This window comes from Streptomyces jeddahensis (genome assembly GCF_001642995.1).
Lineage (GTDB): Bacteria > Actinomycetota > Actinomycetes > Streptomycetales > Streptomycetaceae > Streptomyces > Streptomyces jeddahensis.
This window is the reverse complement of the sequence record NZ_LOHS01000072.1, coordinates 1-57035: the sequence shown is the minus strand read 5'-3', so window position 1 is coordinate 57035 and position 57035 is coordinate 1. Positions and strand designations below refer to the sequence as shown.

General features: G+C 70.0%; 52 protein-coding genes (1 of these 52 running past the window's edge). 33 read left to right on the top strand and 19 right to left on the bottom strand.

Annotated elements, in window-relative coordinates; genetic code table 11:
- Positions 1 to 354 carry the final stretch of a prolipoprotein diacylglyceryl transferase gene (locus STSP_RS13735; RefSeq protein WP_067276749.1) on the top strand. The gene continues 399 nt to the left of window position 1, outside the view, so only the last 354 of its 753 coding nucleotides appear in the window; its start codon lies beyond the left edge, outside the window; the stop codon is at positions 352 to 354.
- A 209-nt stretch (positions 355 to 563) separates the two neighbouring features.
- Here STSP_RS13735 and STSP_RS13730 read toward each other — a convergent pair whose 3' ends face one another.
- Positions 564 to 1904 (bottom strand): M14 family metallopeptidase, encoded by a 1341-nt coding sequence (locus STSP_RS13730; protein ID WP_067276746.1) that lies wholly within the window; start codon positions 1902 to 1904, stop codon positions 564 to 566.
- Positions 1905 to 2049: 145 nt separating this feature from the next.
- Between STSP_RS13730 and STSP_RS13725 the strand changes: the two genes are divergently transcribed.
- Positions 2050 to 3438, top strand: a complete 1389-nt coding sequence (locus STSP_RS13725) for an Nramp family divalent metal transporter (protein WP_067276744.1) — start codon at positions 2050 to 2052, stop codon at positions 3436 to 3438.
- A gap of 12 nt (positions 3439 to 3450) precedes the next feature.
- Here the strand turns inward: STSP_RS13725 and STSP_RS13720 are convergent, their stop codons facing one another.
- Positions 3451 to 4740 carry a hypothetical protein gene (locus STSP_RS13720; protein ID WP_067276741.1) on the bottom strand — a complete coding sequence of 430 codons (1290 nt, stop codon included), beginning with the start codon at positions 4738 to 4740 and terminating at the stop codon, positions 3451 to 3453.
- 52 nt (positions 4741 to 4792) lie between these two features.
- Positions 4793 to 5308, bottom strand: coding sequence for a SigE family RNA polymerase sigma factor (locus STSP_RS13715; RefSeq protein WP_067276739.1), 516 nt, complete (start codon positions 5306 to 5308; stop codon positions 4793 to 4795).
- 146 nt (positions 5309 to 5454) lie between these two features.
- Between STSP_RS13715 and STSP_RS13710 the strand changes: the two genes are divergently transcribed.
- Entirely contained in the window at positions 5455 to 5853 is a 399-nt protein-coding gene (locus tag STSP_RS13710; RefSeq protein ID WP_067276928.1) for an ACT domain-containing protein, read from the top strand.
- Between the two features lie 197 nt (positions 5854 to 6050).
- On the opposite strand, the gene STSP_RS13705 is transcribed toward STSP_RS13710, so the two are convergent.
- From STSP_RS13705 to STSP_RS13695, 3 genes are all read right to left on the bottom strand, one after another.
- On the bottom strand, positions 6051 to 7181 hold the full coding sequence (locus STSP_RS13705; protein ID WP_078067150.1) for an isoaspartyl peptidase/L-asparaginase family protein: 1131 nt from the start codon (positions 7179 to 7181) through the stop codon (positions 6051 to 6053).
- Between the two features lie 137 nt (positions 7182 to 7318).
- On the bottom strand, positions 7319 to 8812 hold the full coding sequence (nhaC, locus tag STSP_RS13700; RefSeq protein WP_232789626.1) for a Na+/H+ antiporter NhaC: 1494 nt from the start codon (positions 8810 to 8812) through the stop codon (positions 7319 to 7321).
- Between the two features lie 132 nt (positions 8813 to 8944).
- Positions 8945 to 9610 carry a GntR family transcriptional regulator gene (locus STSP_RS13695; RefSeq protein WP_067276735.1) on the bottom strand — a complete coding sequence of 222 codons (666 nt, stop codon included), beginning with the start codon at positions 9608 to 9610 and terminating at the stop codon, positions 8945 to 8947.
- A 225-nt stretch (positions 9611 to 9835) separates the two neighbouring features.
- On the opposite strand from STSP_RS13695, the gene STSP_RS13690 reads away from it, so the two are divergent.
- Positions 9836 to 10795 (top strand): asparaginase, encoded by a 960-nt coding sequence (locus STSP_RS13690; protein ID WP_067276732.1) that lies wholly within the window; start codon positions 9836 to 9838, stop codon positions 10793 to 10795.
- 262 nt (positions 10796 to 11057) lie between these two features.
- On the opposite strand, the gene STSP_RS13685 is transcribed toward STSP_RS13690, so the two are convergent.
- Genes STSP_RS13685 through STSP_RS13670 form a run of 4 tightly spaced genes read right to left on the bottom strand, consistent with a single transcriptional unit; the run spans position 11058 to position 14106 of the window.
- A complete protein-coding gene (locus STSP_RS13685) occupies positions 11058 to 11510 on the bottom strand; it encodes a hypothetical protein (RefSeq protein ID WP_067276731.1) in 453 nt (150 codons plus the stop codon).
- A 30-nt stretch (positions 11511 to 11540) separates the two neighbouring features.
- A complete protein-coding gene (locus tag STSP_RS13680; protein WP_067276728.1) occupies positions 11541 to 11972 on the bottom strand; it encodes a DUF3592 domain-containing protein in 432 nt (143 codons plus the stop codon).
- 2 nt (positions 11973 to 11974) lie between these two features.
- Positions 11975 to 12604, bottom strand: coding sequence for a hypothetical protein (locus STSP_RS13675; RefSeq protein WP_232789625.1), 630 nt, complete (start codon positions 12602 to 12604; stop codon positions 11975 to 11977).
- 41 nt (positions 12605 to 12645) lie between these two features.
- Complete coding sequence (locus STSP_RS13670; RefSeq protein WP_232789624.1) at positions 12646 to 14106, bottom strand: hypothetical protein; 1461 nt, start codon at positions 14104 to 14106, stop codon at positions 12646 to 12648.
- 416 nt (positions 14107 to 14522) lie between these two features.
- Here STSP_RS13670 and STSP_RS13665 point away from each other — a divergent pair, with 416 nt between their 5' ends.
- The 14 genes from STSP_RS13665 (at position 14523) to STSP_RS13600 (ending at position 26811) form a co-directional block, all read left to right on the top strand.
- Complete coding sequence (locus STSP_RS13665; protein ID WP_067276724.1) at positions 14523 to 15404, top strand: hypothetical protein; 882 nt, start codon at positions 14523 to 14525, stop codon at positions 15402 to 15404.
- 114 nt (positions 15405 to 15518) lie between these two features.
- Positions 15519 to 16223, top strand: a complete 705-nt coding sequence (gene cpaB, locus STSP_RS13660) for a Flp pilus assembly protein CpaB (protein WP_067276721.1) — start codon at positions 15519 to 15521, stop codon at positions 16221 to 16223.
- Between the two features lie 33 nt (positions 16224 to 16256).
- The gene (locus STSP_RS13655; RefSeq protein ID WP_067276719.1) at positions 16257 to 17543 is read left to right on the top strand and encodes an AAA family ATPase; all 1287 of its coding nucleotides are present in this window, start codon (positions 16257 to 16259) and stop codon (positions 17541 to 17543) included.
- A gap of 131 nt (positions 17544 to 17674) precedes the next feature.
- Positions 17675 to 18001, top strand: a complete 327-nt coding sequence (locus tag STSP_RS13650) for a hypothetical protein (protein ID WP_067276717.1) — start codon at positions 17675 to 17677, stop codon at positions 17999 to 18001.
- A 3-nt stretch (positions 18002 to 18004) separates the two neighbouring features.
- Positions 18005 to 18406, top strand: a complete 402-nt coding sequence (locus tag STSP_RS13645) for a TadE/TadG family type IV pilus assembly protein (protein WP_067276714.1) — start codon at positions 18005 to 18007, stop codon at positions 18404 to 18406.
- 45 nt (positions 18407 to 18451) lie between these two features.
- Positions 18452 to 19792 carry a CpaF family protein gene (locus tag STSP_RS13640; protein WP_067276711.1) on the top strand — a complete coding sequence of 447 codons (1341 nt, stop codon included), beginning with the start codon at positions 18452 to 18454 and terminating at the stop codon, positions 19790 to 19792.
- 91 nt (positions 19793 to 19883) lie between these two features.
- On the top strand, positions 19884 to 20822 hold the full coding sequence (locus STSP_RS13635) for a type II secretion system F family protein (protein ID WP_067276709.1): 939 nt from the start codon (positions 19884 to 19886) through the stop codon (positions 20820 to 20822).
- 82 nt (positions 20823 to 20904) lie between these two features.
- Complete coding sequence (locus STSP_RS13630) at positions 20905 to 21792, top strand: DUF5936 domain-containing protein (RefSeq protein WP_067276706.1); 888 nt, start codon at positions 20905 to 20907, stop codon at positions 21790 to 21792.
- A gap of 21 nt (positions 21793 to 21813) precedes the next feature.
- Positions 21814 to 23160, top strand: coding sequence for a sensor histidine kinase (locus STSP_RS13625; protein ID WP_408646286.1), 1347 nt, complete (start codon positions 21814 to 21816; stop codon positions 23158 to 23160).
- Between the two features lie 61 nt (positions 23161 to 23221).
- Positions 23222 to 24379 (top strand): response regulator transcription factor, encoded by a 1158-nt coding sequence (locus STSP_RS13620; protein ID WP_067276703.1) that lies wholly within the window; start codon positions 23222 to 23224, stop codon positions 24377 to 24379.
- 293 nt (positions 24380 to 24672) lie between these two features.
- Entirely contained in the window at positions 24673 to 24906 is a 234-nt protein-coding gene (locus tag STSP_RS13615; RefSeq protein ID WP_067276701.1) for a hypothetical protein, read from the top strand.
- Entirely contained in the window at positions 24906 to 25556 is a 651-nt protein-coding gene (locus STSP_RS13610; protein WP_067276698.1) for a pilus assembly protein TadG-related protein, read from the top strand. Before STSP_RS13615 ends, STSP_RS13610 begins: the two co-directional genes overlap by 1 nt.
- A gap of 29 nt (positions 25557 to 25585) precedes the next feature.
- On the top strand, positions 25586 to 26179 hold the full coding sequence (locus STSP_RS13605) for a hypothetical protein (RefSeq protein ID WP_067276696.1): 594 nt from the start codon (positions 25586 to 25588) through the stop codon (positions 26177 to 26179).
- Positions 26179 to 26811 (top strand): OmpA family protein, encoded by a 633-nt coding sequence (locus tag STSP_RS13600; RefSeq protein ID WP_067276693.1) that lies wholly within the window; start codon positions 26179 to 26181, stop codon positions 26809 to 26811. Before STSP_RS13605 ends, STSP_RS13600 begins: the two co-directional genes overlap by 1 nt.
- Before the next feature lie 75 nt (positions 26812 to 26886).
- On the opposite strand, the gene STSP_RS13595 is transcribed toward STSP_RS13600, so the two are convergent.
- Complete coding sequence (locus tag STSP_RS13595; RefSeq protein ID WP_067276690.1) at positions 26887 to 27078, bottom strand: hypothetical protein; 192 nt, start codon at positions 27076 to 27078, stop codon at positions 26887 to 26889.
- Positions 27079 to 27086: 8 nt separating this feature from the next.
- A complete protein-coding gene (locus STSP_RS13590; protein WP_067276688.1) occupies positions 27087 to 27938 on the bottom strand; it encodes a helix-turn-helix domain-containing protein in 852 nt (283 codons plus the stop codon).
- 289 nt (positions 27939 to 28227) lie between these two features.
- On the opposite strand from STSP_RS13590, the gene STSP_RS13585 reads away from it, so the two are divergent.
- Entirely contained in the window at positions 28228 to 28737 is a 510-nt protein-coding gene (locus tag STSP_RS13585) for a sensor histidine kinase (protein ID WP_067276686.1), read from the top strand.
- Positions 28738 to 28778: 41 nt separating this feature from the next.
- Here STSP_RS13585 and STSP_RS13580 read toward each other — a convergent pair whose 3' ends face one another.
- Positions 28779 to 29552, bottom strand: coding sequence for a class I SAM-dependent methyltransferase (locus STSP_RS13580; protein ID WP_067276683.1), 774 nt, complete (start codon positions 29550 to 29552; stop codon positions 28779 to 28781).
- Between the two features lie 811 nt (positions 29553 to 30363).
- Here STSP_RS13580 and STSP_RS13570 point away from each other — a divergent pair.
- The 3 genes from STSP_RS13570 to STSP_RS13560 are packed head-to-tail and all read left to right on the top strand — an operon-like array spanning position 30364 to position 34234.
- On the top strand, positions 30364 to 32931 hold the full coding sequence (locus tag STSP_RS13570) for a Tox-REase-5 domain-containing protein (RefSeq protein WP_067276678.1): 2568 nt from the start codon (positions 30364 to 30366) through the stop codon (positions 32929 to 32931).
- 47 nt (positions 32932 to 32978) lie between these two features.
- Positions 32979 to 33701, top strand: a complete 723-nt coding sequence (locus STSP_RS13565; RefSeq protein ID WP_067276676.1) for an Imm52 family immunity protein — start codon at positions 32979 to 32981, stop codon at positions 33699 to 33701.
- Positions 33698 to 34234, top strand: coding sequence for a hypothetical protein (locus STSP_RS13560; RefSeq protein ID WP_067276674.1), 537 nt, complete (start codon positions 33698 to 33700; stop codon positions 34232 to 34234). The genes STSP_RS13565 and STSP_RS13560 overlap by 4 nt, the downstream gene beginning before the upstream one ends.
- A 71-nt stretch (positions 34235 to 34305) precedes the next feature.
- Here STSP_RS13560 and STSP_RS13555 read toward each other — a convergent pair whose 3' ends face one another.
- On the bottom strand, positions 34306 to 35709 hold the full coding sequence (locus STSP_RS13555; protein ID WP_232789623.1) for an FAD-binding oxidoreductase: 1404 nt from the start codon (positions 35707 to 35709) through the stop codon (positions 34306 to 34308).
- Between the two features lie 353 nt (positions 35710 to 36062).
- Between STSP_RS13555 and STSP_RS13550 the strand changes: the two genes are divergently transcribed.
- The 3 genes from STSP_RS13550 to STSP_RS13540 all read left to right on the top strand — a co-directional run bounded on the left by STSP_RS13550 (position 36063) and on the right by STSP_RS13540 (position 40638).
- Positions 36063 to 37205 carry a peptidoglycan recognition protein family protein gene (locus STSP_RS13550; RefSeq protein ID WP_067276668.1) on the top strand — a complete coding sequence of 381 codons (1143 nt, stop codon included), beginning with the start codon at positions 36063 to 36065 and terminating at the stop codon, positions 37203 to 37205.
- 109 nt (positions 37206 to 37314) lie between these two features.
- Complete coding sequence (locus STSP_RS39145) at positions 37315 to 39897, top strand: hypothetical protein (RefSeq protein ID WP_157902830.1); 2583 nt, start codon at positions 37315 to 37317, stop codon at positions 39895 to 39897.
- Positions 39898 to 39918: 21 nt separating this feature from the next.
- The gene (locus STSP_RS13540; protein ID WP_067276660.1) at positions 39919 to 40638 is read left to right on the top strand and encodes a hypothetical protein; all 720 of its coding nucleotides are present in this window, start codon (positions 39919 to 39921) and stop codon (positions 40636 to 40638) included.
- A 21-nt stretch (positions 40639 to 40659) separates the two neighbouring features.
- Here the strand turns inward: STSP_RS13540 and STSP_RS13535 are convergent, their stop codons facing one another.
- Positions 40660 to 41067 carry a DUF192 domain-containing protein gene (locus STSP_RS13535; protein WP_067276657.1) on the bottom strand — a complete coding sequence of 136 codons (408 nt, stop codon included), beginning with the start codon at positions 41065 to 41067 and terminating at the stop codon, positions 40660 to 40662.
- A 137-nt stretch (positions 41068 to 41204) separates the two neighbouring features.
- On the opposite strand from STSP_RS13535, the gene STSP_RS13530 reads away from it, so the two are divergent.
- The 6 genes from STSP_RS13530 (at position 41205) to STSP_RS13505 (ending at position 48118) form a co-directional block, all read left to right on the top strand.
- Positions 41205 to 41939, top strand: coding sequence for a prepilin peptidase (locus STSP_RS13530; RefSeq protein WP_107441283.1), 735 nt, complete (start codon positions 41205 to 41207; stop codon positions 41937 to 41939).
- Between the two features lie 74 nt (positions 41940 to 42013).
- Positions 42014 to 42772: a class I SAM-dependent methyltransferase gene (locus STSP_RS13525; protein WP_067276653.1), complete on the top strand. Its 759-nt coding sequence runs from the start codon at positions 42014 to 42016 to the stop codon at positions 42770 to 42772.
- 288 nt (positions 42773 to 43060) lie between these two features.
- The gene (locus STSP_RS13520) at positions 43061 to 43822 is read left to right on the top strand and encodes an isoprenyl transferase (protein ID WP_067276650.1); all 762 of its coding nucleotides are present in this window, start codon (positions 43061 to 43063) and stop codon (positions 43820 to 43822) included.
- Positions 43823 to 44127: 305 nt separating this feature from the next.
- Complete coding sequence (locus STSP_RS13515; protein WP_067276649.1) at positions 44128 to 45450, top strand: PhoH family protein; 1323 nt, start codon at positions 44128 to 44130, stop codon at positions 45448 to 45450.
- 426 nt (positions 45451 to 45876) lie between these two features.
- Positions 45877 to 46575, top strand: coding sequence for an aggregation-promoting factor C-terminal-like domain-containing protein (locus STSP_RS13510; RefSeq protein ID WP_067276647.1), 699 nt, complete (start codon positions 45877 to 45879; stop codon positions 46573 to 46575).
- Between the two features lie 157 nt (positions 46576 to 46732).
- The gene (locus tag STSP_RS13505) at positions 46733 to 48118 is read left to right on the top strand and encodes an AI-2E family transporter (protein WP_067276644.1); all 1386 of its coding nucleotides are present in this window, start codon (positions 46733 to 46735) and stop codon (positions 48116 to 48118) included.
- An 89-nt stretch (positions 48119 to 48207) separates the two neighbouring features.
- On the opposite strand, the gene STSP_RS13500 is transcribed toward STSP_RS13505, so the two are convergent.
- Positions 48208 to 48741, bottom strand: coding sequence for an alkyl hydroperoxide reductase (locus tag STSP_RS13500; protein ID WP_067276643.1), 534 nt, complete (start codon positions 48739 to 48741; stop codon positions 48208 to 48210).
- Between the two features lie 21 nt (positions 48742 to 48762).
- Positions 48763 to 49317, bottom strand: a complete 555-nt coding sequence (locus tag STSP_RS13495) for a peroxiredoxin (protein ID WP_067276640.1) — start codon at positions 49315 to 49317, stop codon at positions 48763 to 48765.
- Positions 49318 to 49552: 235 nt separating this feature from the next.
- Here STSP_RS13495 and STSP_RS13490 point away from each other — a divergent pair, with 235 nt between their 5' ends.
- Together STSP_RS13490 and STSP_RS13485 are read left to right on the top strand one after the other, a co-directional pair.
- The gene (locus STSP_RS13490; RefSeq protein WP_408646288.1) at positions 49553 to 50494 is read left to right on the top strand and encodes a LysR substrate-binding domain-containing protein; all 942 of its coding nucleotides are present in this window, start codon (positions 49553 to 49555) and stop codon (positions 50492 to 50494) included.
- A 306-nt stretch (positions 50495 to 50800) separates the two neighbouring features.
- The gene (locus STSP_RS13485) at positions 50801 to 53092 is read left to right on the top strand and encodes a transglycosylase domain-containing protein (RefSeq protein ID WP_067276637.1); all 2292 of its coding nucleotides are present in this window, start codon (positions 50801 to 50803) and stop codon (positions 53090 to 53092) included.
- A gap of 190 nt (positions 53093 to 53282) precedes the next feature.
- On the opposite strand, the gene STSP_RS13480 is transcribed toward STSP_RS13485, so the two are convergent.
- Both STSP_RS13480 and STSP_RS13475 read right to left on the bottom strand, forming a co-directional pair.
- Positions 53283 to 54746: a catalase gene (locus tag STSP_RS13480; protein WP_067276634.1), complete on the bottom strand. Its 1464-nt coding sequence runs from the start codon at positions 54744 to 54746 to the stop codon at positions 53283 to 53285.
- 181 nt (positions 54747 to 54927) lie between these two features.
- The gene (locus STSP_RS13475; RefSeq protein ID WP_078067149.1) at positions 54928 to 56979 is read right to left on the bottom strand and encodes a SpoIIE family protein phosphatase; all 2052 of its coding nucleotides are present in this window, start codon (positions 56977 to 56979) and stop codon (positions 54928 to 54930) included.
- Between the last annotated feature and the right edge of the window lie 56 nt (positions 56980 to 57035).

Genomic DNA, 57035 nt, shown 5'->3' with positions numbered 1-57035 from the left:
GAGGCCTCCGACCGCCGCGGTTCGATCACCGCGGATCGCAGCGGGGTACGGCTCCGCCTGGACGACCAGGAGTGCGAGTTCCGCTGGGACGAGATCGGCGCAGTCGAGATCGAGACCTCGCGTTTTGGGCGCTGGTTCACGGTCACGGTCCACACGCCCGACCGCCGCTGGTACCCGGCCGACATCGAGGTCAAGGACAAGACCCGCATCAAGGAGTGGACGGACCAGCTCGACGCGGTCCTGGACGCGTACTTCGATGACGAGGCCGAGCCCAAGCCGGATCCGGAGCCTGAGGCCGAGGCCGAGGCCGAGGCCGACGTCGAGGCCGACGACGAAGCCAAGGCCAAGGCCTAGCTCGTATTCAGCCCGTCTGGGGGCACCTCCCGGACGAAGTCTGGGGGAGCTTGAGGACGAGCCCGCAGGGCGATCCGGGGGTCCAGGGGCCGGCCCCTGGTTACGGGAAGGGGCGGGGCGGGGGAAGAACCCCGCCCACCGAACCCCTCCGCCGTACCCGACGAGACGGGGCACCCGCGTACCGCGTACCGGATGCCCCGCCGAACCCGTCAGCCGGCGCAGTACTGCGCTTGCTTCCCGATGGACCGGTACATGCAGTCCGCGTTCTCGATCAGCTGCAGCACCGCGTCCCGGTTGCGCGACGTCTCCCGGTCGATGACCTCGTCGGGCGGGTAGAAGCCGCCGCCGGAGCTGGACGCCGGATACATCTCGAAGGTGTAGCCGAAGATCTTCTGCGAGCCCCACAGCCAGTCGTCGATCGAGCCGTCCGTGATGTAGAGGTCGCTGGACTGCTCGGCCGTGTAGCCGTTGCTGGCACCCATCTTCTCGCCGACCGCGGCGAAGGCGTCGCGGTCGTCCCGGGTCATGCCGGTGGCGGTGTCGGAGTACGTGTAGCCGTACGGCCAGAGCACCAGCTCGCTGTAGGTGTGGAAGTCGATGCCCGCCTTGATCTGCTGTGTGCCGCCGACCACCCGGCTGCGCACGAAGTCGGCGACGACCTTCACCTCGGGCGCGGACTCGGCCGACGGGCCGCGGTAGGTGTCGGACGACGGGCTGCCGGACGAACCGCCGCAGCAGCCCCACCGGTACGCCCAGTTGCGGTTGAGGTCCGTGCCGACATACGACGAACCGCTGTTGGGCTGGCGGTTCTTGCGCCAGCTGCGGTAGGAGCCGGTGGCGATGTCGTACTCGCCGCCGTCCGGGTTGAGGTCCGGGATGATCCAGAGCTCGCGGCCGTTGACGGCGTTGGTGATACGCGAGTCGGTGCCGTAGTCCTCGCCGAACTCCTTCAGCAGATACAGCGCCATCTCGACGGTGAGGTGCTCGCGCGCGTGCTGGTGGTGCGTGAAGAGGACCTCGGGCTCGGACTCGTCCGTGGCCACGTTGTCGCTGATCTTGATGGCAACGATGTCGCGGCCCTGGTAGGACTTGCCGATCACACGCTTGCTCATGATGCTCGGGTACTGCGCGATGCGCTGGTCGATCTCGGCCGTCATCTCGGCGTAGTTGTGGTACTTGGAGTCGGCCGAGGGGAAGTCGAGCGGCTGGACGCCCGCTGCGCCGGTGCGGTCGGGAACCGCGCCCACCGCGTCGAGTTCGTAGCCGAGCGCGCGGAGCTTCTTCGCCTCCGACGCGTCGGCGGAGACGACGACCACATGGCCGTCGGACTCGTCGATCGTGACGCCGGTCCTGGCGAGGTCGGTGCGCGTCACGCGGTTGGAGTGCATGTGGATCTCGTACTGGCGGACGTCGCCGTCGGATGCGACGGTCCTGTCCGCCCGGGACGGTGGTGAGGCGTCCGCGGTGCTGACGGTGAGGGTGGTACCGGCCGCGAGCGCCAGTAAGGCGGCCAGGGTCGCCGACCGCCTTCCGCGTATGCGGAGTCGCATGAATTCTCCTGAAAAGTGGGGGGTTTTGCTCACTGCGACGTACGTGGTGCGGGTGTGGCGACATCGTCCTGGTGTGGCATGACCGGGTCAATAGGGCCTGCGCGCCCTCTTGTGCAGCCGTGCTCTTTACGCTTTCTTGATCCGCATGGCGGAGACGAGGGACACGACAGGGACCGGGCCGGAAGAACACACGAACAAGGGCAACGGGGCGGGTACCGCAGCCGACGGCTCGGTCTCCCCGCCGCGCAAGTCGAGTTGGAAGTACATCGGCCCCGGCATCGTCGTCGCCGCGACCGGCGTCGGCGCCGGCGACCTCGTCGCGACGCTCGTCGCGGGCAGCAACTTCGGCTACACCCTGCTGTGGGCCGCCGTCCTCGGCTGCATCGTCAAGATCTCACTCGCCGAGGCGGGGGGCCGCTGGCACCTGTCGACCGGCCGCACCCTCTTCGACGGCTGGGCGAGCCTGGGCCGCTGGACGACGGCCTTCTTCGTCGTCTACGTCGTGATCTGGGGGTTCGTGTACGGCGCTGCGGCGATGTCGTCGAGCGCGCTGCCCCTCCAGGCGCTGTTCCCGGACGTGTTCCCGGCCGAGTGGTCGATCAAGCCGTGGGCGATCATCTGCGGTCTCGTCGGCCTGGCCTTTGTCTGGTTCAACAAGTACGAGGTCTTCGAGAAGGTCATGACGGTCCTCGTCGGCGTCATGTTCGTCGTCACCGTCTACCTGGCGATCCGCGTCACGCCGAACCTCGGCGACGCCTTCGCGGGCCTGCTGCCGGTCCTTCCCGACGAGAAGGACTCAGTCCTCAACACGCTCGGCCTGATCGGCGGCGTCGGCGGCACGATCACGCTTGCCGCGTACGGCTACTGGGTCAACGCCAAGGGCTGGACCAACACGAGCTGGATGAAGGTGATGCGCCTCGACAACCGCGTCGCGTACATCACCACCGGCGTCTTCGTCATCGCCATGCTCTTCGTCGGCGCCGAACTGCTGCACGCCTCGCACACCGCCATCGCGAGCGGCGACAAGGGCCTGATCGACCTCACCGCGATCCTGGACGACGAGTACGGCACGGCGACCGCCAAGCTGTTCCTGGTCGGCTTCTTCGCCACGTCGTTCACATCGCTGATCGGCGTGTGGCACGGCGTGAGCCTGATGTTCGCGGACTTCGTGGAGCGGTACCGCAAACAGCGGGTGAGGAAGGACGCCGCCGCGGTCACGGGCGAGGAGGTGGCCTCGGGCCGCCGCGAGAAGTCCCTCCCCTTCCGCGCCTACCTCCTCTGGCTGACGTTCCCGCCGATCATCCTGCTCTTCCAGGGCCAGCCCTTCCGCCTGGTGATCCTCTACGGCGTCCTCGGCGCGGCCTTCATGCCGTTCCTCGCCCTCACCCTGATGTGGCTCCTCAACTCCTCCCGTACCCCCCGCGAATGGCGCAACGGCATCCTCAGCAACGCGATGCTGACGATCGCGGGCCTGCTCTTCGTCGTCCTGTGCGTGAAGCAGATCTGGGACCAGCCGTGGTCGGAGTTCTTCTGACGAGGCCTGGCTCTATCGGGCCTCCTGCCACTTCTCACTGGTCGCGATCCTCTTCAGCTGGGCGATCGTCAGGGCGGGCGCCTTACGCGTGGCCCCGCCCTGCAGCCCGGCGGCGTTCGAAGCCATGATCACCACGCGGTCGCCGTTGGGCCGCAGGACGTCGACGGTCCGTACGACGACTCCCGCGCGGCCCTTCTCGTCCGCTGCCTCCTGCGTCAGCACGAGCGTGCCGTCCGGCAGCTTCTCGGCGCCCGCCATGTGGCCGCTCAGCGCCTCACCCATGTTCGACTGCACGTTGATCTGGACCATGCTCTCGCCCTTGCCGTCGTTGACGACGACATAGGCGTACTCGGGCTCCTGGCCGCCCTTCGCGGTCACCTTCAGGTTCTCGGGGAGCAGCGAGGCGAGAGTCGTCCCGACCGAGGCGGCGTCGGCAGCCGGAGGCGCGCTGGTGGTGGCCGACGGCTTCGGGGCAACGGAGTGCCCGGGGCTCTCGGGGATCGCGTCGACGGCCGTACGCCAGGCCGTGGCGCTGACCACCTTCGTCAACTCGACGGTGGACAAGGGCGGTTCGTCCCTCGTGACCGGCGCGTCCTTCTCGGCCTCGGCGTTCCACTCGTTCACCGTGATGTGGTGTCCCTGCGGGGTGACGAGCGACGCGTACCAGTGCTTCGTGTCCACGCGGCGGTCCGGGTACTCGTACCCCTGGAAGAGCAGCAGATCCGAGCCGTCGGGCAGTGTGCTCGCGGTGCAGGCGTCGTACGAGACCAGCCTCTTGTCCGGGCATCGGGTCCACTCGCGGGCCTGCTCGCTCCCCGGCTCGATCCGGTTCAGGGAGACCCCGACGGCCGCAGCGCCCTTGCCGTCGTCGTACACGACCTGGGCGTACGGCATCCCCAGTCCATCACGACCACTCTCACCGGTGCCCCGGCCCTGCTCCTCGCTGAACTTCCCCTTGGGAAGCAGCTTCTTGAGGGTGCGGACCAGGTCGGCGCCGGAGACCTCACCGTCGTCCTCGGCGGGCCGGGGCGGCGTCACCCGCTGGCCGGAGGCAACGGACTGCCCGCCCTCGTCGCCGCTCCAGGGCACGAGCAGCGTCCCGCCCACTCCCACGAGGGCGACCGCTGCCACGCCTCCCGCGACGGCGGCCCTGCGCCGCAGCAGGAGCCTGCGGCCGCGTACCGCGCCGGCGGCGGCGAGGGCGCTCCGGTCGGTCTCGAAGCCGCCACCGGCGTGGCGGAGGGCTTCGCCGAGCCGGTCCTCGAAGAGGACGCCGGCTTCCTTGTGGTCTTCAACGGGCATGGCGAACCACCGTCTCTGCAACGTTGTCGGAAGGGGAGGAACGTACGGCCGGTCAGGGTGCCGCGTGCTCGCTGAGGGCGTCGCCGAGCAGCACCCGCAGCTGGGCGAGCGCCCGGACGCAGCGCGTGCGCACCGCGGCCGAGCTGGCATTCATCGCCTCGGCGGTCTCCTCGATGCTGCGGTCCTCCCAGTAGCGCAGGACGACCACGGCCCGGTCCTTGGCGGGCAGCCGGCCCAGCGCCTCGACGAGGGTCAGCCGCAGGGGCGTGTCGGCATCGGCGGTACGCGGATCGGGGAGGTCGGGAAGGACGTCCGTGGCGCGTTCCGTGCTGCTGCGGCGCCTCTGATGGGTGAGGAACACACGGGTGAGCACGGTCTGGGCGTACCCGGCGGGATTGCCGACCCGGGACACCCGCCGCCAGCTGACGTACAGGCGGCCGAGCGTCTCCTGGACCAGGTCCTCGGCGAGATGGGTGTCACCGGCCGTGAGCAGACAGGCGGACCGGTAGAGATGCCCGGCGCGCGCCGCAGCGAACTCCGCGTAGTCGTCCGCTCGAGTCTGTCTCATGCTGTGTCCCCCGTGTTTCCGTGCACCGGCCTCACTTCATTGATGCGCTGGGCCCCGGGAAATGTTTCATCACCGGTGGACGCTTACCGAGCCCCGACTGTCGGTCGGCCTCGCACGCGGCGCAGCGCATGCGTAGTGTGGTGATCATGACTGGCGAGACCGACCTGCGGACACTGTTGAGCGGCATGCGTCCGGAGCTGAATGCGGGCCGCTATGTATTCACCACGGTCAAGGACGGTGTGCCCTCCGGCGTGACCCGGGTGGCCACCGTCGCCGAGGACGAGGGCCTGACCCTGGTCGTACGGCAGGAAGAGGCGGACGCGGCGGGGCTGGCGTACGACTACGTGGCCGGCTGGATCACGTTGCGCATTCACTCAGCGCTTGAGGCGGTTGGGCTGACCGCCATGGTCGCGCGGGAACTCGCCGACGCGGGATTGAGCTGCAACGTTGTCGCCGGGTTCCACCACGACCACCTGTTCGTGCCATACCAGCACGCCGACCAGGCGGTGGCCGTCCTGGAGGACCTGGCACGGCGCTCCGCCTGAGCCGACGGAATGGCGCCGGTCACGGCCACTCGTTGATGGCGTCGCCAAGCACACCGCTTACGTGCCGCGGACGGCGCCGGACCGTGGGTCGGCGGATCGTCGCCCGTGCGGGCCACGGACAGCCGTGGCTGTGCCGGTCGGCCCGGGCCCGGCGCTCGTGTCCGAGTGTCGGCCCGGTGCCGCTACCGAGCGCCCGGTCAGGAGTTGGCGGGGGATTCGTCCGGGAAGATCCTGGTCGTGATCGTGCCGTCCTTGGTGAGGTAGCCGTAGAGCATCCCGGGGCTGCTGTGGGGGGCGTCGAAGGTGCCGTCGGGTCCGAGTGCGATCACTCCGCCGGTCCCGCCGAGCTGCGGCAGCCGCTTGACGATGACCTGGTATGCCGCCTCGGGCACGTTCATCTTCCCGAACTCGATCAGGTTGGAGATCGTCGACGTTGCCGCGCCCCGGATGAACACCTCGCCCGCGCCGGTGGCGCTCGCCGCCACGGTCCCGTTCTTCGCGTACGTGCCGGCCCCGATGATCGGCGAGTCGCCCACCCGGCCGGGCAGCTTGTTGGTCAGCCCGCCGGTCGACGTCGCCGCCGCCAGGTCCTTGTCCCGGTCGACCGCGACCGCGCCGACCGTGCCCTTGGCCTGCTCATCGGCCAATGTCTCCTTGGACTTGGCGGCGCTCGTGTCGCCCGCCGCCGCGGCCTTCGCCTTCATCAGGGCGTCCCACCGGGCCTGGGTGAAGTAGTAGTCCTGCGTCACCATCTTCAGCCCGTGCGCCGCGGCGAAGTCGTCCGCTCCCTCACCGGCCAGCATCACGTGCTTCGACTCGTCCATCACGAGGCGGGCCGCCTGGATCGGATTGCGCACGTTGCGCACCCCGGCCACGGCTCCCGCCTTCAGGTCGGTGCCGCGCATGATGGAGGCGTCGAGCTCGTGCCCTGCGTCTGCGTTGAACACTGCTCCCTTCCCGGCGTTGAACAGCGGATTGTCCTCCAGCCGCTCCACTGCCGCCTGCACGGCGTCGGTGCTGTTGCCGCCCCGGTCGAGGACCTGCTGCCCCGCTTGCAGGGCCTGGCTGAGTCCGTCCCGGTACGCCTTGGCGAGTTCCGGCGAGGTCGTGGCGCGGTCCAGTGCTGTTCCGGCGCCGCCGTGCACGGCGAGCACGACGTCCTCGGCATCCGGCTCGGGCTTCGTGCCGGTCTTGCCTGCCGTCTGCTGGGCGGCGGGCAGGGTCCGCTCGGTGGCCGAGGCCGAGGCTCCTCCCTGGGGGGCGGCGAGCGCCGCGGTCACCGCCGCGGTTGCTGCCAGAGCGGGAACAATCAGCTTCAAAGGTCGCATGTGCGTGTACTCCTCCGGTTCGCTGCTTCAGATGGGGTCGGTTTCCGTCGGATTGGTTTCATGAGCCCCCCCATGCGGGGCGTGGCTACCGTGCCGTCCGCCCGGCGCGTCGCTGCCGGTTGCGTCGGCGGATGCGATCACACGACTGCCTTGGACGGCTGCTTCGCGGCGTTGTCGGGCGTCTTGATCCGGGCGATGCCGAATCCGGTGAAGCCGCAGATGATCGCGAACACCGCGCCCAGGTAGTTGAGGAAGGCGTACGGGGCGTAGGCGATCGTCGCCACGCCCAGCGTCGTGGCCATGTACATTCCCGCCTCGGTCCACGGCACCAGCGGGACGAAGACCGTGCCGGAGTCCTCCAGCGTCCGCGAGAGGTTCTTGGCGGCGAGGCCGCGCTCTCGGTAGACGTTCTTGAACGCCTGGCCGGGGATGAGGATCGCCAGGTAGGACACGCCCATGGCCATCGCCGTGCCCAGCGAGGAGATGGCGGTGGCCAGGATGATGCCGCCGGTGCGGCGCACTCGCCGCAGCAGGCGGTGCATGAGTACGTCCATGCAGCCCGCCTCGGTGAGGATGCCGGCGAGCGCGAAGCCGACCAGGCCGATGAGGATGGTCTGTGCCATGGAGGCCATCCCGCCGCGGTTGAGCAACGTTTCGGCGGCGGCGGGCAGTTGGGAGGGGTCGACGCCGTGCCCGGCCAGCATCGTCACGTCGAAGCCCGTCGCCGCGGCGTCGCTGATGTCGTGGATCGTGAAGCCCTGAACGGCCATGCCCAGGACGGCCGCGATCATCGAGGACAGCACGATGGTCGGCACCGGCGGCTGTTTCATCATCGCGCCCGCCAGCACCACCACGGGCGGCAGCAGGAGCAGGACGTTGAAGTCGAAGGCGTGGTCGAGCGCCGTCACCAGCGTGTCCGAGCGGGCGGCGGCGTGCGCGTCGATGTCCTGGGTCAGGCCGAGGACGAAGTAGAGGACCGCCGAGACACCGGCCGCCGGAAGCGTGGTGTAAAAGAGGTGGCGGATGTGCTCGAAGAGCGTCGAACCCGCCACCGCCGGGGCGAGGTTGGTGGTGTCGGACAGCGGTGACATCTTGTCGCCGAAGTAGGCGCCGCTCACGACCGCGCCCGCGGTCATCGGCAGGGACGCCCCGAGCCCGGCGGCGACGCCCATGAGCGCGACACCGACCGTGCCGGCCGAGCCCCACGAGGTGCCCGTCATCGTGGAGACCACCATGGTGATGAGGAACGCCACCAGCACGATCCAGGACGGCTCGATGACCCGCAGCCCGAAGTCCACGATCATCGGGATGGTGCCGCAGAGCGTCCACGTGCCGATGAGCATGCCGATGGCGACGAGGATGAGCAGCGCCGGCATCGCCGAGTCGATCTTCTCGCGGATGCCCCGGAGCATCTCCTCCCACGTCACCCCCAGGCGCCAGGCGATGATCCCGGCGCACGAGCCCGCGGCTATGAGCAGGACGACCGGGTTGAGCCTGAGCCAGATCGAGCCGGGGATGACGAGCGCCAGCATGAGCACGATGGGCAGGGCCGCCTCGAACAGCGTCGGCGTGCGGCGCGGGCGGCGGCGTGGCGACGCCTGCGCGACGTCGACAACGGGCATTTCAGACATGGGGACGGTACTCCTCGGAGCCGGGCATGCCGGCAGACGGGTACGAGGGCGTGGAAAAGAAGCGCGTGGGGAGCGCAGGCGGGTATTGGGGGAGCGGTAAGGGAGGAGAACAGCGGCGCCGGACGTGGATCGTCAGTCGCGGGAGGCGCCGCTGCCCTTCATGCTCGCGATCATCTGCAGCCGTACACGGTCGAGATGGCCTTCCATCAGCTCGGCGGCACGGTCGGCCTGCCCCTCGGCGATGGCCTCCGCGAGTTCCTCGTGGTCGGCCAGCGAGGCGTCGGTGTGCGACCCGGGTACGTCCTGCCGGCTGCGCACCACGATGATCTGCTGGTGCACCCGCCACACCTGCTCGGTGATGCGGGGGCTGCGGGCCGCGTCGAGCAGCGCGCGATGGAAGTCGAGGTCGGTGTGGTGGACGAACTGGCGGCCCGCGGCGAGGAGTTTCCTCGACCGTTCGCAGGCGCGGCGCAGCGCGGTGATGTCCTTGCGGTCGCGTCGTACGGCGGCCAGGCGCGCGGCGGCGGTCTCGAGCGCTGAGCGCAACTCGAAGAGCGCCTCCACCTCGTCCGGCTCGGCCTCGAACACGACAGCGCCCTTGTTGGGGCGGTGCACCAGGAGGCCCTCACTGACGAGTTGCCGGATCGCCTCGCGCAGGGGCCCCCTGCTGATGTTCAGCTCGCGGGCGAGCTCGACCTCGTTGATCCGGGTACCGGAGGCGATCTGGCCGCTGAGGAGGCGTTCGCGAAGCGTCTCGACCATCTGGACGGCAAGGCCGCGCTGAAGGGTGTCAGGCATGTGTGCCTCCCGTCCGTTCAAAGCTGACCGCTGGCGAATCGCGAGGCCACGGGTGTGTCCGGGGCCCGCGACTGCAGCGGCAAAGTGTTGACAGATGACAGTGGACAGGGGCTGGTCGGGGTCTGTCAATACTCCGCGCGGCATCGACGCGCACGCCTTCAAAGTGATAACTGTTAACAGTTGAAGTCGCCCGGCCGGTTCGGCCGAAGAGGTAGGGAGCGCGCTATGCACGCGGTGGTGGCAGAGGTCTGGCGAGGAGACTTCCTCGAATCTGTGCACCACGGAACGGTCTACGCGGCCGGGCCGGAGGGGCAGACCGTGCTCAGCATCGGTGAGGCGGACCGCCCGATGTATCCCCGGTCGTCCAACAAACCCCTGCAGGCACTCGGCATGTTGCGCGCCGGGCTCGACCTCGACGGCGAACTGCTGGCCCTGGCCTGTGCAAGCCACTCCGGCGAAGCCTTCCACCTCGACGGCGTACGCAGGATCCTCAAGGACGCCGGCCTCGACACCGAGGCACTGCAGTGCACCGCCGCACTGCCCATAGGCGAGGCCGCGCTGCGCACCTACCTGGCCGAAGGCGGCGTCCCGACCCCGCTGACCATGAACTGCTCGGGCAAGCACGCCGCGATGCTCGCCACCTGCGTCGCCAACGACTGGGACACGGCTACCTACCTGGACCCGCACCACCCGCTGCAGCGCGCACTGCGCGAGACGATCGAGGACCTGGCCGGCGAAAAGGTCGCCGCGACCGGCGTCGACGGCTGCGGAGCGCCGCTGTTCGCCATCGGCTACCAGGGCCTGGCACGCGCGTTCGCCAAGCTGGCGACCAGCCGGCCCGGATCGCTGGAACGGCAGGTCGCCTACGCGATGAACGCGCATGCCGAATACGTCGGCGGAACTGGCCGGGACGTGACCCGGCTCATGGGCGCACTTCCCGGATCGGTCGCCAAGGACGGCGCGGAAGGCGTCTACGCGCTGGCACTCCCCGACGGCTCCTCCGTCGCCCTGAAAATCGCCGACGGCTCGACCCGCGCCCGCTCCGTCGTCATGATCGCCGCACTACGGCGACTCGGCGTCGCCACGGACACCGAGGAAGCCCTCACGGAACTGGCCACCGCCCCCGTCCTCGGGCATGGCAAGCCGGTCGGCGTGGTGCGCGCCGCACGGATCCTGCGCGAGTAGCCACCGACCTTGGCTCACGCCCTACCCGCGCCGCCCGTGAGCTCCGCTCGGTTCACGCGCCGTTGCCCGAGCGGCCCCGGCCCCGTCTGCCCACACCCCAGGGCGGCCGGGGCCTACTGCGAAATTCCTGTGCGAGCTGTCCACCTGGGCGGTGTAGTTCCGCTTCGAGGGCCGCGCCGCCTGAGCGGCCGGTCGTGGCGATCCCGAGTGGTGGGTCGCAGCCCGTCGGTGAGCCGTCACGCGAGTGAGGATGACGCTCCGCTCAGCTGTCCCGCTGCACCTGCCACCGTTCCGCCGCCCACCCCACCGCGCAGCCCGCCAGCAGCACCGCGCTCGACATGCCCAGGTCGAGGGCACCGAAGCCGGGGCGGTTCCACTGGAGGGCGAGGGTCAGGAGCTGCGCGGCCGCCGGGACGGCGAACGCGGCGGTCGCGTGGCGCAGCAGGTGGTCGCGGTGGGGCTCGGCGTGTGCGCGGGCCGCGGCCCAGGTGGCCAGCGCCAGGCACACCAGGTTCGGCAGGTGGACGAGGAGCACGGCGCCGCCGAAGGAGCGGGGGCCGCGCGGCCCGACGAACGTGTCGTAGACCAGGGACATCTGCACGTACTCGGAGACGGCGAGCACGACGATGCCCGCGGCCCACGCGCGCGTGAACGCGAGGACGTTTCCCTTCCGGCCGCTGCGGGACGTGGACGCGGACGCGCGGTAGTACGACATCACGTGCCTCCGGAGTGCGGGCAGGGCATGTCAGTTGCCTCCTATCACCTGGTAGACGAAGACGGCGGTGAAGCCGAGCGTGGCCATGCCGCACCCGGCGACCAGCGCGAGAGACTGCAGGACGGGTGGCCAGCTGCCGCGGCCGGCTATGGTCGCCGTCCGCCCGGGATCGCGCGGGTCGTAGGCGACCGTGACCTCGGTGCCCTCCTTCAGGGACCAGCCCGCGAGGTCCTCGAACTCGACGTCGCGGCCGTCGGCCGTCCGGAAGGCGAAGAAGTGCCGCGTCGCGTCGGAGCGGTTGTACGGCTCGGTCTCGACGCGGACGCACGTCCCCGTGGTCCGCGTGCCGCTGCGCATCATCCGCGCGACCGTCACCAGACGGCGGGCGTACTTCACCGTCAGCCAGCCGAAGAAGACCACGAGGGCCCCGACGACGACGTACCCGGAACCGGGAATCTCCATGGTCAGTGCACCTGGACCGAGTCGATGATCTTGTTCAGGTCGGCGTCGTCCAGCGCGCCCTTCTGCGCGTCGATGCGGACCGCGAAGGTCTTCTTCTGCGAGTCGAGCCCGGTGAGGATCACGCCGTGGATACGGGTGCCCTTCGGCGGCGTGTCCTGTTCACCGGTCGAGCTGAACTCGAAGTCCACCCGCTTGGCGTCGTCCGTCCCGGCCAGCTTCACGTCCTTCTGGCCCTTGAGGGTCGAGCCCAGCTGCACACCGGCCTCGGCGGCGATGGCCGCCTCCTCGGCCGAGTCGGCGTTGGTGAAGTCCAGCTGCACGGTGATCGTGGAGACGATCGTGCCGTCCTCGGTGCGGACAGCCGCGGCCGCGTTGTGCTTGCTGCGCTCGGCGGCGCTCTGCTCCACGTATCCGCCGGAGCCCTTGGGGTACGAGACGTCCACGCCCTTCGTCTTCAGCGTGCCCCAGCCGCTGGGCACCGAGCCCGCCTCCTGGTCGCCCCCGCCGCACCCGGTGAGGAGCAGGGCGGCAGCGCACACCCCGGTGACGAGCCCGGCGAAGGCCCGGCCCCTCCCGCGGCTGTGTGCGTCCTTGCGGCCGTTGCGGCCGTTACCGGCATTCCTGCTGTTCATATGCGATCGCTCCCTGGCCTGCCGTGGTCCCTGGTCCCTGATCACTGCGCACAGTAGCTGTAGGGAACGTACGACCGGTGTCCGTTCCGCGGGGCCCCGAGGAACTGCGCGTCGTTGAGCATCTCCTCCTTCTTCTCGGTGCTCACCGAGAAGCCGAGGCTCAGCCCGAGGTTCAGCTCGAAGCCGTACTCCGCCGCCTCCGTCTGGCCCGTGTACACCGTCTTGCTGGACTTGCCCTTGTCGAAGAGCAGCTGCCCGAACGGGTCGTCGGCGCCCGGCCGCGACGTCGGCGCGTGGTCGTCGAACATGTACGTGAAGGGGGCCGCGTTGTCGCCGTAGCCGTCGAGCCACTTCTCCGCGACAGCCCGGTCGGCGTCGCCCTCGGGGCCCGGGTCGAAGCTGACCGAGTTGGTGACGACCTCGATGCCGGTCTGGTTGTCGGTGCCCTTGGCGCTTCCGCTGCCGCCCCGCTTGTCGTCGCCGCTCTTGCCGTTGTCGCCGCCGACCTTCGCGCCGTCCTTGGTGCCGCCCTTCTCGACGGTGCGCGTCATGTCGATGCGGATCAGCTTGCCGGTCGCCTTGTCGTGCGTGACCGTGATGGTGCCGGTCTGCGTGGTCGACGCGGAGTACTCACCGCTGAGCGGCCCGGCCTCGTACCCGACCTTGGTGCCGTACTCGATGGCCGCGGAGTACGTGTACGACTTGGTGTTCTTGTACTTGTTGTCCGTCCACGTGACATCCGGCGAGAACTTGAAGTTGCCGCCGAGCGTGGCGCTGAGCTTCTTCTCGTCGGCCGCCGACAGCTTCATGCCGCCCGCCGCCGAGAGCTCGAGCCCGACCTTGCCGTAGGAGATCTGCCGGTCGCCGCCCAGGCCCTTCTCGACCCGCTCGCGGGTCTCCTCCTCGTCCTTGAGGGGCCCGGTCCCGAAGAGGTAGAGGATGCTGTCGCCGACGCTGGCCTCGGCGCCGCCGGGGGACTGGCGCCGCATCTCGTACATCTGCAGTTTCTCGATGTCGTCCCGGAACTGCTTGGCCTCTTCTTCGCTCTCGAACACCCAGGTGTCCCCGTTGGTCACCTTGATGCCCGCGCCGAGCTCGACCTTGTCCGAGCCGAACTTCCCGACCTTCGCCCCCGGCTTCCAGTCCTTCTTCGCGGCGACGGACGCGGCGTCGGTGAACGTCATGTACACCAGCTCGTCCTTGTCGTCGACCTTGCCGTCCTTGTTGACGTCGGTGTTGGCCTTGAACCGCTGCTCCTGGAAGCCGTACTCCTTGCCGAACTCCACGAACAGCACCTTGGCCTTGGAGCCGGCCTTGTCGGTGATCGAGGAGATCTGGCAGAGGGCGGGCTCGAAGTCGGCGTCGGTGAGGGGCTTGCCGGCGTTCGGACCGGTCGATCCGCAGTCGCCGCCGCCCAGCGCACGGCACACGTGCTGGGCGAAGCTCCCGGCGATCTGCTTTCCCACCTCGGTCGCGAGCAGCGCGCCGACGATCGCCACCATCACGATGACGGCACCGACGTACTCGAGTGCACCGGCACCCCGGTCGTTCCCTCTGCATCTCGGCGCTTTGCCGTCCCCCAGGACCACCTCTGCACCCCTCACACCAGTCCACTGTGGCGCTCGGAGGCTAACCGCGGGGCGCACCCGCCCACATGGGCCCGCAGGCCCAAGCCGAGGCCCAAGCCCAGGCCCACGCTGAGACCCAAGGCCAGCCCAAGGCCAGCCCAAGGACAGGCCCAAGGCCGTTGAACGCAAACGGGATTGGGCGGAACGAACCCCCACACAGTGAAGAACAACCGTTTTCTGGGTGGTACGTCATGGATAAAGTGCTGAGGCAGCTGGACGGAGCAGTGAACGCCAACGACCACCGGGCTAACCGGTGATCGAGGAGAACAACGGGGAACGGGGAACCCGACGTGCCGACCGCGATAGCAGTCACCAGTGCCGACCTGGTGCTACCGGCCACGGATCAGCAGACGCCCACGGCGGCCCTCCTGCGCCCGCCGCACGAGCAGCCGCTGGATGCGGCACTCGGCGACATGCACATGCTGCTCGAGCAGTTCGGGTACGCGGTGATCGTCCACCCGGCGACGCTGGACGTGGCATACGAGCGGCGGCTGCACACCGTACGGTCGATCCTCGAGAGCGACCGCATCGCGGTCATCAGGTCCGAACTGCCGCCGCTGGGCGTGGCGGTCCTGGTCCGGCAGCTCCGGCAGCTCTCCGTCTGCGACTTTAGCGCCGGGGTCGTGGCCGCGGCGTCCCGGCTGCTGCCCTACTACATCCACGCCGGCGCCCTGCTGAACTCGGTCGCCAAGCTCGACCACGTCCCCGTCGACCTCAAGACGCATGCCAAGTCCTGGTTGCCCGGCTCCCAGTTCGGCGTCGTCGCGGCCCCGCAGCCCCAGCTGGTCCGGCTCGGCCCCGACGCCCGGCTCGCCGGACCCAACTACGCCACGCACCTCGCCGTCGCCCGGGGCCAGCTCCAGTCCGACTGGGTCACCGGGACCCTGGCCCCGTCCTGGCAGGTGCAGGGCGTGCAGGAGGTGGGGATGCCCGCAGACTCGGCCCGTTGGTGGGGCACATCCAAGCTGATCGAGTTCGCCACGTACTTCCCCGACCTCTACACGCTCTACCAACTGGTCGCGTCCGTCCGGCGCGAGCGCTGCACCTGGTGCGGCATGGAACTGATCGGCGACCGCTGCTGCTTTTGCACCGCGCCGCTCAATCCGCCTGAGAACCAAACGCAGGCCCCTGGTGTCCCTACCCACGGGGCGCAGGCACCCGGCACGTCATAGCCGTGCACGACCCCACCCGAACCGTCCCCCCGTTCCCGTCCCCGTCCCCCCATACGAGCCGTGTGAGATGCACGACCGTCAACGGCCCAGATCTCGAACGAGGTTCATCCGCTCATGAATTCCCGTCAGCGTCGCGGCGTCATACTTCTGCTCATCTCGGTCCTGTGCGCCTTCGCCGCCTTCGTCGGCGTGCTGTCGGTGATCAGCGATGTGAATTCGAAGGTGGGCCCCGAAGTCACCGCGTACGAACTGAAGTCGGACATCCCGCCGTACACCAGGCTGAGCAGCGGCGCCTTCGAGAAGGTGAAGATGCCGAAGCGCTGGCTGCCGGAGACCGCGGTCACCGACCTCTCCGAGATCAGTGGGAAGATCGCCGTCACCACGCTGCGCAAGGGCTCGCTGCTGCAGAGCGACATGATCGTCAAGCAGCCCGCGCTCAGGCCTGGTGAGCAGGAGATCGCCATCATGATCGACGCCGCGACCGGCGTCGCGGGCAAGATCACCCCCGGCTCCACGGTGAACATCTACGCGACCTTCGGCGGCGAGACCGACCGCGAGAAGCCCATCTCGCGGATCATCGTGCCGAACGCGCGCGTCCTCGACGTCGGACGGCTCACCGCGCTCGAGCCGAAGAACGACGACCAGAACGCGCCCACGGAGGCCGTCCCGATCACCTTCGCCCTCGACACCAAGGACGCGCAGCGCGTCGCCTACGCCGAGTCCTTCGCCGAGCACGTGCGGCTCGCCCTCGTCGCGCCCGGCAGCGACACGACCATCCCCCCGGGAGATCGCTCGTACTCCCTCGACGAGGACCAGTGAGGTTCGGATGAGCACAGGACCAGTGAGGTTCGGATGAGTACGAGGATCCTCCCGGCGGTGGGTGACTTCGACGCGGCACGGTCGGTCACCACACTGCTCAGCCAGCTGCCCGACGCCGAACCGGCGGCGCCCGTCGGCGACTCCACGTCGCTCCTCGACACGCTGGCCCGGCTCGCGTCGGAGTCGCTGGACGAGGTGCCGGAGGTCGTCCTGGTCCACGAACGGATCGGGCCGGTCCCGGCGCTCGAGCTGATCCGGGAGATCGCCCTGCGCTTCCCGGCGGTCGGGGTCATCCTCATCACCGCCGACGCGAGCCCGGGGCTTTTCACCGCGGCCATGGACTCCGGCGCACGCGGCATCGTCGCGCTGCCGCTGAGCTACGAGGAGCTCGCCGGCCGCGTGCAGACGGCTGCCCAGTGGTCGGTGGGCGTCCGCCGCCATCTCAGCAGCGGCTCCGACATCCCCGCCGGCCCGGGCGGCACCGTGGTCACCGTCTCCGGTGCCAAGGGCGGCGTCGGCACGACCGTCGTCGCCGTCCAGCTCGCCCTGGCCGCACGGGCCTCGGGCAGCACCGTGGCGCTCGTCGACATGGACCTGCAGGCCGGCGACATCGCCTCGTACCTGGACGTGCAGTTCCGCCGCTCCATCGTCGACCTCGCGTCTGTCCAGGACATCTCGCCGCGCGTGCTGCAGGACGCCGTGTTCAACCACGCCAGCGGCATGGCGATCCTGCTCGCACCCGGTGAGGGCGAGCGGGGCGAGGAGGTCGCCGACCGCTCCGTACGCCAGATCGTGAGCGCCCTGCGCTCGCGGTACGAGGTCGTGGTCATCGACTGCGGCACCCAGATGAACGGGGCCAACGCGGCGGCCATCGAGATGGCGGACACGGCGCTCCTCGTCACCACGCCCGACGTGGTCGCCGTGCGGGCGGCCAAGCGGATCGTGCGGATGTGGAAGCGGCTGCAGATCCGCAAGGCCGAGGAGACCGTCACCGTCATCAACCGCCACATACGCAACACCGAGATCCAGCCGCCGCTGGTCCAGAAGATCACCGGCACGAACGTCGCCCCGGTCGCCGTGCCGGCGAACTTCAAGGAGCTCCAGTCCGTCGTGGACGCGGGCCGTATGCAGGATCTGGACGCCAAGTCGACGGTGAAGCAGGCGCTGTGGGCCCTGGCCGGCGAGCTCGGCCTGGTCAAGGCGCCCGCGGGCGCACAGGGCAAGAGCGGCAGGCTCCGGGGCGACGACCGAGGTTCGTTTGGTCTGCGCCGCCGCGGCAAGGGCGGCGGCGCAGACCCGCAGACGACGAGAGACAGCTGAGGGGGGCGAGAGGGGCCATGAGGGTTACAGGCATACACCGGCGCTTACTCAGGACGAACAGGACGACGGCGGGCCGCTGCCCGCGCGGGGCACGCGACGACCGGGGCCAGCTAGCGCTGGAGTTCACGGCCATGACGCCGGTCATCCTGGCCACCGTCATCGTGCTCTGGCAGGCGGTGCTGGTCGGCTACACCTTCGTGCTCGCGGGCAACGCCGCCGACAGGGCGGTGCACGCGGGAGCCCAGGCCAATCCCTGGGCGGGCCGCGACCAGGCGTGCCGGGAGGCAGGCGAGCAGGACCTCCCGGCGGCGTGGCGCGACGGCGCCGACATCGGCTGCCAGGTGGACGGCGACCTCGTCAAGGCCCACGCCGACCTGAAGGTGCCGCTGCTGTTCCCCGGCTTCGTCGACATGCCCCTCACCGTTCCTGGCACGTCCGCCGCTGCGAAGGAGAGCTGAGTCATGGTGAGCCGAACGGTCCGCTTCCGGCGTAGTGGCGAACGCTTCCGCGCAGTACGCCTCCGGGAACGGGGCCAGGTCGCCATCGAGTACGTCGGTCTGCTGCCCATCCTGCTGATCGTGGGCCTCCTCGCCGTCCAGCTGGGGCTCGCCGTCTACGCCGCCCAGCAGGCCGGCACCGCGGCCCGGGCCGCCGCCCGCGTCGCGTCCCACGACAACACGGCCGTCGACTACCGCACCGCGGGTCGCGAGGCGGTCAGCGACTGGCTGGACGTCCAGGTGGAGCTCGATCCTGCGGGCGCCTTCGACGAGGTGAAGGTCACGGCCAGGGTCGACGTCCCCTCCGTCATCCCGGGAGTCGGATTCGGCGAGGCGAAGCGTTCGGTCACCATGCCCCGCGACTAGCGACCGGAACGGCACCCGTTCGTCCCCCCACGAGGAGTCACGTCCATGAGCCTGAAGGCCCGCATCAGCAACCCCGAGCCGCAGAGCGGCCACAACGAGGAGAACCACCTCGTCGGCGTCTACCGTGCCAAGCTCCTGGAGGAGATCGACCTCGCGGAGATGTCGGCGCTCGCGCTGGCCGACCGCCGTATCCGCCTCGAGCGGGTGCTCGGCCACATCATCTCGCGCGAGGGACCCGTCCTCTCCACGCACGAGCGGTCCGCGCTGATCCGGCGGGTCGTCGACGAGGCGCTGGGCCTGGGCATCCTGGAGCCGCTCCTCGAGGACGCGTCCATCAGCGAGATCATGGTCAACGGCCCCGACCAGGTCTTCGTCGAGCGCGGCGGCCGCCTGGAGCAGCTCCCGATGCGGTTCAGCTCGCCGGAGCAGCTGATGCAGACCATCGAACGCATCGTCTCCACCGTCAACCGCCGCGTGGACGAGGCGAACCCGATGGTCGACGCGCGCCTGCCGTCCGGCGAGCGCGTCAACGTCATCATCCCGCCGCTGTCGCTCTCGGGCCCGATCCTCACCATCCGGCGCTTCCCCCGCGCCTTCACACTCCAGGAGATGATCAACCTCGGCTCGCTCGACGAGCACATGATGATGCTGCTCACGAGCCTGGTGCGGGCCAAGTTCAACATCATCGTCTCGGGCGCCACCGGCACGGGAAAGACGACGCTCCTCAACGCCCTGTCGGGCCTGATCCCCGACGGCGAGCGCATCATCACCATCGAGGACTCCGCCGAGCTCCAGCTCCAGCAGAGCCACGTCATCACGCTGGAGTCCCGGCCCCCGAACGTCGAGGGCAAAGGCCGCATCACCATCCGCGACCTCGTCCGCAACTCGCTGCGTATGCGCCCCGATCGCATCATCGTCGGCGAGGTCCGCGGCGGCGAGACCCTCGACATGCTCCAGGCGATGTCGACCGGTCACGACGGCTCGCTCGCCACCGTCCACGCCAACAGCGCCGAGGACGCGCTGATGCGTCTGCAGACCCTGGCCTCGATGTCCGAGGTCGAGATCCCCTTCGTGGCGATCAAGGACCAGATCAACAGCGCCGTCGAGGTGATCGTGCAGCTGACGCGGTTCGCCGACGGCGCCCGCCGGATCACCGAGATCGCCATCGTCGACTCCCACGGCCGCGAGGAGTACCGCATGTCGACGGTGTGCCGCTTCCACGCCCAGCCCATGTCCGGCGACGGCCGCATCCACGGCAAGTTCGAGTACTACCCGCTGCCGCGCCGGATCGCCGACCGGCTCTACATGAGGAACGAGTCCGTCTCGCCCGTCTTCGGCGTCGCGGACGAGGAGACGCAGCTCCTCAGGCGCTCAGCGCCGCTGTGACGCGTACGCCTGTGTAGGCGCCCAACGCCCCCGACCTCCCCGAGTCTCCGAACCCCTCCCCGAACCCCCGCTCCGGAGAAAGCCAGTCCCCATGGATCTCTCACTCCTGACGATCGGAGCCACGCTGCTGACCTGCGTGCTCGCCGTCATCGGCGTGCACACCTACGCGGCGGGCAAGGCCCAGCGGCAGGCCCTCGTCGACCGGCTCACCGCGACCGGCCAGATGCCCATCGTCACCGGCCGGCGGCGCCGCTTCCGGAACATCGACCGGCGGCTGCGCGGCACCGGGCTCGGCCGGCGCATCGAGCGCAAGATCGCGACGACCGGCCTCGACATCACGCCGGGCGAGTACTTCGTGTACGTCGTCGCCGCGCTGATCGCCCTGTACTTCATCGCCGGGTCCCTCTTCGCACCGTTCTTCGGCATCATCGCCGCGATCATCGGGCTCTGGGGCGCCAACGCCTTCCTCAACTGGCAGCGCAACAAGCGCACCGAGGCGTTCATCGCCCAGCTTCCCGAGCTGACCCGCATCCTCGCCAACGCGACCCAGGCGGGCCTCGCCCTGCGTACGGCGATCGGCATGGCCGCCGAGGAGCTGGACGACCCGGCGGGCGAGGAGCTGCGGCGGGTCGCGGACCAGCTGGCCGTCGGCCACTCCCTCGACGACGCGATGAACGAGCTGGCCGAAAGGCTCCCGTCCCGCGAGCTCACCGTCCTCGTCACCACGCTGATCCTCTCCAACAGGGCGGGTGGCACCATCGTCTCCAGCCTGCGCAACCTCACCGAGACGCTGGAGGAGCGCAAGGAGACCCGGCGCGAGGTCACCACGCTGCTGTCCCAGGTCAAGGTCACCGCCGTGGCGGTCCCCGTCCTCGGCCTCGGCTTCCTGCTGATCATCAACAGCATGCGGGCGGGCGCCCTCGACGACATGACGGGCTCCTTCGTCGGCAAGGTGGCCGTGGTCGTCTCGGCCGGCCTGTACGGGCTCGGCTTCTTCCTCATCAACCGCATGACCCGCGTCCGTATCTGACGGAGACCCAGCACCCAGGCGAACCCGGGAAGGCCCGGGAAACCCCCAGCAGAACCCAGGAACCAGGAAAGGAGGCCACGCGATGGACCTGCTGCTCGCCCTCGTCATGGGACTCTCCGTCTTCGGCGCGTTCAAGGGCATACGCCTCTACCGGGCCGACGCCAGACTCCCCGACGACCTCGCCGTGGCACTCGAGGTCGGCGCCACGCGGACCACCGCCGCGGGGTCCGCCATCGACCGGATCGGCATGCGGTACGCGCCCCGGGTCCTCAACATGATGGGCCCCAAGCGCGTCGACCAGATGCGCCGCAGGCTCGACATGGCGGGCAACCCCGGCGGCATGACCATCGACCGCTACGCCGCCCGCCGCGCCGTCTACACCGGCCTCGGCTCCATCACCGCACTGGTGATGCTCATGAACGGCCAGGTGTTCCTGGCCGTCCTCTTCGCCCTCTACGGCTTCTTCTGGACCGAGGTCCTGATCCGCTCCGCGATCGGCCGCAGGAAGGACGACATCGAGCGCACCCTGCCCGACTTCCTCGACGTCCTCGCCGTCGTCGTCTCCGCGGGCCTCGGCTTCCGCCAGGCCCTGGAGCGCGTCTCGGAGAAGTACCAGGGGCCCTGGGCCGACGAACTGCGCATCACGCTGCGCCAGATGGACATGGGCGTCAGCCGCCGCGAGGCCTTCGACCAGCTGCGCAAGCGCAACGATTCCGAGCAGGTCTCGATGTTCGTGTCGGCGCTCCAGCAGGGCGAGGAACTCGGCGCCCCGATCGTCGACACGCTCATCCAGATCGCCAACGACATGCGCCGCACCGACGCCCAGAACGCCCGCCGCAAGGCGTCCAAGGCCGTGCCGAAGGCCACGCTGATCGTCACGAGCGTCATGCTCCCCGCCACGATGATCCTGATCGGCGTCGGCTTCTACTACGCGTCCGGCGTCGACTTCAACGATCTGCTCGGCAGCTGACAGAGGAAGGAGGCGAGTGCCGTGTTCCAGCAGTTCACCGCGGCCCCGGCGCTGACCGGGGGCTCCGTCCCGGGCGGCCCCGAGACGGCCCCCGGCCATGTGCCCGCGCTGCCGCTCCAGGTCAACGCGCTGCAGGCACTGTGCCGTCAGCTGTTCGCGTTCCGGCTGGCGATGACGGCGCTCGCCGCCCCGTTCGCGCTCTCCGCGACCCACTCCGAGCTGTCCAACTGGCTGGTCGGCGCGGCCGTACTGGTCACGGTGATGGTCAGCTACGTGCTGCTGAGGGACTGGGAGCGGTTCGGCCCCGTCCTGCTGCGGCACCCCTCGCTGCTCGCCCTCGACATGCTCTTCGGCGCGCTGCTGCTGTTCACCGCCTCGCCGAACTCGACCCTGGCGTTCGTCACGATCTGCACCCCGCTGCTCGCCGGCCTCGTCTACAGCTGGCGCGGCGCCGGCGTCTTCGCCGCACTCCAGGTGCTGCTCCTCGCCACCGCGTACGGCGTGAACGCGCAGGTCGAAGCAGGCGCCTCCGCACTACTGCTGGCCGGTTTCTGCTTCATCGCGGGCGCGGTCGGCAGTACGCTCCGGGGCCTGCTGCTCCGCTTCGGCGCCGCGTCCCAGGCGTTGACGGAGACCCGGGCCCGGCTCGCCGTCAGCGAGGCGGTGGAGGGCGAACGAGCCCGCCTCGCCCGCGAGATGCACGACTCGGTCGCCAAGACCCTGCACGGACTCGCGCTCGCCGCCGATGGCCTCGCCGCATCGGCCGACCGCATGGACCCGCTCACGGTCAAGCACCAGGCCGAGCTCGTCGCCCGCTCGGCCCGCCGCGCCGCGTCCGAGTCCCGCGAGCTCCTGTCGGACCTGCGCCGCGAGGCCGGCTTCGACGCAGGCGTGGACATCGCCACCGAACTGGCTGCGCGAACCGACGACTTCGGCCGCCGCACCGGCCTCCCGGCCACCTACCAGCGGCTCGGCGGCATGCCCCTGCCGTCCATGCCGAACGCCGTGGGGCGGCAGCTGCTCACCATCGCCTCCGAGGCGATGGAGAACGCCCACCGCCACGCCCAGCCGACCCGCGTCGAGGTCTCCGCGGGCATCGTCGGCAACCAGGTCCGCCTCAGCGTCTACGACGACGGCAGGGGCCTGCCGCCCGGCACAACGCTCGACGAACTCAGACGCGCGGGCCACTTCGGGCTCGTCGGCATGGTCGAGCGGGCAGCCTCGATCGGCGCCCGCATCCGCATCGGCAAGGGCCACGCACCCGTCGGCACCGAGGTCCGCGTGGAACTCCCCCTGGCCGCCGTCCTCCCGCGGCAGCCGCTCCCCACTGCCTTGACCGCAGGAACCGCTCCAGCCGCAACAACCTGATCACCGCACCGACTGATCCGCTCCCCAACCGTCCCCCCACCTCCGGAGAGGAGGCCGCACGATGCCGGACGAACCCCAGACCGGGCACCACCTGTCACACCACGCGTCCCAGCACACCTCAGGGAACTCGGTCGCACGGTCCGAGCACACCCCGACTCACGTCCCCGTTCCCCCGTCGGCCGCGGCGTCTGAAGGATTCCCCGCCTTTCCCGGCCCGCCCCGAGCCGAACCGCTGCGCGTCGTCGTGGCCGACGACAACCCCGTCGTACGGGCCGGACTGACCGTCCTGCTCTCCGGCCGCGACGACATCCAGGTCATCGCCGAGGCCGCCGACGGCCGCCAGGCCTACGAGGAGGCCCAGCGCCACCGCCCCGACGTCATCCTCCTCGACGTCCGCATGCCGGGCGTCGACGGCATCTCCGCACTCCCGCACCTGGTGCGGCTGGCACCGGTGCTGATGATGACGTACAGCCGCGAGGCGGAGATCGTCCACGAGGCGCTCCGCCTCGGCGCCGGCGGCTACCTCGTCCACGGCGAGTTCACCGCCGACCAGCTCGTCGCAGCCGTACGGGACATCAAGGCGGGCCGCGCGCCCTTCTCCCACACGGCGTCCAGCGCGCTGCTCGCGGCCGTACGCGGTGGGCCGGGGGCGCCGGGAGCCCCGGGGGAGGCCCCGCCCCCGCTGCCGGAAGGTCTCGGAACGGCCTTCACGGGCGGGCCTGGCTACCAGCCCGCCCCGCAGGCCCAGCCTCAGCCTCAGCCTCAGCCCTATGCCCCACCCTCCGCGCAGCCCTACGCTCAACCATCTGCACCCGCACACGATACGGCAGCGCAAATGCCAGAAGCCTGGCCAAGAAGCCAGCAACCACCAAGTGTTGAGCCGATTACGGGCGCGCAAAACTTGCCTCAGAACTCTTCGCTTTCGCAAGCGAATGTGTCACAGTCTTCTCCGTCGGCCGCGGCGCCGCCCCCCTCGGCCCCGGGTGCCCAGGAGGCGCGTGGCGTGCCGTCAGGACTGAGTCAGCGGGAGGTGGAGGTGATGGACCTGATCGCGTCGGGCATGTCGAATCAGCAGATCGCCGCCACCTGCTTCATCAGCGAGAAGACCGTCAAGAACCACATCAACCGCATCTTCACGAAGCTGCACGCGGGCAGCCGCAGCGAAGCCATCGCGATCTGGCTGGGCACGGCCCGGGGCGGGGGGTCGCGCCATGTGTGAGCGCATGCGGGGCGATGACCTCGGTGGCTTCGTGGGTCCCCACGCGGGTCTCCACATGGGTCCCCACGTGGGTCTCCGCATGGGTCTCCACGAGTACGTGGGCCCGGAAGCCCAAGCCGGCTTTTGGGCCCGGGGTTGGGCCCGCGGGCCCATGCTCCAGGGGTGCCCCCGGCCGTACGTTCTTGGTGTCGCCAGCGAGTCCGGCCAGGAGGAAGCCGGAAGCGCGGACGACACGAAGACTTACGCGATTGCGTCGGCCGGTGAGCGGCCGGCCGGGCATGGAGGGGAACACCATGAAGGACGTCACGCTGAAGGCCGCCACTGCTTCCCAGGTCTACCTGAACAACTGGAAGAACACGACTGTCGAGGCCATCAAGCGCCGCAGCGACAAGGGTCAGGGCGCGCTGGAGTACGTGGGCATCACGATCCTCGTGGTGGCGATCATCGTGGCCCTGCTCCAGACGAACATGGGCGCCACGATCGCCAACAAGTTCCGCGAGAAGGTCAACGAGGTCCTGAACGGCTGATGCCTGGGACGGCTCGCTGCGAAAAAGGGCAGGCCGCACCGCTGTACATCACAGCGGTGGTCGGTCTGCTCTTTCTCGCGTTCTTGTTCTTCGCGTTCGGCAAAGCCGACGCGGCGCGCAACGGCACTCAGTCAGCGGCCGACGCCGCCGCCCTGGCGGCGGCACAGGAGTCCAGGGACCAGCTGCGGAACGGCTTTCTGCAGAACATCCTCGACGGCGGCTACCTCCAGGACATCCTCAACGGCAACCAGATCGGCACGTACAACGGCTGCCAGGCCGCAGCCCGTTTCGCCGAGCTGAACGACGCGGAACTGGACCCGGACAAGGTGACCTGCGCCCAGCTCAACGATGGGCGCTGGGGATTCACCGTCAACCTCGTCTCCAAGAAGTCGATGGGCGACACCATCCTCCCCGGCACGGAGAACAAGCACGCGAAGGCGACGGCCACAGCCGTGGTCGAGCCGCGGTGCCAGTTCCAGCCGAACGAGGACGCCGACCCGCCCGGTAATGGCAATGGCAATGGCAATGGCACGAAGCCTTCGCCGGGGAAGATCGTCTGCGACGGCAAGGACTGGCCCATCGACCCGAAGAATCTGGACCTCCTTCCGGACATGGCGGACCTTTTCACCGTCCGACTGGCCGACAACTGACCACGAACGAGCGCAAAGGAACACCACTCATGAGTATTCGGCACGCGAGGCGCCTTCGTCGGGCCGCAGCGTCCACTCTTGTCGCCGCGGCTCTCGCCTTCACGGCGACGGCGTGCGGCGGGGGCGACGACGGGGGCACGAAGGCGACGTCCACGTCGAGCGCCAGCCAGGACACGGGCAAGAGCGGCAACAGCGGCAGCGGAAACACCGTGCCCGACACCAGCAAGACCATCGCGACGCTCAAGGGCGACAAGGGCATCGACATGGTCATCCACGAGGCCAAGCGCGACAGCGGCGGATTCGTCACTGTGAGTGGTGAGTTCAAGAACACCAGCCAGGACACGTACACCATCCCGGTTCAATGGAACGGGCTGGAGAAGGACGTGGCGGCCGCTGGCAACTCGCTAGCGGGAATGACGTTGGTGGACTCCAAGGAGAAGAAGCGTTATTACGTGCTTCGCGACACCGATAACCGGCCGCTTACGACGACGGGCTATGACCCCAGCATCGATGCCGGCGAAGGCATGACCTTCTTCGCCCAGTTCCCGGCCCCGCCCGAGTCGACCACCTCGGTCGACCTGCAGTTCCCGGGCTTCCCCAACGCGACGATTGAGATCTCCTGATGAGCGCCGCCACCTGCACCCAGAGGGCCGGCGTGCGGACGGCGGTCGCGGTCGTCGCCGGGGCGCTGGCGTTCGGCCTCTTCGCCGCGCCGAACGCCTTGGCCGACGACGACCCGTACCCGTCCGCTTCGGCAGCGGCCCCCGTCGAGGTCGACGGCAACGACCCCGACCTGAAGCTGCCCGACGGCGCGACGCTCGCCGCGCCCAAGGTGCTCGACATCAAGTCGGTGGTCGAGGACCTGGACGGCGAGGAGCGCCGAGAGGACACCAACTCGGATGTGAAGTTCGCGCTTCAGTCCGAGGTGCTGTTCGGCAAGGACAGCGCGAAGCTGAGCAGCCAGGCGACGTCGCGGATCTCGGCCATCGCCGACGAGATTAAGAAGCAGAAGGCCACGACGGTCCGGGTCTTCGGCTTCACCGACAACCTGGGCTCCTCGGCCCACGGTGACGTCCTGTCGAAGCAGCGCGCCGAGGCCGTACACAACGTGCTGGCCAAGGAACTCGACGGCATGGACATCACGTTCGAGGTCCGCGGATACGGCGAGCGGTACCCGATCGCGGACAACTCGACCGAGGACGGCCGCAAGAAGAACCGACGGGTCGAGGTGTCCTTCCCCCGCCCCGAAAGCTGACCACCCCCCACAGCCGAGGCCGGTCCCGCGCCACGACGCGGGACCGGCCTCGTGCCATGCGTAGCGGGCGACGCCCTACAGCAGGTGGTCGGCCTTCCCCGCCTTGATGTCCCGGATGAGAGTACGGAGGGCTTCCCGGGTGTCGGTGACGTAGTGGTCCTCGTGACCGGCGACGGCGATGTAGGCGTTGCCGTCGCCGTCGGTGCCTATGCGGAAGCAGTTGGCGCCTTCCCCGCAGAAGGGCGCTTCCCAGCTGATGTCGGGCACGGGTTCTCCTAGAGGTCGTCGGCGAGAGCGCGGATGAATGTGCGTGAGGCGTCCGGGGACAGCGCCACGGACTCCGCCGCGTCGAGCTGGGCCCGGTACTTGCGCAGCTGCATCTCCGAGTCGATGAACTCGGGGCCGTGCGTGCTGTCGAGCTCGACGGTGTCCAGTTGGGGTACGACCGCGTCGACGTACACGACCGACTGGCCCGCCCCCGGGAAGCCGCCCGCCTTGAACGGGATGACCCGAACGGCCACGGCCTCGCGCTCCGACATGCGCAGCAGATGCTCCAACTGCCGCCGGGCCACGGCCGCACCGCCGAACTCCATGCGCAGGGCGGCCTCGTGGACGATGACGTCGAGGACCGGTGGCTCAGGTCGGTCGAGTACCTGCTGCCGGTCCATGCGATGCGCCACCCGTACGTCGACGTCGGCTGACGGCAGAGGCGGGATCACGGCCTCGAACACCGCGCGCGCGTGATCCTCGGTCTGGAGCAGGCCCGGCAGGTGCACGGTCACAGCGATCCTCAGACGCCTGGCGTGCCACTCCATCTCGGCGATGTCCAGGAAGCTGACGGGGAGTTGGCCCCGATACCGCTCCCACCAGCCCTTGTCCCGCTCGGCGGCCATGGCGGCCAGAGCGTCGACGAGCGCCTGGTCCACACAGCCGTAGTTGCTCGCCAGCGTGCGTACGCGCTCGGGACTGATGCCGGAGCGGCCGGACTCCATGTTGGGCACGTTCGTGCGTGGAACGCCCAGCAGCCCGGCTGCGTACTCCGTGGTCATCCCGGCGGCCATGCGCATCTTGCGCAACTCCGTACCGAGGCGCCGTTGACGCTCAGTTGGGGTACTTCTCGGCGCCATCAGCCCTCCTGTCCGACCGGCGACGGGCTCAGTCTGCCTCCGTACTCCATGGCCGGTCCACCGCGACCGAAGCCGACTTCGGCGAATCGGTAGTACATGTACTCCGCGGTGCTCTACAGTGAGTAACGCGACGCTTACGCATTCCGCAACCGGAAGCGCATCGCGCGAGCCTGCCCGCAACCTCCTGCCCTGGGAGGGGCAGCCCCGCGCCAGGGAGACAGGCCACCGGTCGCGCGCAGACGTGAAGACACCACCGCTCAACGATCACCGCACCCCAGAGGGAGTCGCCGTGTCCGTAACCATCTCGTCCTGCCCGAGCCCGACCCCCGTAGAACCCACAACACCGCCGACCCCGGAAACGCTGGCGTACAGCCTCACCCTCCCCGCCGCGCCCGCGAGCCCGGCGGTCGCGAGGGCCGCGGCGCGCACGATGCTGCAGGCCCACGGCCTGCAGGACGTGACGGACGCGGCGGTGCAGGTGGTGGGCGAACTAGCGGCCTGCGCCTGCCGGTTCACGCCCACCGCGGAGGTGTACGTATCGCTGCGCTACCGGGAGGGCGCGCTGAGGGTGATCGTCTACGACGGGCACCCTCGCCATACGCACCCGCGCCTGGCGGCGGCATGCGAGGCGCGGCGCAGGGCGGACCTGCGGCTGCTGGCCTGCGTGGTCCGGGCGTGCGGCGGCGACTGGGGCTCCGGGGAGGCACGGGAACCGACGGGCGGTACGCGGATGTGGGCGGTACTGCCGAGGGAGGGCGCCCGCGCTTACGCGGGATCGCATCTGCGGCGCCGTAGGTGACGTAGAGGGGCGCAAACCGCAGCGAACTTCGCCGAAACCGCTTAGTCGTCCGAGCCGGTAGCCGAAGGCGGTACCTCGACGACGAAGAACAGGAAGCAGGGTTTGGTCGAAAGGTCATGGAAGCCGTCGGGGAACAGTTCACGGGCGGCCGGGTCGGGCTGCGGCTCGCCGATGACGGCAATGCGGAACCCGGCGGTGGTGAAGGCATCGATCATCGCGTGCAACGGCTTGCGCCAGAGCCGCATCGGGGTGGACTGCCCGCCGAGCATCCAGTCGAAGGTATAGGCCGTGGTCGCAAAGTAGTCGGGTCGAGGATCCCGGTGCGTGTAGGCCACGAAAGGGTGGTCCACCGACGCGATCAGCCGGCCGCCGGGCCTGAGCACTCGCCGCAACTCGGCCAGCGTCGGCCCCCAGTCCTCCAGGTAGTGCAGCACCAGCGACGCGACCACGTCGTCGAACGCACCGTCGTCGAATGGCAGGCGGTCGCTCAGGTCGACCAGGTGCAGGGCTACGTCGTCACCGAGCCGCCGCCTTGCCAACGTCAGCATCCCGGCGCTGGCGTCGATGCCGGTGACGATCGCACCGCGGTCGCGGAGTGCAGCGGACAGGGGGCCCGAGCCGCAACCGGCGTCCAGGATCCGACGGCCGGCCACGTCTCCGGCGAGGGTCAACATCGCGGGCCGCTCGTAGTACGCGTTCACGAGGTTGTTCTCGTTCTCCGCCGAGTACGCCTCGGCGAAACTGTCGTAATCGTTCACCTGGTCCCGATCTGCGGACTGGGCGAAGCTCTCGGTCACGTCGGTTACGCGTTCCATCGGCACAGCCTAGTAGTCACATGATCCGCTGGGCAGGTTTCAGTGTGCGGCGAGCTGTACCGCCCGCAGCCGTATCGGAAAGTCCGGCCGGACCCCCGGCTCCGCCCAAACGCTCCCGCCGAGCGAGCTCCACCCCTCCTCCTTCAAGCGCCGAAAGACAGAGGCACGCGACCACCCCGCGTCCACGGCCCACGATGTCAACAGCAGCCCGCCCAGAGCGATATCCCGCAATCCCCGCATGCCCCCACGCTCGCACTCCCCATGGACACGGACCCCACCTCCTGTGGACAACCACCAGGGCGGCGGCGAACACAGGGGGTAAGTGCTGTCGAAGTCTCAGGGCGGCTTGTGGCTGAGGATCTCTGACCTGCGAGAATGTGGCCTCGGCGGTCGGATCCCTGAGGCGGAGAACACAATTGCCTTCGGTGCGGAGACGCCGCCTCGCTAGGTCGCACCGTTGTGGCGGCGCGCGTCCTGCTCTTCGTGCTGAGCGAGGCCGCCGACCCGGCCTCGGTGGCGCGGCGTCGGGCGCATGGCATCTCAACCCGGGTGCCGAATAGGGCGACTGGGCCCCTGATTTGGGCCCGTGGGCCCATGCGGCATGAGGCGACGGAACGTTACGTTCGGAGCTCGGATCGACGAGGGGGATCTGGGGGAGCATGCGTGGGTCACCGTCCTGACCACGACGGAGCTCGGTCGCGCATGATGCGTTCGGGAGCGGTCGGCCCTTCGCAGTGCACAACCCCTCAGCCGCATCCTTGGGTGCCCTGCCCCTGAACTGATCCTCCTGACCGGCGAGTTGAGGAGTGGCATGTCTGCGTTCGGGGGCGTTCCGGCGTTCGGGGGCGGCGGATGGTCGTCGCCGGGGAGCGGAAGTCGCCAGGAGCTGCCCAAACCGCTGCTGGTCGCACTGGTCCTCGTCCACACGCTGTTCGCGTTCACGGTGGTGGGCGGGCTCGGTCTGCTGCTGACCGGCGCATCGCTGGACGCCGTCGACGGCTGGCTGCTCGGTCAGTTGGTGTTCGCGGCGGCGCCGGGCGTGATCGGCTGGGTGCTGGCCCGCCGGTCGTGGACGGGCGGGGTGTGGGTGTGGCGAGGTCTGCTCGCCCTGCAGGCGTGGCTGATCGTCGCCGCGATCGGCAATCTCGGCGACGGCTCCGGGCGCGGCTTCACGCAGCTCTTCTTGCCCATCTTGATTGTCGTGTTCCTGACTCGTCCGGAGAGCCGGGAGTGGTTCCGGCTGCCCGATCGGGACCGGGCGGAGCGCCGTCCGTTCTCGCTCGCCCGGATGATCAAGTGGAGGAACGGCGAGGGCCAGTCGACGCTCGAGTACGTCGGGCTCATCTCGCTGGTCGCCGCGATCATCGTGGCGCTGCTGCTCAGCGGGGTCGGCGGTCGGGTGTCCGACGGGTTCCGTGCGGCGGTGTGCGAGGTCGTGGGCACGAACTGCCCCGCCGGGAACGGTGGCGACGAGGGCACAGTGCAGGCCGGGGACGGCACGGACGAGACGGGCGGTGACGGGGGAGCCGACGGCGGAACCGACGGCGGTACGGACGCGGGGGCCGATGGGGGAACCGACGCGGGTGCGGACGGCGGCACGGACGCCGGCCAGGACCAGGGCGGCCAGGACAACGGCGGCCAGGGCGCCGAGGACGGCGGAACGGCTGACGGTGGCACAGGAAACGGTGGCACCGGGAACGGCGGTACTGGTGACAGCCGATCCGGCGGCTCAGGCTCGGGCGGCCAGACCGGCGGCCAGACCGGCGGCCAGACCGGCGGCCAGACCGCCGGCCAGACCGCCGGCCAGACCGGCGGCGAGGACGGAGGGAACGGATCCGCCTCGCAGGGCACCGACGGCGACTCCGGCGACACCACCAGCGAGGAAGCCCAGTACGACCAGAACACGGCCACCGACGACGGCTCCGGCGACGACGGCGGTGACCAGGGCGGTGACGACGGAGGCGACGACGAGGGCTGTTTCTCCGGCTTCGGTGCCTTCTTCAGCTGCGCGGGCGAAGAGATCAAGCAGGTCGGCCAGGGCCTGTTCGTCGACGGCCTCTGGGGCGAGGTCACCGGCATCTTCGAAACGGTCATGCACCCGGTCGACACCTGGAACGGCCTGAAGGACTACGGCAGTTCGCTGGGCGACCAGTGGTCGGAGGGCTCCAAGGATGCGGGCGAGAAGTGGGAGAGGGGTGACTACCTCGACGCGCTGACCGACTGGGGCGGGGCGTCGGTGGACACCGGGATCACGGTCCTGGACGACATGTTCGTGGGCGACGAGGTCCGCGACCAGTGGGACAACGGCGAGGAGACCCGCGCCGTCAGCGCCGTCATCTGGAACATCGGCTCCCTCGCCATCCCCGGATACGGCGAGGTCAAGCTCGTCCAGAAGCTTGGCAAGGTGGCCAAACTCGGCAAGCTGGGCAAGCTCGCCGACGACGCTGCCGAAGCGGCGGAGAAGGCACGCAAGGCCGCTGAGGCGGGCGATGTGGAGGGCGCGCGCAAGGCCGCGAAGGAGGCCGACGAGGCGGCGGACGAGGCCGAGAAGAATGCCCGTGAGTCCGGCTGCACCATCTCCGCCCCCCGTCTCACCGTTCCGTACGGCGGCGGAGGCCCCGGCCTCACCGGCTCATCCGGCACCGGAACGACGGTCATCGCCGCAGGCGGATCGCCCTCTCCGTACGTCGTCCTCGCCGAGGCGAGCTGCGACGAGGAGGCCAAGAAGCAGGCGGAGGAGGCCCGCCAGCAGGAACGGGATGCCTATCTGGCGAAGAAGCGGGCCGAGGAGCCGGCTCGCGCGGCCGAGGCGGAGAAGAACAAGAAGCAGTACCCGGAGCCCGAGCACGGCGACACCTCCGACCCGCGCAACTACGACCGGTCGGAGTGGACCAAGAGCCTCAACGACCCGCCCCTCGGCTCCGCCGACAACGGCGACGGTTACTGGGCCGGCCGCGACCGCAACCCCAAGCCCGACTGGCCGAACGAGTCCTGGCTCCGCTACCAGGAGCAGGTCACCGGCACCGTACGGGGCAAGGAATACGTCGTCCCACACCCCGACGAGGGCGTGCCGGACGTCGAGTACGACGGATGGGACTCCAGCAGGCAGACGTTCCTGGAAGCCAAGAACGGCTACGACAGCTACCTCTCCCAATCCGAGAAGGGCACGCTGACGAAGTCCGGCAAGGAGAAGTTCGTCGCTGAGGCACAGCGGCAGGTGGACGCGGCCGGCGGCCGTGCCATCGAATGGCACTTCTCCAACCCGGATGTGGCCAAGGCCGCCCGGAAGGCGTTTCGAGAAGAGGGCCTGCCGATCAAGGTCGTCTACACCAAGCAGAAGCCGGCCGACTACCCGAGGAAGCCCGAGGCGTTTGACTAGGGTGGCAGCTGCCGGACAGGTCGGATGAGCGGCGACGGAGGCAGAACATGCGGCGTGTGGTGCGGGGCTTCTGGGGGCCCCGGAAGGAGTCGGCGGAGGCGCTGGCCGGACGGTGGAAGCAGACCCTGGACCGGCTCGCCGACCTGCTTCCGGCGGCCGCTTCCGGGGCTGGGGCGAGCGAGGTGCGCACGTGGCGGCACATCCACGCGTCCGGACCCGCCACCGATCTGCGGTCGGACGAGGCGTCTCTCCTCGGCGCCCTGCGCGCCGTCCAGGAGGCCGACGGATGGACAGACCGTACGGGCACCGGCCTGCGGCTCGTCACCGCGGGCGAGCCGGGCTGGGAGATCGAGGTCAGCGGTCGGGCCGGCGGCACTTCGGAGTCCCTGCTTCAGGCAGTCGTGATCGGCGTCAAGTCGCCGGACGACGCTGACGTCCCCGACGCCGAACTGCTCACCATGGTCGCGGAGGTGTGGGAGCCGGACTTCGGTGGCGTCACCGACGACGATGTGCTCGACGGCCTGGAGGACGACGCCGACTTCGGCCCCGACGAGCCGTCCGTCGGCTGGGTCGGCTACCTCTCCCCTGGGCGGGCAGCGCTGCTGCCCGACGGCATGGCCGCCGCTCGCAAGGAGGTACGCGCGGGGGGAGTACTCCTCGAGATCGCGACACGCGGCGACGTCGACGACGTGGTCCAGGCGAACGTGCGGCTGCGGGACGCCGGAGCACTGGAGCCGCTGCCCCGCCCGATGAACCGGGCCGCGTTGTGAGTGCCCGGGCCGGGGAGGCGTTCGACCTCGGACGGGCCGTGTCCGAAGTCGAGGCGCTGCTGACGGAGCCCGTACCGGCGACCGGGCCGACGGTCGGCGAGGAGGAGCCGGACACCTACGAATGGACCGTGACCAGGGGCGAAGGCTTCGTGATCCTCCCCCTCTGGGAGAGCGGAAGCCTCACAGGGCTCTACGAACCCGAGTGGAACGAAGCGGTGGAGACTGCCGAGGGACATCTGGCCGACCTCGTACGCGAGCTGGACCGACGCTGGGCCGCGCACCGGAGGGTGGCCATGCATGTGCCGCTGTTCCGGAAGCAGGCAGACCAGCCCATGCCGCCACTGTTCCAGGCGCTGTGCGACCACGACGCCTACGGGGATCTGACGGTGTGGGGTCCCGTCCCGGCCGGGGGCGAGGGTGACGCCGACCGGTGGGTCGGGGTCTCGGTCGGCCACAGCGACGGCGACGCACCACTCGTCATGGTGGCCGTCGCCAGCGACCGGCCGATCGTCGAACTGGAGGGGGAGCTGTAAACGGCGCGTGCCTATGCCGAGCGAAGTGGTCGTGAATGCGGCCTGGGGGCCAGGCCGAGACGCCCCTGTCCTCAGCTGTTCGGCTTCTTCGGCTCGATGTTCGCGTTGAGGCGGAACAGGTTTTCCGGGTCGTACGCCGCCTTGACCGCCGCGAGCCGTTCGTAGTTCGGGCCGTAGCCCTCCCGTAGGAGCTGCTCGCCCTCCTCGAGGAAACCGGGGAAGTTCAGGTACATGCCTCCGCCGGAGAACGGGCGCAGCCCGGAGAAGGTGTCGCGCACCCAGGCCACGTTCGCCGCCGAGTCGGCCTCGTCGTCCCAGTTCCCCTCGATCCCGATCAGATAGGGGACGCCCCGGTTGGCGAACGCGGTCTCCTCCTCGCCGACCTGCGCCATCGCGCCGCCCTGGTACCAGACGTCGACGGTCGAGGCCGGGGACGGAGCCGCGGCGGCGTGTTCCACGAGGCGCTCGATCAGCTCGTCGCCGAGCTGCGGCACGTTCAGGGACTTCCAGTAGTAGCGCCCGCCGTCCGGATAGTCCTCGTCCAGGACGGTCTGCGCCTCCACATACGGGAGGGCGCCGCTGAGGTCGCAGATCGGCTTGGTGATCTCCCGGAGCGGCCGGAGCGCCTCCTCGCCGTCCGCCGGGTCACCGGGGAACAGCGCGAGGACCGCCACGAAGGGCGCGCCGTGCGCCTCCGACGGGAACTCCGCGATCTCCGGAACCCGGCCCAGCACCCCGAGCGGACCGACCTGGTCGGGCGCCTCGGACAGGTACCGCTCGCAGGACCGCAGCACCTCCGCGGCACGGTCCACCGGGTAGTACACGTTGCAGAAGAAGACCTCGGGGCCCACGGGATGCAGGCGGTACTCGAACGAGGTCACGACGCCGAAGTTCCCGCCGCCCCCGCGGATCGCCCAGAAGAGGTCGTCGTTCTCGCTCGCACTGGCGGAAAGGACGTTCCCTTGGGCGGTGACGACCGTCGCGGACACGAGGTTGTCGCAGCTCAGGCCGTATATGCGGCGCAGCCAGCCCATGCCCCCGGAGAGCGTGAGACCGGCGACCCCCGTCGCCGACACCACGCCCAGGGGAGCCGCCAGCCCATGGCGCTGGGTCGCCCGGTCGACGTCCGCCAGCGTGCAGCCACCCTGCACGCGCGCCGTCCGCCCCTCGGGGTCGACATCGACCGCCGTCATCCCCGACAGATCGACGACCAGCCCGCCGTCGCACACCGCATGACCGGCCACGCCGTGTCCGCCCCCGCGCACCGCGAGCGGCAGCCGGTTCTCCCGGGCGAAGTCCACCGCGGCGGCCACGTCCTCGTCACCGTCGCACCGCGCCACCAGCGCCGGGCGCCTGTCGATCAGGCCGTTCCAGAGCGTGCGCGCCTCCTCGTAGCCCGGCTCCCCAGGCCGTACGAGCTGCCCGCGCAGCCTCGCGCCGAAGCCGTCCACGAGCGTGTCCGTGAGACCGTCCACCCTCTCAGGATCACGCGCAGCCGGGAGGGACGCCATCCGAGCTCGCTGATCACGGACGTACGGCTGCGTTCCTCGACGGTCTCGTGAAGGACGGGTGGAGGCGGAGACCGTAGCCCGATGAGGTCGGTAACGTGCCCCCTAGGCCGTTGCGTACCGCAAATCCCTTGATTCCGCGATCAGATGACTAGGCTTCAGCTGTGACGGATGGGGGCAAGGCGGCTTTCGAGTCGATTGGTCAAGCGCGTACGCTTCCTTGAGTCTTCAAGCACTGGCTTGGGTCGGGGGGACACGTGTGCCCTGGCCTGGGCCGGTCAGCCGGCAGGACCGACCAAGGAACACGTAAGGAACCCCCCATGGCTGTTCCCCCCACCCATCGCGCCAAGTCCCGCGTCACGCGCCGCGGTCTGATCGGTGCTGCGAGTGCCGTCGCCGCCGGGGCGGTGGTCACTCCCGCCGTCATGGCGGCCACCACCGACTCCGGCGAATCCACCGGTTCCAGCGGCTCGAGCGGCGCCGCGCAGGGCGGCACCACCGTCGAGACGTTCCCCGAGACCCGCTCCACGGCGGCCACCGGCGAGACACCCGTCGAGGCCGCCTTCCCCATCAGCTATGTCGGCGTCCGCTGGAAGGACGCGCGTCCGACGGACGGCGGCTCCATCCGGCTGCGCGGTGCCGACGGTGCGAGCGGGGACTGGAAGTCCCTGAACGGCAACGGCTGTTCGGAGGCGAACGGCGGCTGCCTGCTCGTCCCCGCCGACAACGCGTCCGGGTACGAGGTGAAGGCCCCCGAGGGCGCCACCGGGCTGCGGTCGGTCGCCCTCGACACCAGCAACGGGCCCGATCGCAAGGTCGACGTGCCGTCGGACACCACGCGCGTACGCGGCGTCGCCTACCTGCCGCGGGCGGCCTGGGGCGCCGACGAGTCCAAGCGCTTCAAGCCCGACGGCACGGAGAACACGCCGACCGCGTACTACCCGTTCCAGACCATCACGGTCCACCACACCGCGACGCCCAACCACGACCCGGACCCCGCCGCCACCGTCCGCGCCATCTACGAACTGCACGCGATCACCAACGACTGGGGCGACATCGGCTACCACTTCCTCATCGACGAGGAAGGCCGCATCTACGAGGGCCGCTACTCCGGAGCCGACGGCATCCCCGCCCACGACGGCGAAGGCAAGCTCGTCACCGCCTTCCACGTCGCCGGCTTCAACTCCGGCAACCTCGGCATCGCCCTCCTCGGCAACCTGATGGAGCAGGGCCCGACGGACGCGGCCCGCACCTCGCTCACCCGGCTGGTGCGCGTCCTGTGCCGCTACCACGGCCTCGACCCGCAGGCACGGCTCACCTACACGAACCCCATCACCGGCACGCAGAAGGAGGTCCAGTCCATCAGCGGCCACCGCGACTGGATGGTGACCGAGTGCCCCGGCGAGGTCATGTACGCGGAGCTGGTGCGGGTGCGGGAGGCCGTGGCCTCGCGCCGCTTCTGAGCGTCCGGACGTGAGCCTTTGGGCGTGGTCCCGCGAACGGGACTGATTGGGACCGGGGTTGGGTCCCCGGGCCCATGCCCTGCGCGGTGCGTGAACGTACCGTCGCTTCATGTCGTGGACCGATGACGGGGGAATGGCCTCCACGCCCGCCGTCGCGGGCCCCGCGCGTATGCCGCGGGCGCTCGCGACGGCCCTCATGCTGCTCGTCGTCCTCTTCGTCCTGAGCGTGCTGCCCGCACTGGGTGTGCTGCTGGCGGCACCGGTCGACGGCGCGGTGCTGGGCGCACTGCTGTACGCCATCGCGCCCGGCACGGCCGGGATGCTCCTCGCCCGCCGGATGTGGGCGGGCGGACCCTGGACGGGCCGGGCGCTGGTCGGCGTACAGGTCTGGCTGGCCCTGGAGGCCCTCGGGACCATGGCCCAGGGAAGCGGCCGGGGCCTCACACAACTCCTGCTGCCCGTCACCCTGATCGTGCTGCTGACGCGGCCCGCGTCCCGCGCGTGGTTCCGGTTGCCCGAGCCGGCGCGCGAGAACCGGCCGGAGTTCAGCCTGCCGCGCATGCTCAAGTGGCGGCACAGCGACGAGGGGCAGAGCGCGGCCGAGTATGTCGGGCTGGTGGTCGTCGTGGCCGCGATCATCATCGCTCTGCTGGTCAGCGGCGTGGGGCCGCAGATAGCCGGCGGATTCCAGGCCGCGGTCTGCAAGGTCACGGGTACGTCGTGTCCGGCCGACTCGGGCGGCCGGGACGGCAGTTCGGACGTCCGCGCCGGTGATGACGGGGGAGCCACGGCTGGCGGCGGGAACGGGGGTTCCGCCGCCGGGGGTTCCGCCACCGGAGGCTCCGGCGGCTCTGGTGGCTCTGGTACTTCTGGCGGCTCCGGCGATTCCGGCAGCGCATCGGGCGGCACCGACGACGGCAACGGCTCCGGATCCACCGGCGACACCCAGTCCGGCGACGGCGACAACGCCGGCGACGGCGGCGGAGGCGGCGGCGGAGGCAGCGACGAGCAGAAGGACGACGGCTGCTTCTCCGGCTTCGGCTCCTTCTTCGGCTGCGCCGCGAAAGAGACCGGCGGCTTCGTCAAGGGCGTGGTCGTGGACGGCGTCGGCGGCGACATCGTCGACGCCGTCGACGCCGTCATCCACCCCATCGACACCGTCACCGGCACGGTCACCGGCCTGTGGAACTACGGCAAGGACATCGTCGTATCGGAGGTGGACGGGTACGTCGACAAGTGGCGCAAGGGCGACTACGCGGGCATCGTCACGCAGGCCCTGACCTTCAACCTCCGCAACACGGGGAGGATGATCGACGACTTCATCATCACCGACGGCGTCAGCGACGCCTGGAACCGCGGTGACTACGGCGAGGCCGTCGGCCTGACCCTGTGGAACGGCGGCTCGTACTTCATCCCTGGCTACGGCGAGGCCAAGCTCGGCAACCTCCTGCTGAAGCTCAACAAGGTGAACAAGGTCTCCAAGGTCGTGAAGGCCGTCGAGAAGGCGGCCGAGGCGGCCGAGAGGGCCCGCAAGGCGGCCAGGGCGGGCGACCTCAAGGGCGCCGAGAAGGCTGCGGACGAGGCACAGAAGGCGGCAGACGAGGCGGCCGACACGGCCCGGAAGAGCGGCTGCGTCGTGGCGGCACCGCGCGCTCGGGTCCCGTACGGCGGCGGCGAGTACGGGCGAGAACCGGCGCCGGCGGGCCCCTCGGGCGGCATCGTCTCCGCGTCGTACACGACCGGTGTCCCGGGCACCGCGAGCGCCCCGACGACCCCCGCCGTCCACTCGGCGAACGCACCCTCCGTCCTCCAGGTGGAGGAGAAGTGCGACGTCGCGAAGCAGAAGGACGCACGCGACGCGCAGCAGCAGGCGCTCGAAGCGAGGGCCGAGGCGGCGAAGGCAGCCCTGCGGGAGCGAGGCTCCTCGGTGCCGGACGACCAGATCGACGGCCTCGTCAACCGCGCCAAGGACAACCCCGACCCGAGCAAGGGCGAGATCGGCAAGAAGGACGCGGCCGACGCGCTCGACGACATCACCGACCTCTCCCGCCGCAAGAACGTCGACGGCGACGCGGCAGCCGCGCTCGAGGGCAAGGTCGCGAACGCGTCCGACGCCAACAAGCTCGCCGAGGCCCGCGCCGAGGTGAACGCCGTACGGCGCGCCGCCGACGACGCGGCCCCCGGCAGCCAGGTGGACGCCGGAGTCGGCAGCAAGATGAACCGCAAGGAGGCCGACCTCGGCAACGGCGAGAAGGTCAACCTCGACGAGATCCCGGACGCCGACGTGGTCTACAAGGACAAGAACGGCATCGTGCACGTCAAGGAGGTCAAGAACGCCGGCTCGGCCACACGCAAGGCCGACTTCGCCAACCAGGTGGAGCGGCTCAAGAAGTGGGCGAGCAAGGAGCCGGGCCGCAAGGCCACCGTCGAGATCGAGACGACGGACCGCTGGACGCAGATCTTCAGCGAGTTCAAGCAGGCCCGGAACGGGAAGCCGGCGAAGGACACCCGGACGGCGGCCGGCGAGATGGCTAGGAACGGCGTGGACGTGAAGGTGGCCGGCCAGGGCCTGTCCGCCGACGAGCTGGGCAGCATGCAGCGCGCCATCGACGAGCGGACGAAGAACGGCACGATGGACTGGACGAAGATGAAGGACCCGGAGAGCGCCAAGGCGTATCTGGGCATCAAGTGAACGAGCGCGTACAGGACGACCATGAGTGAGCAGGACGCGGAGCGCAGCGAGGAGACGTGGGACCCGGGGGTGGCGCGCTGGCACAGTGCCGACGGCGACTACGTCCTGCCCCGCGTCCTGCGCGAGCTGCCCGAGCCCTGGAACGGGGTCGGAGCCGACTGGCCCAGGATCGCCCGACTGCCGCGCACCGACGAGCGGTTGGCTGAGGCGCGCCGCGTACTGTCCGCGCTCCTCGACGACCCGGAGGCGGCACCGTACGTACCGCAGCCTCCGTCGCCCGGCCTGCTCCGGCACGCATGGGAGGAGTTCCAGCGTCAGGTCGCGGCCAGGATGCCGCGTACGGACCTGGTGACCTGGGCCGGTGTGGACGGCCTGGTACTGGAGGGCCGCGAGCGGGACGGGCTGTACCCGCTGCAGCGGCACGTCCTCGACCACGTCGAGGTCGTGATGCTCGACCTGATCGCGTGGCTGCGCGACGACATCGCCGACTCGGTACTCCGCTGGCTGGCCCTCGACCCCGCCCCGGGGCGCTTCGCCGGCTGGGCGGTCGGTCTGGCCGAGCGCTGTGTGGTGGCGGACATCGGCGCCGACTCGGCGATCGAACTGCTGGGTGCGATCGGCGACGCGGACGCCGTCGCCGCCCTGCGGCGCCTGGCCGACAAGACGGACACCCCGGCGAGCTGGGAGAACGCGGACGCCGCCCTGGGGATGCTCGCCGAACTGGAGGACCGGGGAACGTGACGCGGTCCTCGGGACCCGGTCCTAGGACAGCCGGGTGCTCTCCTCCACGGTCACCCGTGCGCCGGGCCGCAGCCCCCACCCCGCCATCGTCCCGGCGTCCGACTCCAGTACGTGCCGGGCCCTGAGGCGGGGAAGGGTGAGGCGGCCCGGCTTCACGGTCTGGACGCTCAGGACGTTCAGGTGGCGGTCCAGGCAGGCCACGTCGATCGCGAACCGCATGCGGAAGGTGTGGATGTTGTTCGCGGGAGACAGCAGGATCGCGCCGTCGATCCCGTCGCGCCCGAGGAGGCCGCGGGTCCGGGCGCGGAAGGAGGTCGCCAGCTCCAACGGGACCGTGACGGCGGAGCCTTCGGCTTCTTCCCCGTGGCCTTCTCCGTGACCGTCCGCGTGTACGACCAGCTTCGCCCGGCCGTCGCGCCAGCGCCCCATCGCCCGCCCCCTGTCCGTCGTCCTTAGACCTTCGACTGTCGTTCGACGCCGCCCCGACCGTATCCGCACCACAGTGGGTCCTGTCATGGGCCCAGGGGCCCATGCCGCTCGGGTCGCGGGCGCATAGGGTCCACGGCGTGTATCAGCTGCTGATCGCCGTGGCCGCCGCGTGGGGCGCCGCAACCGGGGCCCTGCTGCCCCGCGCCGCCTACCGGCTCGCCGTCGAACCCGAGGAGCCGTGGCGCGGCGACTGCCCCGCCGGGCATCCCCTCACCGGGCCGCTCGGCGGCTGGGTGGGCCGCGCGCGGTGCGCCGACGGAACCGCGTACGGGCCGCGTACCGCCCTCGTCGCCTCCGTCACCGCGCTGGTGTGCGCGCTGCTCGCCGCCGCCACCGGGCCCCGCCCCGAACTCGGGGTCTGGCTGCTCGCCGCACCCTTCGCCGTGCTGCTCGCCCTCACCGACTACGCCGTGCACCGGCTGCCCGACGTGCTCACCCTGCCCCTCGCCGCCGCTGCCGCGCTGCTGCTGGGGCTCGCCGCGCTGCTGCCGGGCAGCGCGGGATCCTGGCCCACGGCGCTGCTCGGCGCGCTCGTGCTCGGCGGCGCGTACTTCGCGCTCTTCCTGATCAACCCCGCCGGCATGGGGTTCGGCGACGTCAAACTGGCCGTCGGCCTCGGCGCGGCCCTCGGCTGGTACGGCTGGACGGTCCTGTTCACGGGTGCCTTCGCGGGGCTGCTGTTCGGTGCCGTCTACGGGGTGGCGCTGGTGGCGCTGCGCAGGGCCGGGCGGAAGTCGGCGATCCCGCTCGGGCCGTTCATGATCGGCGGGGCGTTCGTGGGACTGCTGCTGGGAGGGCTCGCGGCGGGGTGAGCCCGGCCGCGTCATTCGGTCCCGGCCGCGTAATTCGGTCGCGGGTGGCCGCACCCCGTTGGGACGATCACCCCATGGACAGGTTTGAGGAGCTCGTCGCGGAGGCCGAGGCCGCTCCGGTCGAGGGATGGGACTTCTCCTGGTTCGAGGGCCGGGCCACGGAGGAGCGGCCCTCATGGGGGTACGCGCGTGCGATGGGCGAGCGCATGGCGCGGGCCTCTGCCGCGCTGGACATCCAGACCGGGGGAGGAGAGGTCCTCGCGTCCGTCCCGAAGCTTCCGCCGGTGACCGCCGCCACCGAGGGCTGGCCGCCCAACCTCGCCAAGGCCACCGCACTGCTGCGCCCGCGCGGCGCGGTCGTCGTGGCAGCGCCCGAGGACGCGCCGCTGCCGTTCGCGGACGAGGCGTTCGACCTGGTGGTGAGCCGGCACCCGGTGCGTGCGCACTGGGACGAGATCGCGCGGGTGCTGCAGCCGGGCGGCACGTACCTCTCGCAGGAGGTCGGTCCCGCAAGTGTGTTCGAGGTTGTGGAGTACTTCCTCGGGTCGCAGCCGGAGGACGTGCGTAACGGGCGGCATCCCGACGCGGCGCGGGCCGCGGCCGAGGCGGCGGGTCTCGAGGTCGTCGACCTGCGCTCGGAGCGGCTGCGGATGGAGTTCCACGACGTCGGGGCCGTCGTCCACTTCCTGCGGAAGGTCGTGTGGATGGTGCCGGGGTTCACCGTCGAGCAGTACCGGACGCGGCTGCGCGAGCTGCACGAGCAGATCGAGTCGGAGGGCCCGTTCCTGGCCCACAGCACCCGCTTCCTCATCGAGGCCTGCAAGCCGGCCTGAGTGCGGCGAAGCGGGCGCAAACCGTCGCTGAACAACTCCGGAGAGTAGTTGTCGCGCGCCAATGCACGCAGCATCACTCACGAAGGGTTATGGTGGAAGCCCCCCCTCGGGCCGGTCCGTCTCCCCCCCACGGACCGGCCCGTTTCTCTTCACCCGGCGGAAGCCGCGCGGCTGTGACGAACCCGGCTGTGACGAACCCTGTGCCCGAGTCGACATACTCCGGCGGTAGGGTGTCGCCCTCGGGGACTGTCGTAACGCTGCACGGCCACACGGAGGGACTGACCACACGTGAACTTGCGTGACCTGGTGTACGGACTTTACGCACGCCGGGTGGAAGGCCGTCTGGACCACGACCAGGTCCCGAAGCACATCGGGGTCATCCTGGACGGCAACCGCCGCTGGGCTAAGGCGTCCGGCGGTACGACCGCGCAGGGACACCGCGCCGGGGCCGACAAGATCGCCGAGTTCCTCGGCTGGTGCGCCGAGACGGACGTCGAGGTCGTCACCCTGTGGATGCTGTCCACCGACAACCTCGCCCGTCCCGAGGAGGAGCTCATCCCGCTGCTCGGCATCATCGAGGACGCGGTGCGCGACCTCGCAGCCGACGGCCGCTGGCGCGTCCACCACGTCGGCACGCTCGACCTGCTGCCCGCCGGCACCCAGTCCGTCCTGAAGGAGGCCGAGCAGGCCACCCAGGGCAACACGGGGATACTCGTCAACGTCGCCGTCGGCTACGGCGGCCGCCAGGAGATCGCCGACGCCGTCCGCTCCCTCCTCCTGGACCACGCCCAGAAGGGCACCACCTTCGAGGAGCTCGCGGAGCTCGTCGACATCGACGTCATCTCCGAGCACCTCTACACGCGCGGCCAGCCCGACCCGGACCTGGTCATCCGCACCAGCGGCGAGCAGCGCCTGTCGGGCTTCATGCTGTGGCAGTCGGCCCACTCCGAGTACTACTTCTGTGAGGTCTTCTGGCCGGCCTTCCGCAAGGTCGACTTCCTCCGTGCCCTGCGCGACTACGCGGCCCGGCACCGGCGTTACGGCGGATAGCCCTCAGGCCCCTGGGTCACGAGTAACGCAGAGTTCACCAACGCGCCGTCATATGCCATTGCATGGCTGCGCGTGTTCGAGGGAATAAGCCTTCCAGGTCGACGCCCGTGTACGTGGGCGTCGTATCTCAGCGGGCGGCACGGGGCCGTCCGCCCGGGAGGCCCTTTGCACCAGGACGACCGCGCGGGGAGCATCTTCTCCGTCGGAGAGCCGGAGGGCCGGCGCTCGGCCCGCGCATCGCGGCCGGGACCGGTCCCGATCCTTTTCGTCGCTCCCCGACCTCATCCGAGGGGGTACGTCCTTCCGTGGTGACCAGCACAAAGCGCCCCAAGCCAGACCGGCGCACCTACGTTCTCGACACCAGCGTCCTGCTGGCCGACCCGAACGCCCTGTCCCGCTTCGACGAGCACGAGGTCGTGCTGCCCGTCGTGGTGGTCACGGAACTCGAGGCCAAGAGGCACCATCCGGAGCTCGGTTACTTCGCCAGGCAGGCCCTGCGCCTGCTCGACGACTACCGGGTGAAGTACGGCCGCCTCGACGCCCCGATCCCGATCGGGGACCTCGGCGGGACCGTCCGGGTCGAGCTGAACCACTCCGACCCGACCGTGCTCCCGGCCGGCTACCGCCTGGGGGACAACGACTCCCGGATCCTCGCGGTGGCCCGCAACCTCCAGGCCGAGGGCTGCGACGTCACGGTCGTGTCGAAGGACCTGCCGCTGCGCATCAAGGCGTCGTCGGTGGGCCTGCTCGCCGAGGAGTACCGTGCCGAGCTCGCCATCACGGACTCCGGCTGGACCGGAATGTCCGAACTCACCCTTTCGGGAGAGCAGGTGGACCTCCTCTTCGAAGAGGAGAACCTGTACGTCCCGGAGGCGGCCGAGATGCCGGTGCACACGGGTCTGGTGATCCACTCGGAGCGGGGCAAGGCGCTGGGGCGCGTCACCCCCGAGGGCAACGTCCGTCTCGTACGCGGCGATCGGGAGGCCTTCGGCATCAAGGGGCGCAGCGCCGAGCAGCGCATCGCGCTGGATCTGCTGCTCGACCCGGACGTCGGGATCGTGTCGATGGGCGGCCGGGCCGGCACCGGCAAGTCGGCGCTTGCGCTGTGTGCGGGGCTCGAGGCCGTGCTGGAGCGCAGGCAGCACCAGAAGGTGATGGTCTTCCGGCCGCTGTACGCGGTGGGTGGGCAGGAGCTCGGCTATCTGCCCGGCACCGAGGCCGAGAAGATGAGCCCCTGGGCGCAGGCGGTCTTCGACACGCTGTCCGCGGTGACGAGCCGCGAGGTCATCGAGGAGGTGACGGCCCGCGGGATGCTGGAGGTGCTGCCGCTCACCCACATCCGCGGCCGGTCCCTGCACGACGCCTTCGTGATCGTCGACGAGGCGCAGTCGCTGGAACGGAACGTCCTGCTGACCGTTCTGTCCCGAATCGGGGCGAACTCCCGTGTCGTACTGACCCATGACGTGGCCCAGCGCGACAATCTGCGGGTCGGCCGGTACGACGGAGTCGTCGCCGTCGTCGAGAAGCTGAAGGGCCATCCGCTCTTCGCGCACGTCACGCTCACCCGGTCCGAGCGCTCGCAGATTGCGGCACTTGTGACCGAAATGCTGGAGGACGGGCAGATCTGACCCGTCCGTACCGGACCGTCCCGCTCGTCCAATGAGTGGCGGTTACGCGGGAGTTGGCGCCGTCTGGCAAAGGCGTAGAGCCTAGCCGGGCGGCGCCTTGGCGTCTGCGCTTTTCCGGAAAACTCCTGGGACAAACGGCGTGTGAGCTTTCACACGCAACTCGGAATTGCCTTGCGGCGTCCTGCTACGGCAGTGTGTGGGTCCTGTCAGGCCCCGCATACGACACTTGTGTCCCGCCGCACCATTGGCGCAACAGAACTACATAGAGGCCGTCGTATGCCGCCCGAGCACCACGCGGCGCTCCCCGCAGGGGAGTTGCCCACCGGGCCCGTGTCTCCCGTGACCCGTCGTTGGGAGGCCAGTGCCAGGGGCACGATTGCGTCCGCGAGGGTCACCCGCAAGCGGGCGATGCTGGAAGGAAACCGTGTGAGCCGGATTTCGGTCCGGGGATTCGCTGTGGCATCCGCCACCGCGGTCACCACTGTTGGCGCCGTCGTGGGCGTTGCCTCGGGCAGCACCCAGCAGCCCTCGAACGACTTCGAGGCAACGGCAGGCGACGCGACCCTCCTCGCAGACATACCGGCGGGCCAGCAGGCCCAGGTGCAGACCGCCTCGCTGACGCAGCAGGCCGACGCACAGGCCATCGCCGCCGACGCCGCCGCGAAGAAGTCCGCCGAGGAAGCGGCCCGCAAGCAGGCCGCCGAGGACGCGATCGCCAAGCAGAAGGCCGCGGAGAAGGCCGAGCAGGAGGCCAAGGAGCGCAAGGAGGCGGAAGAAGCGGCCAGCCGCAGCGCGGCGCGCGACGCCTCCAGCTTCGGGGTCCAGAGCTCCTACACCGTCGCCGAGATCCAGGCGATGGCGCGGCAGATGGTCGCCGCCAACCAGTGGACGTGCTTCAGCAACATCGTGGATCACGAGTCCAGCTGGAACTACAAGGCCGTAAACCCCTCCTCCGGCGCCTACGGTCTCTTCCAGGCGCTGCCCGGCTCCAAGATGGCGTCCGCCGGCGCCGACTGGCAGACCAACCCCGCCACGCAGATCAAGTGGGGCCTGAACTACATGAACGACCGCTACGGCAGCCCCTGTGGCGCCTGGGACTTCTGGCAGGCCAACCGCTGGTATTAGGCGCTCCGCTGGGTGTGCCGATGTGCGGCGCCGCCGCGGCCGCCGCTCAACCTTCCGAAGCCCCTCGCCGTCCTACGGTGAGGGGCTTCCGGCATGTACGGTCGGAGCGGACGACCCGGGGGGAGTGGTGGGGACAAACGGGGGGAAGAGGACGGATATGTCGCGAGTGCCAGGGTGGCTGGACCGGCTCGGCGCCGGACTGAGCCGTATGGGGGAGCGGCTGGCCGAACGCCGTGCCCAGGCCGAGAAGGAGGACGCGGACGACGGGTTGCCCCCGCTGGGCGGCGAGCCCTCCGATCCGGGCCCCGGCCATGACGTACCGACCCCCTCCGGCGGCCAGGACTCCGGCCCGGCCGCGGTCCCGCAGCGGACGCCCGTCGCCCCCGGCGTCGTCTCCCGGCCCCGGCCCGATCCCGCGGCCGCCGTGCCCTGGGGCGTGCGTGTCGCAGCCGAGGTCGGCTGGCGGGTCCTCGTTCTCGCGGGGACGCTCTGGGTGCTGATGCGGGTGATCAGCGCCGTTCAGCTCGTGGTGCTGGCGTTCGCCGCCGCCCTGCTGATCACCGCACTGCTGCAGCCCACCGTGGCGCGACTGCGTAGGCACGGCGTGCCCCGCGGCCCCGCGACCGCGCTCACCGCGATCCTCGGCTTCGTCGTGATGGGCCTCGTGGGCTGGTTCGTCGCCTGGCAGGTCATGGAGAACATCGACAACCTGTCCGACCAGATCCAGGACGGCATCGACGAGCTCAGGAACTGGCTGCTCAACAGCCCGTTCCATGTGACGGAGAAACAGATCAACGAGATCGCCGCGAACCTGCGCGAGGCGATCGGTGCGAACACAGACGCGATCACCTCCGCGGGCCTTGAGGGCGTCACGGTCGTTGTCGAGGCGCTGACCGGCATCCTGCTGACGATGTTCTCGACGCTGTTCCTGCTCTACGACGGGCGGCGCATCTGGGAGTGGACGCTCAAGCTGGTCCCCTCGCCCGCCCGGCCCGGTGTCGCGGGTGCGGGGCCGCGGGCGTGGCGGACGCTGACGGCGTATGTGCGCGGCACGGTGGTCGTCGCCCTGATCGACGCGATCTTCATCGGGCTCGGCATCTACTTCCTCGATGTGCCGATGGCCGTGCCGCTGGCCGTCTTCATCTTCTTGTTCGCGTTCATCCCGCTGGTGGGTGCCGTGATCTCGGGTGCGCTGGCGGTGGTGGTCGCGCTGGTGACCCAGGGCGTCTTCACGGCCGTCATGACGCTGGTGGTGGTGCTGGCCGTTCAGCAGATCGAGGGCCACATTCTGCAGCCGTTCATCCTGGGGCGCGCCGTGCGGGTGCATCCGCTCGCCGTCGTCCTGTCGGTCTCCGCGGGCGGGCTGGTGGCGGGGATCGGAGGAGCGGTCGTGGCTGTGCCGCTTGTCGCGGTGACCAATACGGTGGTCGGCTACCTGAATGCGTACGACCGCGGGCGCGCGGGGTTGAGGCATTCGCCGCCGCCGCATGGGTCCACTGCCATGGAGATGGCGCCGGTGGAGAGACCGCCGTCGGGTGGCTGAGAACAGTCCTCAAGCGCCGGACGGGCTGATTTTCAGCCCGTCCGGCGCTTGAGGACGAGGCGGCGAAGCCGCCGATTCAGGAGGCGGGCCTACTCGGCCAGCACCGCCTCCGCATCCAGCGTCGTGCCGACCGCCTGGATCACCGCCGCGATCTTGAACGCCTCCTGGATCGTCTCGCGGTCGACGCCCGCCTTGCGGAGCACCTGCTCGTGCGAGTCGAGGCACTGCCCGCAGCCGTTGATCGCGGACACCGCGAGCGACCAGAGCTCGAAGTCGACCTTCTCCACACCCGGGTTGCCGATGACGTTCATCCGCAGGCCGGCGCGCAGCGTCCCGTACTCCGGGTCGGAGAGCAGGTGGCGCGTGCGGTAGAAGACGTTATTCATCGCCATGATGGCGGCGGCCGACTTGGCCGCGGTGTACGCCTCGGGCGAGAGGTTCGCCTTCGCCTCGGGCTCGAGCTCGCGCAGGACGCGGGGGGAACGGGACGCGATCGCGCACGCGAGCACCGTGCCCCACAGCTGCTGCTGCGGCAGATCCGAGTTGCCGATCACCGAACCGAGGTTCAGGCGCAGGTCCTTGGCGTAGTCCGGTACGGCGGACTTCAGTTCGTCGAGAGCCATGTCAGTTCAGACCGCTTTCGTTCACTCGCCGGCGAGGAGCTTGACCGGGTCGAGGGTCTCCTCGCCCTGCTTCCAGTTGCAGGGGCACAGCTCGTCGGTCTGCAGCGCGTCGAGGACCCGCAGGACCTCCTTGGGGTTACGGCCGACGGAGCCCGCGGTCACCATGGTGAACTGGATCTCGTTGTTCGGGTCGACGATGAAGACCGCGCGCTGCGCGAAGCCGTCCTCGCCCTCGACGCCGCAGTCGCGCATCAGCTCGTGCTTCGAGTCGGCGAGCATCGGGAAGGGCAGGTCACGCAGGTCGGCGTGGTCCTTGCGCCAGGCGTGGTGCACGAACTCCGAGTCGCCCGAGACGCCGAGGATCTGGGCGTCGCGGTCGGCGAACTCGTCGTTCAGCTTGCCGAAGGCCGCGATCTCGGTGGGGCACACGAAGGTGAAGTCCTTCGGCCAGAAGAACACCACGCGCCACTTGCCCTCGTAGGACTTGTGGTTGATCTGCTCGAACTCCTTGCCGCTCTCCAGCGACACACAGGCAGTCAGGTCGTACGTGGGGAACTGGTCACCGACAGTGAGCACGCGCTCTCCTTGCAGCAAAAGGGAATCCCGCTGACGGGATTTCCATGGGTTGGACTGATCACGAGGGTGGCACACGCTGCATTGATTAGTGAAATAGCTAGACTCGGTCAGGTTGATTGGCGGCGGCTATCAGTCGCGGTGAGTAACCGATGGCGGTGGACGATGCGGGACGAGAAAGAGTGGGCGGTGACAGTCCGTGCAGGGTGGTGAGCGACAGGTGAACAAGCGGAGTGCGGTGGTGCCGGGCGGCGGACGGGCCCGTCAGCCCACCCTTGCGCAGCTGCGTGCCTTCGCCGCCGTGGCAGAGCATCTTCACTTCCGCGACGCGGCCGCCGCCATCGGCATGAGCCAGCCCGCGCTGTCCGGCGCCGTCTCGGCGCTGGAGGAGGCCCTCGACGTACAACTCCTGGAGCGGACGACGCGCAAGGTGCTCCTGTCGCCCGCGGGGGAGCGGCTCGCCACGCGGGCGAAGGCCGTGCTGGCCGAGGTCGGGGCGCTGATCGAGGAGGCCGAGGCGCTCCGTGCGCCCTTCACGGGCGAGCTCCGGCTCGGTGTGATCCCGACCGTGGCCCCGTATCTGCTGCCGACCGTGCTCCGGCTGCTCCACGACAGGTATCCGGATCTCGATCTCCAGGTGCACGAGGAGCAGACCGCGTCCCTGCTGGACGGGCTCGCTGCCGGGCGGCTCGATCTACTGCTGCTGGCCGTGCCGCTCGGCGTCCCCGGCGTCACCGAGCTGCCGCTGTTCGACGAGGACTTCGTGCTGGTCACGCCGCTCGACCACTGGCTCGGCGGGCGCGAGGGCATTCCGCGCGATGCTCTGCGGGAGCTGAAGCTGCTGCTGCTCGACGAGGGGCACTGCCTGCGGGACCAGGCCCTCGAGATCTGCCGGGAGGCGGGCCGCGACGACGCCCCGGTGACGACGACGGCGGCCGGTCTTTCGACGCTCGTCCAGCTCGTCGCGGGCGGTGTGGGCGTGACCCTGCTGCCGCGCACCGCCGTGAAGGTGGAGACCAGCCGCAGCAACCAGCTGCTCACCGGGTACTTCGCCGAGCCCGCGCCCAGCCGCCGCATCGCGCTGGCGATGCGGACCGGAGCGGCGCGGAGCGCGGAGTACGAGGAGCTTGCCGCCGCCCTGCGGGAGGCGTTGCGGCCGCTGCCCGTGCGGGTGCTCTGACCCGCAGGGACGGCGCCGGCCGCGGACTGCTCGCGTTTCGGAAGGATCTTCGCGTGGGCGGCATTCGTGATGCTGTGGGTTACTTGTGAGCCGCTCGGACGCAACCTTCGGGGCGTTCTGCTCGTCGGTTCCCATGGGGACAGGTGCTGATTCTCACGTCCGGAAAAGACCGGATCGAGGGACCTTTGCCCCAGGGTGCGGTGTTAGCTTTCGAAGCTGACTTGGCCTGTATGCCCGTGAGGCCGCTGATGCGTCTGCTGATGCGGTTGCCGGACATACGAGAACGAAGCGGAGCGTTACGGACCCATGGGACGAGCGGAAGAGCGACGAGCGCGGCAGCGCGGTGCGCGCCGGGCGGCGCGCATGCGCTCGTCCGGCGCTGAGCGCGGGGTGATACGCCGCCTCTTCACCTGGAAGAAGATCCTCGGCACGTTCTTCGGGCTCTGCCTGCTGGGCATGGGTGCCTTCGTCGTGCTGTTCATGGTCATCGACGTTCCCGCGTCGGGCAACGAGGACGCGAGGATCCAGAGCAACATCTACCGGTACAGCGATGGCTCGATCCTGGCCCGCGACGGTGCCCTCAACCGCGAGGTCGTGGACCTCGACAAGGTCCCCAGGGAGGTGCAGCGGACCTTCGTCGCCGCCGAGAACAAGACGTTCTACAGCGACAGCGGCGTGGACCTGAAGGGCACGGCCCGAGGTCTGATCAACACGCTCTCGGGCAAGGGCAAGCAGGGTGGTTCGACGATCACGCAGCAGTACGTCAAGAACTACTACCTCACCCAGGACCAGACGGTCAGCCGCAAGCTCAAAGAGCTGATCATCTCGCTCAAGGTGGACCAGCAGATGTCCAAGAACGACATCCTGGCCGGGTACATCAACACCAGCTACTACGGCCGCGGCGCCTACGGCATCCAGGCCGCGGCCCAGGCGTACTACGGCATCGACGCCGAGGACCTGAACGTGGCGCAGGGCGCGTACCTCGCGGCGCTGCTGCAGGCCCCGAACCAGTACGACTGGGCGGTCGCGTCGGCCGAGGGCAAGAAGCTCGCCGAGCAGCGCTGGAACTACGTGCTGAACAACATGGTCGAGATGCACTGGCTGGGCGCCTCCGAGCGCCAGGGCCTGAAGTTCCCCGTCCCGGACGCGCCCAAGGCGGCACCGGGCCTTGAGGGGCAGACCGGCTATCTGGTGGGCGCGGCCAAGGAGGCGCTGGAGAAGCAGCTCGTCTCCGACGGCACCGCCGCCGACCTGGACGAGGCCAAGGCGGTGGTCGACGCCGGCGGCTGGACCATCACGCTCAACATCGACCCGAAGAAGCAGAAGCTCCTCGAGCAGGCCGTCAAGAAGAAGCTCACCAGCAAGCTCGACCCCAAGGAGCGCGACGTCGACGCGGACGTGCAGGCCGGAGCCGCGTCCGTCGACCCGAAGACCGGCAAGGTCCTCGCGATGTACGGCGGCGTCGACTACGTGAAGCACTACCAGAACAACGCCACCCGCCGTGACTACCAGGTCGCCTCGACCTTCAAGCCGCTGATCCTCGCGGCCGCGCTGGAGAACGACTCCACGACGCAGGACGGCCAGCCGATCACCGCGTCCACCGTCTACGACGGCACGAGCGAGCGTCCCGTCGTGGACGGCGGCAAGAAGGTCGGGTTCGCGCCGCCGAACGAGGACGACGTCAACTACGGCGACGTCACCGTGCAGACCGCTATGAACAAGTCCATCAACTCCGTCTTCGCACAGATGGGCGTCGACGTCGGGATGGACGAGGTCATGAAGACCGCGGGCGAGCTGGGCATGGACGTCGACGGCCTGCAGGCCGTGCCCGCGCAGACCCTCGGCTCCATGGGCGCGAGCCCGCTGGAGATGGCCGGGGTCTACGCGACGCTCGACAACCACGGCAAGAAGGTCACCCCGGCGATCGTGAAGTCCGCCGAGCACAAGGACCGCGAGGTCGACTTCCCGAACCCGATCGGCGAGCAGGTGATCAGCCGCGAGGCCGCCGACTCCGTGACCTCCGTGCTCACCGGCGTGGTCGACGACGGTACGGCCCGGCTCTCGGTGCGCGAGGCCCCGAACCGCGACGGCCAGCAGGTCGCGGGCAAGACAGGTACGTCCGACAACAACAAGTCGGCCTGGTTCACCGGCTACACGCCGAAGCTCGTCACGTCCGTCGGACTGTTCGGCGAGGGCGCCGTGGGCACCAAGAACGAGAGCAAGCAGGTCTCGCTGAAGGGCACGGCAGGTGGCGGCCGGGTCAACGGTGGTGGCTTCCCGGCCGAGATCTGGGCCGCGTACACCTTCGGTGCGATGGGGTCGACGAGCGAGTTCGACCTCGATACGGACATGGGGGCGGGCGTCACGCCGACCGTCGAGCCGACGCCCACCGTCACGGAGATGCCGTCGGACACGCCGTCGGCGCCGGAGACCAGTGCGGCGCCGTCTACCGAGGCGCCTACGAGTGAGGCGCCTACGGAGGCGCCGACCGTTGAGCCTTCGGATGGGGCGACGACTGAGCAGCCGACTCCTACGGCGACCAGGCCGACGTTTGGGATTCCGGAGCAGACCGGGTCCGCGCGGGATGGGGGCGGCTGACGCCTCGTAGTCGCCGTAGGGCGCCCGGAGCCCATGGGGTTCCGGGCGCCCTACGTTTGCCTGCGGCACCCCTACGAGTAATGCCACCCGCCGTCGTGGGTTGTGCCCACCCGTTCCGCCATGCGGAACGATTGCCCACAACGGTAGGGACGTGCCTGCCCGCAACGGTGGGAACGATTGCCCATAACGGTTAACTGCCGTTTACTCGGTTTGCGATTCGGTCGCCCAACTCCTTGTCGATGTTGCGCCAGTACTGGAAGGCGCGGTCGAGGATGGGGCGGGAGACGCCGGCGGTGAGGTGGGCGCTGACGTTGGACACCAGGCGCTCGCGGGCCGCGTCGTCCAGGACCTCCCTGACCATCGTGCCCGGCTGGCGCCAGTCGTCGTCCTCGCGGTGCAGCTTGTACGCCTCGCGGACCATCTCGCCGGCCGCGTGCCAGCCCGCGGGTTCGCCGAAGGTCCCCACGTCGGCGGCCGGGCCGCCGTACGAGTTGGGCGCGTACACGGCGCCGGTGTTCGCCGGCTCGTACCGCATGGGGCCGTCCTTCGCGTACGAGTTGACGGGCGACCGCGGACGGTTCGGCGGGAGCTGCGCGTAGTTGGGGCCGATCCGGTAGCGGTGGGTGTCCGGGTACGAGAAGAGCCGGCCGAGCAGCATCTTGTCCGGGGACGGGCCGATGCCCGGCACCATGTTCGAGGGCTCGAAGGCGGCCTGCTCGATGTGGACGAAGAAATCATCCGGGTTCTTGTTGAGGGTCATCCGGCCGACCTCGATCAGCGGGTAGTCGCCGTGCGGCCACACCTTGGTCAGGTCGAACGGGTTGAAGCGGTAGTCCGGCGCGTCCTCGAAGGGCATGACCTGCACGTGCATCGTCCACGACGGGGCGTTGCCGGAGGCGATCGAGTCGAACAGGTCCCGGCGGTGGATGTCGCCGTCCGTGCCTGCGAGTTCGTCGGCCTCGGACTGGGTGAGGAAGTCGATGCCCTGGTCGGTCTTGATGTGGTACTTGACCCAGAACTTCTCGCCGCCGCCGTTGACCCACATATAGGTGTGGGAGCTGTAGCCGTTCATGTTGCGGTACGTCTTCGGGATGCCGCGGTCGCCCATCAGCCACGTCACCATGTGCGCGGACTCGGGGGACAGCGTCCAGAAGTCCCACTGCATGTTGTTGTCGCGCAGGCCGTTGTCGGGGCGGCGCTTCTGGGAGCGGATGAAGTCCTGGAACTTCTGGGGGTCGCGCACGAAGAAGACCGGCGTGTTGTTGCCGACCAGGTCGTAGTTCCCGTACTCCGTGTAGAACTTCAGCGCGAAGCCGCGCGGGTCGCGCCACGTGTCGGGCGAGCCCTGCTCCCCGGCGACCGTCGAGAAGCGTGCCAGCATCTCCGTCCGCTTCCCCGGCTGGAAGAGGTCGGCCTTGGTGAACTGGCTGATGTCGTTGGTGACTTCGAAGACTCCGTACGCACCCGATCCCTTGGCGTGCACCACCCGCTCGGGAACCCGTTCGCGGTTGAACTGGGCCATCTTCTCGATGAGGTAGTGGTCCTGGAGGAGGATCGGGCCGGTATCGCCGACCGTGAGCGAGTGCTCGTCGCTCTCCACCGGTATTCCGGCGTTGGTGGTGGTGTACGGGACCTTCCGTACTGCTTCGGTCACGAGCGTCCTCCCGTCGTGCATTTGGGATAGATCAGGTCGCTTCGCCCACCACAGCAGTCAACTCCGCCACCACGACGTCGGCAACATTTGGACCGGGTCCAAGCCTGAAACTCGTACGAAAGTCCCGGGTGGCCGCCGCGAGGCCCCCGGGACATGGACGTCCCAGAAGTACCGCGGTGCCTCAGCCCGACGCACGTGTCGGCAGCTCGAACCAGACCACCTTCCCTGTGCTCAGCCGGGTCGCACCCCAGCGGCGGGCCATCTTGTTGACCAGGAAGAGCCCGCGCCCGCCCTCGTCCGTGGCCCGCGCCTGACGCAGCCGCGGCAGCTGGGGCACGTCGTCGCCGACCTCGCAGCGCAGCATGTCGGTGCGCAGCAGGCGCAGCGTGACCGGCCGTGACGTGTAGCGCACGGCGTTGGTGACGACCTCGCTGACCAGCAGTTCCACCGAGTCCGTCAGCTCTTCCAGGTCCCAGCGGGCCAGCGCCTTGCGGGCCAGCCGGCGGGCCCTGCGCGGAGCCGCGTCCTCGGGGTCGAGGTTCCAGTACGCGACGTCGCTCGGCGCGATCCCGTTGAAGCGGGCGGCGAGCAGCGCGATGTCGTCGTCCCGGTCGCCCGGACCGAGCATGTCGAGGACCTCGTCGCACAGCGCCTCCAGCGGCGGCGGGTGGTCCGGCCCTGTCAGCTGCGCGGTCGCGGAGAGGCGCTCGCGCAGCTGCTCTATGCCGGTCCACACGTCGCGCAGCCGGGACTCGACGAGACCGTCCGTGTACAGCAGGAGCGTGGCCCCGGCGGGTGCGTCGAGTTCGACGGCCTCGAAATCGACGCCGCCCACGCCGATCGGCGCGCCCGCGGGCACCCGCAGCACCTCCGCGCGCCCGCCGAGGTGCAGCAGGACCGGCGGGGGATGGCCCGCGTTGGCGATGGTGATGCGGTGCGTCACCGGGTCGTAGACCGCGTACAGGCAGGTCGCCATGCGGTCCGTGCCGAGCCGCTGCGCCTGCTCGTCGAGGTGGTGCAGCACCTCTTGCGGGGGCAGGTCCAGGCCGGCCAGGGTCTGCGCGGTCGTCCGCAGCTGGCCCATGATCGCCGCCGAGGTCATGGAGTGGCCCATGACGTCGCCGACGACGAGGGCGACGCGGTTGCCGGGCAGCGGGATCGCGTCGTACCAGTCGCCGCCGACGCGGGCCGTCTCGGCCGCGGGCAGGTAGCGCGACGCGAGCCGCACGCCGTGCGGCTGGGGCAGCGACTCGGGCAGCATCGTGCGCTGCAGCTCGTCCGCGATGTACGCCTCGCGGTCGTACAGCACCGCCTTGTCGATGCCGAGCGCGCTGTGCGTGGCCAGCTGGGCGGCGACCAGCAGGTCCTCTGTTTCGAACGCCGGCCGGTCGGCACGGCGCAGGAAGACCGCGGCACCGATGACGCGCCGGCGGCCGCGCAGCGGCGCGAGGATCGTGTGCTGCCCGCCGGGCCCCCGCCGCTCCACGCCCAGCAGTTCGGGCAACGCGCCCAGCGCGGTGGGCGTGTCCGCGAAGACGGGGCGTACGCCGCGGAGCACCTCGGCGAGCGGACCGCCCGGCAGCACCTCGCACAGGTCGGTCGCCGCGAAGTCGGGCTGCAGCTGCAGCCCGAGAAGCAGCCCGGGCAGGCCGCCCTCGGTGTCCGCGTCCTCGGTCCCGTCCTCGATCCGCCGCAGCCGGTCGGTGCGCCGCAGCCGCAGGACCAGGGGCCCGGAAGGCCGCTCGTCGCCGACCGGCAGCGGGTCGCGCAGATACACCAGGATCGCGTCGGAGAACGTCGGCACGGTGGCCCGGCACAGTCCCATCACGATCTCGTCGAGGTCCATGCCGCGGGCGATACGCCGGGTCGCGGCCCCGACGAACCGCAGCCGGTCGCCGTCGCGCTGCATCGCGGCCGGGCCGAGGGAGGGCGAGGGCACCCCGGACACGGGGCGCGCCCCCGCCTCGCCCGGGCGGTGCCCGGCCTCGGCGATCGCCCTCGCATCGGCCCACTGCGCACTCTCGCCGCCCCGCGGCGGCGGAGCGCCCTGCGGCGCCGGACGCGGCCGGTGCGGGTCGGGCTCGGCCGCCTGGGGCTGGGAGTGCTCAGCGCCGGCGCTGCCCACAGGGCCGGCGGGTCCGGCAGGGCCGCCGGGGCCGGCAGAGCCGACGGGAGCGGCTGGTCCGCCGGGGCCGGCAGAGCGGCCGGGACCGGCAGGGCCGGCGCTGCCCACAGGACCGCCGGGATGGGCAGGGCCCCCGGGACCGGCAGGCCCCCCGGGCCCGGCGG

Excerpts from the sequence above, each read along its gene's own strand:
- STSP_RS13705 (WP_078067150.1), bottom strand. The coding sequence starts at position 7,181 with ATGCGACCTTTGAAGCTGATTGTTCCCGCTCTGGCAGCAACCGCGGCG.
- nhaC (WP_232789626.1), bottom strand. The coding sequence starts at position 8,812 with ATGTCTGAAATGCCCGTTGTCGACGTCGCGCAGGCGTCGCCACGCCGC.
- STSP_RS13620 (WP_067276703.1), top strand. The coding sequence starts at position 23,222 with ATGCCGGACGAACCCCAGACCGGGCACCACCTGTCACACCACGCGTCC.
- STSP_RS13505 (WP_067276644.1), top strand. The coding sequence starts at position 46,733 with ATGTCGCGAGTGCCAGGGTGGCTGGACCGGCTCGGCGCCGGACTGAGC.
- STSP_RS13730 (WP_067276746.1), bottom strand. The coding sequence starts at position 1,904 with ATGCGACTCCGCATACGCGGAAGGCGGTCGGCGACCCTGGCCGCCTTA.
- STSP_RS13685 (WP_067276731.1), bottom strand. The coding sequence starts at position 11,510 with ATGTCGTACTACCGCGCGTCCGCGTCCACGTCCCGCAGCGGCCGGAAG.
- STSP_RS13525 (WP_067276653.1), top strand. The coding sequence starts at position 42,014 with ATGGACAGGTTTGAGGAGCTCGTCGCGGAGGCCGAGGCCGCTCCGGTC.
- STSP_RS13640 (WP_067276711.1), top strand. The coding sequence starts at position 18,452 with ATGAGCCTGAAGGCCCGCATCAGCAACCCCGAGCCGCAGAGCGGCCAC.
- STSP_RS13695 (WP_067276735.1), bottom strand. The coding sequence starts at position 9,610 with ATGCCTGACACCCTTCAGCGCGGCCTTGCCGTCCAGATGGTCGAGACG.
- STSP_RS13605 (WP_067276696.1), top strand. The coding sequence starts at position 25,586 with ATGAGTATTCGGCACGCGAGGCGCCTTCGTCGGGCCGCAGCGTCCACT.
- STSP_RS13630 (WP_067276706.1), top strand. The coding sequence starts at position 20,905 with ATGGACCTGCTGCTCGCCCTCGTCATGGGACTCTCCGTCTTCGGCGCG.
- STSP_RS13485 (WP_067276637.1), top strand. The coding sequence starts at position 50,801 with ATGGGACGAGCGGAAGAGCGACGAGCGCGGCAGCGCGGTGCGCGCCGG.
- STSP_RS13580 (WP_067276683.1), bottom strand. The coding sequence starts at position 29,552 with ATGGAACGCGTAACCGACGTGACCGAGAGCTTCGCCCAGTCCGCAGAT.
- STSP_RS13540 (WP_067276660.1), top strand. The coding sequence starts at position 39,919 with ATGAGTGAGCAGGACGCGGAGCGCAGCGAGGAGACGTGGGACCCGGGG.
- STSP_RS13610 (WP_067276698.1), top strand. The coding sequence starts at position 24,906 with ATGCCTGGGACGGCTCGCTGCGAAAAAGGGCAGGCCGCACCGCTGTAC.
- STSP_RS13690 (WP_067276732.1), top strand. The coding sequence starts at position 9,836 with ATGCACGCGGTGGTGGCAGAGGTCTGGCGAGGAGACTTCCTCGAATCT.
- STSP_RS13590 (WP_067276688.1), bottom strand. The coding sequence starts at position 27,938 with ATGGCGCCGAGAAGTACCCCAACTGAGCGTCAACGGCGCCTCGGTACG.
- STSP_RS13720 (WP_067276741.1), bottom strand. The coding sequence starts at position 4,740 with ATGCCCGTTGAAGACCACAAGGAAGCCGGCGTCCTCTTCGAGGACCGG.
- STSP_RS13535 (WP_067276657.1), bottom strand. The coding sequence starts at position 41,067 with ATGGGGCGCTGGCGCGACGGCCGGGCGAAGCTGGTCGTACACGCGGAC.
- STSP_RS13710 (WP_067276928.1), top strand. The coding sequence starts at position 5,455 with ATGACTGGCGAGACCGACCTGCGGACACTGTTGAGCGGCATGCGTCCG.
- STSP_RS13570 (WP_067276678.1), top strand. The coding sequence starts at position 30,364 with ATGTCTGCGTTCGGGGGCGTTCCGGCGTTCGGGGGCGGCGGATGGTCG.
- STSP_RS13655 (WP_067276719.1), top strand. The coding sequence starts at position 16,257 with ATGAGTACGAGGATCCTCCCGGCGGTGGGTGACTTCGACGCGGCACGG.
- STSP_RS13600 (WP_067276693.1), top strand. The coding sequence starts at position 26,179 with ATGAGCGCCGCCACCTGCACCCAGAGGGCCGGCGTGCGGACGGCGGTC.
- cpaB (WP_067276721.1), top strand. The coding sequence starts at position 15,519 with ATGAATTCCCGTCAGCGTCGCGGCGTCATACTTCTGCTCATCTCGGTC.
- STSP_RS13670 (WP_232789624.1), bottom strand. The coding sequence starts at position 14,106 with ATGGTGGCGATCGTCGGCGCGCTGCTCGCGACCGAGGTGGGAAAGCAG.
- STSP_RS13550 (WP_067276668.1), top strand. The coding sequence starts at position 36,063 with ATGGCTGTTCCCCCCACCCATCGCGCCAAGTCCCGCGTCACGCGCCGC.
- STSP_RS13615 (WP_067276701.1), top strand. The coding sequence starts at position 24,673 with ATGAAGGACGTCACGCTGAAGGCCGCCACTGCTTCCCAGGTCTACCTG.
- STSP_RS13565 (WP_067276676.1), top strand. The coding sequence starts at position 32,979 with ATGCGGCGTGTGGTGCGGGGCTTCTGGGGGCCCCGGAAGGAGTCGGCG.
- STSP_RS13715 (WP_067276739.1), bottom strand. The coding sequence starts at position 5,308 with ATGAGACAGACTCGAGCGGACGACTACGCGGAGTTCGCTGCGGCGCGC.
- STSP_RS13680 (WP_067276728.1), bottom strand. The coding sequence starts at position 11,972 with ATGGAGATTCCCGGTTCCGGGTACGTCGTCGTCGGGGCCCTCGTGGTC.
- STSP_RS13645 (WP_067276714.1), top strand. The coding sequence starts at position 18,005 with ATGGTGAGCCGAACGGTCCGCTTCCGGCGTAGTGGCGAACGCTTCCGC.
- STSP_RS13635 (WP_067276709.1), top strand. The coding sequence starts at position 19,884 with ATGGATCTCTCACTCCTGACGATCGGAGCCACGCTGCTGACCTGCGTG.
- STSP_RS13650 (WP_067276717.1), top strand. The coding sequence starts at position 17,675 with ATGACGCCGGTCATCCTGGCCACCGTCATCGTGCTCTGGCAGGCGGTG.
- STSP_RS13500 (WP_067276643.1), bottom strand. The coding sequence starts at position 48,741 with ATGGCTCTCGACGAACTGAAGTCCGCCGTACCGGACTACGCCAAGGAC.
- STSP_RS39145 (WP_157902830.1), top strand. The coding sequence starts at position 37,315 with ATGTCGTGGACCGATGACGGGGGAATGGCCTCCACGCCCGCCGTCGCG.
- STSP_RS13675 (WP_232789625.1), bottom strand. The coding sequence starts at position 12,604 with ATGAACAGCAGGAATGCCGGTAACGGCCGCAACGGCCGCAAGGACGCA.
- STSP_RS13725 (WP_067276744.1), top strand. The coding sequence starts at position 2,050 with ATGGCGGAGACGAGGGACACGACAGGGACCGGGCCGGAAGAACACACG.